This is a genomic window from Psychrobacter sp. 72-O-c, from assembly GCF_904846605.1.
Classification (GTDB): domain Bacteria; phylum Pseudomonadota; class Gammaproteobacteria; order Pseudomonadales; family Moraxellaceae; genus Psychrobacter.
On record NZ_CAJHBI010000007.1, the window covers coordinates 1 to 57671 of the forward strand.

The 57671-nt window shown below is 42.6% G+C and carries 44 protein-coding genes and 1 pseudogene (1 of these 45 running past the window's edge); 22 read left to right on the forward strand and 23 right to left on the reverse strand.

The genetic code is table 11. The annotated features are described in order from the left end of the window. Nucleotides 1-100 (forward strand): annotated as a pseudogene (locus JMX97_RS03450) (IS1 family transposase); the annotation flags it as partial. Between the two features lie 96 nt (nucleotides 101-196). On the opposite strand, the gene nrdB reads toward JMX97_RS03450, so the two are convergent. The 11 genes from nrdB to JMX97_RS03505 form a co-directional block, all read right to left on the reverse strand. After that, the gene (gene nrdB / locus JMX97_RS03455) at nucleotides 197-1330 is read right to left on the reverse strand and encodes a class Ia ribonucleoside-diphosphate reductase subunit beta (RefSeq protein WP_201555431.1); all 1134 of its coding nucleotides are present in this window, start codon (nucleotides 1328-1330) and stop codon (nucleotides 197-199) included. Nucleotides 1331-1358: 28 nt separating this feature from the next. Continuing rightward, nucleotides 1359-1646: a type II toxin-antitoxin system RelE family toxin gene (locus tag JMX97_RS03460; RefSeq protein WP_201555432.1), complete on the reverse strand. Its 288-nt coding sequence runs from the start codon at nucleotides 1644-1646 to the stop codon at nucleotides 1359-1361. Then, nucleotides 1636-1887: a type II toxin-antitoxin system Phd/YefM family antitoxin gene (locus JMX97_RS03465; protein WP_201555433.1), complete on the reverse strand. Its 252-nt coding sequence runs from the start codon at nucleotides 1885-1887 to the stop codon at nucleotides 1636-1638. The genes JMX97_RS03460 and JMX97_RS03465 overlap by 11 nt, the downstream gene beginning before the upstream one ends. A 94-nt stretch (nucleotides 1888-1981) precedes the next feature. Then, a complete protein-coding gene (locus JMX97_RS03470; protein WP_201555434.1) occupies nucleotides 1982-2338 on the reverse strand; it encodes a hypothetical protein in 357 nt (118 codons plus the stop codon). 42 nt (nucleotides 2339-2380) lie between these two features. Further along, nucleotides 2381-2536 carry a hypothetical protein gene (locus JMX97_RS03475; protein WP_201555435.1) on the reverse strand — a complete coding sequence of 52 codons (156 nt, stop codon included), beginning with the start codon at nucleotides 2534-2536 and terminating at the stop codon, nucleotides 2381-2383. A gap of 254 nt (nucleotides 2537-2790) precedes the next feature. Further along, the gene (locus tag JMX97_RS03480) at nucleotides 2791-4062 is read right to left on the reverse strand and encodes an AAA family ATPase (protein ID WP_201555436.1); all 1272 of its coding nucleotides are present in this window, start codon (nucleotides 4060-4062) and stop codon (nucleotides 2791-2793) included. 30 nt (nucleotides 4063-4092) lie between these two features. Further along, on the reverse strand, nucleotides 4093-6369 hold the full coding sequence (nrdA, locus tag JMX97_RS03485) for a class 1a ribonucleoside-diphosphate reductase subunit alpha (RefSeq protein WP_201555437.1): 2277 nt from the start codon (nucleotides 6367-6369) through the stop codon (nucleotides 4093-4095). A gap of 550 nt (nucleotides 6370-6919) precedes the next feature. Further along, on the reverse strand, nucleotides 6920-7279 hold the full coding sequence (locus JMX97_RS03490) for a YbeD family protein (RefSeq protein WP_201555438.1): 360 nt from the start codon (nucleotides 7277-7279) through the stop codon (nucleotides 6920-6922). Between the two features lie 231 nt (nucleotides 7280-7510). Further along, the gene (rpoD, locus tag JMX97_RS03495; RefSeq protein ID WP_201555439.1) at nucleotides 7511-9388 is read right to left on the reverse strand and encodes an RNA polymerase sigma factor RpoD; all 1878 of its coding nucleotides are present in this window, start codon (nucleotides 9386-9388) and stop codon (nucleotides 7511-7513) included. 504 nt (nucleotides 9389-9892) lie between these two features. Then, nucleotides 9893-12007, reverse strand: a complete 2115-nt coding sequence (locus tag JMX97_RS03500) for a DNA primase (RefSeq protein WP_201555444.1) — start codon at nucleotides 12005-12007, stop codon at nucleotides 9893-9895. Nucleotides 12008-12159: 152 nt separating this feature from the next. Beyond that, nucleotides 12160-13371, reverse strand: coding sequence for an outer membrane protein assembly factor BamD (locus tag JMX97_RS03505; RefSeq protein ID WP_201555446.1), 1212 nt, complete (start codon nucleotides 13369-13371; stop codon nucleotides 12160-12162). Nucleotides 13372-14163: 792 nt separating this feature from the next. Here JMX97_RS03505 and JMX97_RS03510 point away from each other — a divergent pair. From JMX97_RS03510 to JMX97_RS03550, 9 genes are all read left to right on the forward strand, one after another. After that, a complete protein-coding gene (locus JMX97_RS03510; protein WP_227671538.1) occupies nucleotides 14164-15372 on the forward strand; it encodes an RluA family pseudouridine synthase in 1209 nt (402 codons plus the stop codon). Nucleotides 15373-15431: 59 nt separating this feature from the next. Beyond that, on the forward strand, nucleotides 15432-16457 hold the full coding sequence (locus JMX97_RS03515) for a polyphenol oxidase family protein (RefSeq protein WP_201555448.1): 1026 nt from the start codon (nucleotides 15432-15434) through the stop codon (nucleotides 16455-16457). Nucleotides 16458-16515: 58 nt separating this feature from the next. After that, on the forward strand, nucleotides 16516-17142 hold the full coding sequence (locus JMX97_RS03520; protein ID WP_201555450.1) for a flavodoxin family protein: 627 nt from the start codon (nucleotides 16516-16518) through the stop codon (nucleotides 17140-17142). Between the two features lie 1161 nt (nucleotides 17143-18303). Next, nucleotides 18304-19773 (forward strand): cytochrome c, encoded by a 1470-nt coding sequence (locus tag JMX97_RS03525; protein WP_201555452.1) that lies wholly within the window; start codon nucleotides 18304-18306, stop codon nucleotides 19771-19773. Nucleotides 19774-20047: 274 nt separating this feature from the next. Beyond that, nucleotides 20048-21649: a flavin monoamine oxidase family protein gene (locus JMX97_RS03530; protein WP_201555453.1), complete on the forward strand. Its 1602-nt coding sequence runs from the start codon at nucleotides 20048-20050 to the stop codon at nucleotides 21647-21649. A gap of 43 nt (nucleotides 21650-21692) precedes the next feature. Further along, nucleotides 21693-22400 carry a c-type cytochrome gene (locus JMX97_RS03535; RefSeq protein WP_201555454.1) on the forward strand — a complete coding sequence of 236 codons (708 nt, stop codon included), beginning with the start codon at nucleotides 21693-21695 and terminating at the stop codon, nucleotides 22398-22400. Between the two features lie 353 nt (nucleotides 22401-22753). Beyond that, nucleotides 22754-24085 (forward strand): cytochrome c, encoded by a 1332-nt coding sequence (locus JMX97_RS03540; protein WP_201555455.1) that lies wholly within the window; start codon nucleotides 22754-22756, stop codon nucleotides 24083-24085. Between the two features lie 90 nt (nucleotides 24086-24175). Next, on the forward strand, nucleotides 24176-25777 hold the full coding sequence (locus JMX97_RS03545; RefSeq protein ID WP_201555456.1) for a flavin monoamine oxidase family protein: 1602 nt from the start codon (nucleotides 24176-24178) through the stop codon (nucleotides 25775-25777). 62 nt (nucleotides 25778-25839) lie between these two features. Then, complete coding sequence (locus JMX97_RS03550) at nucleotides 25840-26493, forward strand: c-type cytochrome (protein ID WP_201555572.1); 654 nt, start codon at nucleotides 25840-25842, stop codon at nucleotides 26491-26493. A gap of 165 nt (nucleotides 26494-26658) precedes the next feature. Here the strand turns inward: JMX97_RS03550 and JMX97_RS03555 are convergent, their stop codons facing one another. From JMX97_RS03555 to tolQ, 4 genes are all read right to left on the reverse strand, one after another. Beyond that, complete coding sequence (locus tag JMX97_RS03555) at nucleotides 26659-27951, reverse strand: PD40 domain-containing protein (protein WP_201555457.1); 1293 nt, start codon at nucleotides 27949-27951, stop codon at nucleotides 26659-26661. A 147-nt stretch (nucleotides 27952-28098) separates the two neighbouring features. Next, nucleotides 28099-29127 (reverse strand): cell envelope integrity protein TolA, encoded by a 1029-nt coding sequence (locus tag JMX97_RS03560; protein ID WP_227671539.1) that lies wholly within the window; start codon nucleotides 29125-29127, stop codon nucleotides 28099-28101. 105 nt (nucleotides 29128-29232) lie between these two features. Then, complete coding sequence (tolR, locus tag JMX97_RS03565; RefSeq protein ID WP_201555459.1) at nucleotides 29233-29691, reverse strand: protein TolR; 459 nt, start codon at nucleotides 29689-29691, stop codon at nucleotides 29233-29235. Next, nucleotides 29688-30431 (reverse strand): protein TolQ, encoded by a 744-nt coding sequence (gene tolQ, locus JMX97_RS03570; RefSeq protein ID WP_201555468.1) that lies wholly within the window; start codon nucleotides 30429-30431, stop codon nucleotides 29688-29690. Before tolQ ends, tolR begins: the two co-directional genes overlap by 4 nt. Nucleotides 30432-31134: 703 nt before the next feature. On the opposite strand from tolQ, the gene JMX97_RS03575 reads away from it, so the two are divergent. The 3 genes from JMX97_RS03575 to JMX97_RS03585 all read left to right on the forward strand — a co-directional run bounded on the left by JMX97_RS03575 (nucleotide 31135) and on the right by JMX97_RS03585 (nucleotide 37090). Continuing rightward, nucleotides 31135-32430: an NCS2 family permease gene (locus tag JMX97_RS03575; protein ID WP_201555470.1), complete on the forward strand. Its 1296-nt coding sequence runs from the start codon at nucleotides 31135-31137 to the stop codon at nucleotides 32428-32430. Between the two features lie 710 nt (nucleotides 32431-33140). Further along, nucleotides 33141-36386 carry a bifunctional proline dehydrogenase/L-glutamate gamma-semialdehyde dehydrogenase PutA gene (gene putA, locus JMX97_RS03580; RefSeq protein WP_201555472.1) on the forward strand — a complete coding sequence of 1082 codons (3246 nt, stop codon included), beginning with the start codon at nucleotides 33141-33143 and terminating at the stop codon, nucleotides 36384-36386. An 11-nt stretch (nucleotides 36387-36397) separates the two neighbouring features. Further along, the gene (locus JMX97_RS03585) at nucleotides 36398-37090 is read left to right on the forward strand and encodes an aldehyde dehydrogenase family protein (protein WP_201555474.1); all 693 of its coding nucleotides are present in this window, start codon (nucleotides 36398-36400) and stop codon (nucleotides 37088-37090) included. A gap of 173 nt (nucleotides 37091-37263) precedes the next feature. On the opposite strand, the gene JMX97_RS03590 is transcribed toward JMX97_RS03585, so the two are convergent. Further along, nucleotides 37264-38436: a cupin domain-containing protein gene (locus JMX97_RS03590; RefSeq protein WP_201555476.1), complete on the reverse strand. Its 1173-nt coding sequence runs from the start codon at nucleotides 38434-38436 to the stop codon at nucleotides 37264-37266. Nucleotides 38437-38590: 154 nt separating this feature from the next. Between JMX97_RS03590 and JMX97_RS03595 the strand changes: the two genes are divergently transcribed. Further along, a complete protein-coding gene (locus JMX97_RS03595) occupies nucleotides 38591-38788 on the forward strand; it encodes an NF038104 family lipoprotein (RefSeq protein ID WP_201555478.1) in 198 nt (65 codons plus the stop codon). 153 nt (nucleotides 38789-38941) lie between these two features. Here the strand turns inward: JMX97_RS03595 and JMX97_RS03600 are convergent, their stop codons facing one another. From JMX97_RS03600 to mnmA, 3 genes are all read right to left on the reverse strand, one after another. Continuing rightward, nucleotides 38942-39583, reverse strand: a complete 642-nt coding sequence (locus tag JMX97_RS03600; protein ID WP_201555479.1) for a DUF2238 domain-containing protein — start codon at nucleotides 39581-39583, stop codon at nucleotides 38942-38944. A 48-nt stretch (nucleotides 39584-39631) separates the two neighbouring features. Further along, the gene (purB, locus tag JMX97_RS03605) at nucleotides 39632-41029 is read right to left on the reverse strand and encodes an adenylosuccinate lyase (protein ID WP_201555481.1); all 1398 of its coding nucleotides are present in this window, start codon (nucleotides 41027-41029) and stop codon (nucleotides 39632-39634) included. Nucleotides 41030-41153: 124 nt separating this feature from the next. Continuing rightward, nucleotides 41154-42383 carry a tRNA 2-thiouridine(34) synthase MnmA gene (mnmA, locus tag JMX97_RS03610; protein WP_227671540.1) on the reverse strand — a complete coding sequence of 410 codons (1230 nt, stop codon included), beginning with the start codon at nucleotides 42381-42383 and terminating at the stop codon, nucleotides 41154-41156. A gap of 219 nt (nucleotides 42384-42602) precedes the next feature. Between mnmA and ispF the strand changes: the two genes are divergently transcribed. From ispF to JMX97_RS03635, 5 genes are all read left to right on the forward strand, one after another. After that, nucleotides 42603-43094 (forward strand): 2-C-methyl-D-erythritol 2,4-cyclodiphosphate synthase, encoded by a 492-nt coding sequence (ispF, locus tag JMX97_RS03615; RefSeq protein ID WP_201555482.1) that lies wholly within the window; start codon nucleotides 42603-42605, stop codon nucleotides 43092-43094. Nucleotides 43095-43305: 211 nt separating this feature from the next. Then, nucleotides 43306-43656: a Grx4 family monothiol glutaredoxin gene (grxD, locus tag JMX97_RS03620; RefSeq protein WP_201555484.1), complete on the forward strand. Its 351-nt coding sequence runs from the start codon at nucleotides 43306-43308 to the stop codon at nucleotides 43654-43656. Nucleotides 43657-43857: 201 nt separating this feature from the next. Next, complete coding sequence (locus JMX97_RS03625) at nucleotides 43858-44364, forward strand: hypothetical protein (protein WP_201555485.1); 507 nt, start codon at nucleotides 43858-43860, stop codon at nucleotides 44362-44364. 248 nt (nucleotides 44365-44612) lie between these two features. Continuing rightward, nucleotides 44613-46508 carry a tRNA uridine-5-carboxymethylaminomethyl(34) synthesis enzyme MnmG gene (gene mnmG / locus JMX97_RS03630; RefSeq protein WP_201555487.1) on the forward strand — a complete coding sequence of 632 codons (1896 nt, stop codon included), beginning with the start codon at nucleotides 44613-44615 and terminating at the stop codon, nucleotides 46506-46508. 185 nt (nucleotides 46509-46693) lie between these two features. Next, on the forward strand, nucleotides 46694-47653 hold the full coding sequence (locus JMX97_RS03635; protein WP_201555488.1) for an AEC family transporter: 960 nt from the start codon (nucleotides 46694-46696) through the stop codon (nucleotides 47651-47653). 124 nt (nucleotides 47654-47777) lie between these two features. On the opposite strand, the gene JMX97_RS03640 is transcribed toward JMX97_RS03635, so the two are convergent. From JMX97_RS03640 to JMX97_RS03655, 4 genes are read right to left on the reverse strand one after another with little or no spacing between them, the layout of a single operon-like run. Continuing rightward, the gene (locus tag JMX97_RS03640; protein WP_201555489.1) at nucleotides 47778-48368 is read right to left on the reverse strand and encodes a condensin complex protein MksE; all 591 of its coding nucleotides are present in this window, start codon (nucleotides 48366-48368) and stop codon (nucleotides 47778-47780) included. Further along, nucleotides 48365-49738, reverse strand: coding sequence for a hypothetical protein (locus tag JMX97_RS03645; RefSeq protein WP_201555490.1), 1374 nt, complete (start codon nucleotides 49736-49738; stop codon nucleotides 48365-48367). The genes JMX97_RS03640 and JMX97_RS03645 overlap by 4 nt, the downstream gene beginning before the upstream one ends. Beyond that, on the reverse strand, nucleotides 49735-52653 hold the full coding sequence (locus JMX97_RS03650) for a hypothetical protein (RefSeq protein ID WP_201555491.1): 2919 nt from the start codon (nucleotides 52651-52653) through the stop codon (nucleotides 49735-49737). Before JMX97_RS03650 ends, JMX97_RS03645 begins: the two co-directional genes overlap by 4 nt. Then, nucleotides 52643-53461 carry a hypothetical protein gene (locus JMX97_RS03655; protein ID WP_201555492.1) on the reverse strand — a complete coding sequence of 273 codons (819 nt, stop codon included), beginning with the start codon at nucleotides 53459-53461 and terminating at the stop codon, nucleotides 52643-52645. The genes JMX97_RS03650 and JMX97_RS03655 overlap by 11 nt, the downstream gene beginning before the upstream one ends. A 558-nt stretch (nucleotides 53462-54019) precedes the next feature. Here JMX97_RS03655 and JMX97_RS03660 point away from each other — a divergent pair. From JMX97_RS03660 to JMX97_RS03670, 3 genes are all read left to right on the forward strand, one after another. Then, the gene (locus JMX97_RS03660) at nucleotides 54020-55285 is read left to right on the forward strand and encodes an NAD(P)/FAD-dependent oxidoreductase (RefSeq protein ID WP_201555493.1); all 1266 of its coding nucleotides are present in this window, start codon (nucleotides 54020-54022) and stop codon (nucleotides 55283-55285) included. Between the two features lie 57 nt (nucleotides 55286-55342). Continuing rightward, the gene (locus JMX97_RS03665; RefSeq protein ID WP_201555495.1) at nucleotides 55343-55681 is read left to right on the forward strand and encodes a RidA family protein; all 339 of its coding nucleotides are present in this window, start codon (nucleotides 55343-55345) and stop codon (nucleotides 55679-55681) included. A 593-nt stretch (nucleotides 55682-56274) separates the two neighbouring features. Beyond that, nucleotides 56275-57671: the 5' portion of an NAD(P)/FAD-dependent oxidoreductase gene (locus tag JMX97_RS03670; protein ID WP_227671522.1), read on the forward strand. It continues 49 nt past the right edge of the window; 1397 of the gene's 1446 nt are visible here — the first part of the coding sequence; its start codon is at nucleotides 56275-56277; the stop codon falls past the right edge of the window.

A 57671-nucleotide genomic window follows, 5' to 3' on the forward strand; every position in this document is an offset into this window, starting at 1 on the left:
TCGAGCCGTTAGAAGAACCTGTTGTTTCTCTAAAAAGCTTGATAATCACTTTAAAGTCTTTGATTTGGTGTTCTTTTATATCAATTATGGCTATGTCTGATGCCAGCATACTTTCTGATACACCACCCTTTATTTAAAACTAAATGACCGTCTATAGACCATTACAGATTCTCATAATTCAAATTCCTATGATTCCCTACAGCTCAAAGTCATCAAAGTTACTGTCTGATAAATCCGAGTCGATTTGACCAACTAAATAAGAGCTGATTTCAGTCTCTTGCGGCGCGACCTGAACGTTATCAGACGACAGCCAAGTATTGATCCATGGAATTGGATTTGACTTAGAATTCGGGAACGCTGATGGCAAGCCAACTGCTTCCATACGCAAGTTAGTGATGTATTCTATATATTGGCAAAGAATGTCTTTATTCAGCCCAATCATCGAACCATCTTTAAATAAATAGCCTGCCCATTCTTTCTCTTGCTCAGCCGCCTTACGGAATATCTCAATGCTTTCTTCATAGCAGTCATTGGCAATCTCGACCATTTCTGGATCATCTTTACCGTTACGCATGAGGTTTAGGATATGCTGCGTACCGGTTAAATGTAGCGCTTCATCACGGGCGATAAGCTTGATAATCTTGGCATTACCTTCCATTAGCTTACGCTCAGCAAACGCAAACGAGCAAGCAAACGACACATAAAAACGAATGGCTTCTAATACGTTGACCGCCATGATGCACAGATAAAGCTGCTTTTTCAGTGAAGTTAAATCAACCGTAACTTGCTTGCCATTAACCGTATGCGTACCTGCGCCATATAAGTTATATAGCTGAGCATTGTAATAGAGGTCATCATAATATTTTGCAATATCAGAGGCGCGCTCTAAAATATGCTCATTAGCCATGATGTCATCGAACACGACGCCTGGATCGTTGACGATGTTACGAATGATATGGGTATAGCTGCGGGAGTGAATGGTTTCAGAAAACGTCCACGTCTCAATCCAGGTTTCAAGCTCTGGAATAGAAACCAAGGGTAGTAGCACGACGTTTGGACTGCGACCTTGAATAGAGTCGAGTAGGGTTTGGTACTTTAGGTTGCTAATAAAGATATGTTGCTCATGCGAGGATAGATTACCGTAGTCAATACGATCGCGCGAGACATCGACTTCTTCTGGACGCCAAAAAAACGACAGCTGCTTTTCAATCAATTGCTCAAAGATAGGATGCTTTTGTTGGTCATAGCGAGCAACGTTCACCGGCTGACCAAAAAACATCGGTTCTTTCATAGCGTCATTTGGCGTTTGGTTAAAAATCGAGTAAGTCATGGGGGATGCCTTTTTAAATCATTCTAAATTAGGGTTTACGAGTAAGTAAGCTGTCATATACTTTGTTGTTTTCTCTTTTACCTACAGCTAATACATATACAACTACGATATCATCATTCACGCTATAGATTAGTCGATAGCCTACAGAACGTAGTTTAATCTTATAAGTATCCATGTGCCCTGACAATTGTGATGCAGGGATACAAGGATTTAATAATCGTTGCTCTAATTTCTTTTTAAACTGTTGCTTGATATTTGGTGCAAGATTTTTCCATTCTTTTAACGCTAAAGGGTGAAACTCAAGATCATAAGTCATCCAATGTTACCTTTATAGGTATTTGGCCATCATTCATTCGCTCTTTAACTGTTTGAGCTAATGCCATATCGTCCATTGCTTCCATCATACGCTCGAAGACATCTGTCGAAACCAAGTAAGCCACGGGTTTATTGTGGTTTAAAATAGCAATAGACTCACCATCTGACTGCTTAATCAGTGCTGAAGGGTTGTTCTTTAACTCTGAAATACTGGCTGTTTGAGTCGAAAATATAGGTTGCATAGTCAATTCTCCACTAATAATATGTCCTAAATATAGAGACAATATTAGCACGAAAATTAGGTCTTATTTGTTAAGATATTAATTGCAAAATGCGTTATAAGTTTTCTAAAGATATTTGTACAGGCACTTGTCCCTCATTCATATAAGCTTTAAATATCTCGCTTAGCTCGACATCATCTAATGCTTCTAATTCATCAAGAGCACTCTTGCGCAGCGTACCTAAACCAACGTCTTGAAGTTCTTTCGATGATTGCTTTGGCGTCTGTTTCTTCACTGTTTTTTTGAGTTGTTTTGGGGCTTGTTTCTTTGGTTCTTCGTTAGAGCTTAATTGCTCACGAACGTCTTCAATATCGACGGTTACTTGTACCATATGCGCGTGACCATCGTTTAAGTCTGAAAATACGTTAGGGATAAACAAACCACCGTCTTTGATGATTGCGGTATATTGCACGTCTATGACCTCCGTCGTTTTTATTCTTTATATGACTTTCAATTATAGCTGTAAAGCCAAAGTGTTTTCGTTTGATAGTATGAAACTTAAGTAGCCAATCCCGCCTACCGCTTGTATCTGCCTAGCCGCTGGCGTGCAGTCTATCGTGTCTGGTCGCATTCCTGTTGTCTCGATACTACGCCCAGTCATGGACTGCATCGCCATCGTCGTTAGCAGGATACCGCTACAGTCGGGGCTAAACTACCTTGTTAGGGCGCGGCTGTTCTTTCTAAGCAAAATTATTATTTAAGGTAGGGTGCATTTTATGCACCTTTTAAATTCTTACATCTCATGGGTGCGCTTGGCGCACCCTACAATATTTGCCACCATTCTAAAGGTAAGTTGGTGTCGAAGGATTTTTTGTTATCGATTAAAACGTTGGGTGTCGGAAGTTCCATCCAACCTACGCTAGCTTATAGTGGATTACTTTTTGTTTCATCGAATAGGCTGTTAAACGTTATTTTAATGAAACTTGGCATTCTAGGATCAGAAAAGCTATAGCATCCTGGCGCTGTTTTATTAAGTATATTAGTATCACCGAATTTTTCCGAGAGTCTAGAAAGCCTTCTATTAATAGTACCAGAAGGTATATTCATACCGAATAACTCGTTTAGTTTATTAACAACTTCTTTGCTTCTAAAGTCTTTCTTATTACAGTGAGAAGTTGCTAGTAAAAGAAGCTTGTATTCGTTAGGCTTTTTTATATTTCTAAGCATATTGTCTAATGAGCTTAACAAAGTGCTCTCAGAGTCTTTTGAAGAACGAATTAATGCTTCGTTAAGTATAGGCTCTTCTATATGACTTTTGTTCTGCTCAATCGCAATCTCAGAGCATTTTAAACATATCAAATGAGTAAAATGGGGAAAGCCAGAGCTAATGTCTACGATTTTATCTACTACCTCATCATTAGGCTTTTTACCAATAGACTTCATACCATTTAAGACTATCTTTTTGATATCTTCATCTGACATTCTTTCTAGATGAATTTCTTTTAAGCATCTTTCAATTGACTTATGACCAGCCGTTAATTCGTTAGCTGTTTTCGCTATACCAATCAGTATTATTTTAAAACCAGAGTCAAAATCACTTAATAACTTTATTAGCTCGGCAAGTTTACGTTTATCTTCACTATTTGATAAGGTATCAACCTCATCTAGTAAAAGAATACCATCTAAGTCTTTTAATCTATCAGCTACCCAAGATGGAGAGTCGAGATTGGTCTGGCTCCTATGGTTTATATTAGTTTCGTGTTCGCTAACCAACTCGCCTTTGGCTACAGCTATATTGGCACTTGCAGTACTAGTATGTTTTACTCTTTTATTATCACCACTTTTAAAAATATTTACGCCAGCATCAATTAGTGGTTTGTGCAACAAAGTACTGAAAGTATCACTTCTGTCACAGCTTTTAGAGTATATCTTCCCTTTATTGAGGGCTTCATTAATTTTTCTCAGAATAAGATTACAAGTCGTTTTAGCCAATGAGGTTTTACCTACACCTCTATCTCCAAATAATAGAATATGTAGTCCAGGAGATGTTATTACTCCAATGATTCTTTTTACATCTTCATCTCGACCAAAAAAATGTTCTAACTGATTTATAGGAATATGAGGAGTAAAAACCTTTCGTACTCCACTTTTAATTATTTTAACTTCATCAGTTATACTTTGTTGAATATCAGACATCTGTGAACTCCTTGTAAACATATGATGCTCCTATATCTTACAAGCACCACCAGCACAATCATCTTCCATATCCGCTTGCGCATCATTCGCGCCATCACGAGTGTTGTGATAGTACAAGGTCTTCACGCCAAGCTTATACGCAGTCAACAAGTCTTGTAATAGCACTTTCATCGGTACGCGCTGACCTTCAAAGCGAGTCGGGTCATAGTTAGTATTGGCAGAGATACTTTGATCGACGAACTTTTGCATGATGGCGACTAATTTTAAGTAGCCGTCATTGTTCGGCATCTGCCACAGTAGCTCGTATTGACCTCTAAGCTTATCAATCTCAGGAACCACTTGCTTTAAGATCCCATCTTTTGACGCTTTAATAGACACCAGACCGCGTGGTGGCTCGATGCCGTTAGTAGCGTTGGCAATCTGACTAGAAGTCTCAGACGGCATCAAGGCGGTTAGGGTTGAGTTGCGTAGACCATGAGTGGTGATGTCTGTACGCAGGGTTTCCCAATCGAGATGTAGCGGCTCTTGGCAGATTTTATCCAAGTCCTTTTTATAAGTATCTATCGGCAAGATACCTTGCGAATAAGTGGTCTCATTAAAGGCAGGGCAGGCGCCTTGCTCTTTTGCCAGTTTATTTGATGCTTTCAATAAATAGAATTGAAGAGCTTCAAAGGTTTGATGGGTCAGACCTAATGCTGAGCCATCTGAATAGCGCACACCATTTTTCGCAAGGTAATACGCGTAGTTAATCACGCCTACACCCAACGTACGGCGGCGCATACTGCCATTTTCAGCCGCTTTAACCGGATAATCTTGATAGTCGAGTAGGGCATCAAGCGCACGTACGATTAGCTCAGCTGGCTCTTCGATATCGCTGACGTTATCAACTTTACCTAAGTTAACCGCAGATAGCGTACATAGCGCAATTTCGCCTTCCTCGTCATTGATATTATCAAGTGGCTTAGTCGGTAGCGCAATTTCCATACATAGGTTGGATTGGCGAATTGGCGCAACGCTTGGATCAAATGGGCTGTGAGTATTGCAATGGTCAACGTTTTGAATATAGATACGACCAGTACTGGCACGCTCTTGCATCATCAAGCTGAATAATTCAGTCGCTGGAATTTGGCGCTGACGAATTGATTTGTCTTGCTCGTACTTAGTATATAGCTCTTCAAACTTGTCTTGATCTTCAAAGAAAGCATCATATAAGCCAGGAACATCCGATGGTGAGAATAAAGTGATGTCTTGACCTTTAATCAAACGGCTATACAAAGTTTTATTGAGCTGAACGCCGTAGTCCATATGACGAACACGGTTGTCTTCAACACCGCGGTTATTTTTTAGTACCAATAGCGACTCAACTTCCAAATGCCATAAAGGATAGAATAAAGTCGCTGCGCCGCCACGGACGCCGCCTTGTGAGCAGCATTTGACAGCGGTTTGGAATAGCTTATAGAAAGGAATACAGCCAGTATGCTGAGCTTCACCGCCGCGAATAGGGCTACCAAGGGCACGGATACGACCAGCATTGATACCAATACCGGCACGCTGTGATACGTAGCGTACGATAGCGCTGGTGGTGGCGTTGATTGAATCTAGGTTGTCACCACACTCAATTAGTACGCATGAGCTAAACTGACGCGATGGGGTACGTACACCTGACATAATCGGCGTTGGCAAAGAGATTTTAAATTGTGAAGTGGCATCATAAAAGCGTTTTACGAAATCAAGGCGTTCCGATTTATCATATTTGCTAAATAAACACATACCGACCAGCATATATAAGAACTGCGGGCTTTCATAAACTTTTTTGGCCACACGATCTTGTACCAGATACTTACCGGCCATTTGCTCAACGGCAGCATAGGCAAGGTTCATATCACGCCAATGATCAATATAATCGTTTAATTCATCAAACTCTTCGCGGCTATAGTCCGCTAAGATATGCTCATCGTATTTACCAGCGTCAGTTAGCTTCTGTACATGGTCAAATAGGGGCGGTGGGGTAAATCTATTGTAGGCGATTTTACGCAAATGAAAAACAGCCAAACGTGCCGCTAAATACTGATAGTCAGGCGTATTTTCAGAGATTAAATCAGCCGCAGATTTAATAATAGTTTCGTGAATATCGCGAGTTTTGATACCTTCATAAAACTGGATGTGCGACTTAAGCTCGACTTGCGATACCGACACATTATCTAAATCGTCAGCTGCCCACGCGATGACCTTATGGATTTTATCTAAATCGATAGGCTCTAGACGTCCGTCACGTTTGGTCACTTGAATTTTATCGATATGTGTCATGCTGGCCTCTACTGTTGATTGCTAATATTGACATTGCGCAGATAAAATCTGGCAAGTATTTTTTATAAAGCTATAGCAGGTTGGTACGGGAGCTGTACTTTTTTTAAGCAAAAGGCTACCGCTGCTCATAGTGATGATAAAATCACTGAGCACTACATATAGCGTGTTTGTTCGTAAGTAGGCACAATATAGCCGGAATATTTTAAAAATACTATATTGATTTTATCAAAATTATATGTTGTGAGTAGACTAGAGAGGTCTGTTTGCGGCGTAAAGAACGATGGGGTAAGGGTTAGGCGTGTTTCGCTTAAATAATAAATTTTTTGTAAAAATCGATTATTATTTTCAGGCTACCATGCTAAATAATTTCTTATAGAAATTGCTACGGTAGTGGCAATAATTGCGGCGCTAATTGTACCTGAGACCACGAAAAATCGCCACCCATATGAGTGACGATTGTGGTTATTATAATAGCTGTTATTCTCAATATTATAGGTGATTTGACAACGTTAGATCAGCACCGTACGTATATTACAACGCTATAGGCAAATCACAGTGCCATACGGACGGTTTTCGCATTATCAAGTGACGCATAGAGGGTATTGACTTGTTCGACTGATGTTAAATACAGATTGACCCGTGCCGAGTGAAAACGTCCCGTTTTGGATGGTTTAACTTGGATAGAAGCCAAATCAAAATCAGGGAATTGACTGCCAAGAATCAGCTTTACTTCATTGAGTAAGCTTTCATGCTCGCCTTCATGACCGATAATGCTTAATGGATAGTCCATAGGGAAGTTCCACAGCTCAGGATTCTGAATATCGGTTTTTTTGCCTTTGATGTCATCGCTATTTAAAGAAATTTCACTGACATTGACTTCTTTTTTAGGGTCTTGTTGATTGTCACTCATTATAGAATCCTTAACGCTATTTGAAATTAGTTGTTTGAAAAATATGGGTTTAATTATATTTATTTGATGGTTCGATACTGCTTTGGTGGTTCAGTACTACTGTACTTAATGATAAGGCACAAAAAAGCTGAGACATGCTCAGCTTTTAGGGTTATATCTAGTACTAGACTGAAAGGTACTGTGCTTAAAAGCTAATACCTTTATAAGGACTTAGCTCCTTACTTTCAAGAACTAGTCATTTTCAAGGAATGAACGCAAGTGCTCAGAGCGTGAAGGATGACGTAATTTACGTAGAGCTTTTGCCTCAATCTGACGAATACGCTCACGAGTCACATCGAACTGCTTGCCGACTTCCTCAAGGGTATGATCGGTTGGCATATCAATACCAAAGCGCATTTTTAGCACGCGCGCTTCACGTTCAGTCAGATTGCCAAGGACATCACGAGTCGCTTCACGCAGACCCGCTGAGGTTGCATCATCAACGGGGCTAGAGATAGTTGAATCTTCTATGAAATCGCCTAAATGTGAGTCTTCATCATCACCGATAGGAGTCTCCATAGAGATCGGCTCTTTGGCAATTTTGAGTAATTTACGGACTTTCACTTCGTCCATCTCTAAGCGTTCGCCTAACTCTTCAGGCGTGGGCTCACGTCCCATCTCTTGTAATAGCTGACGAGAAACGCGGTTAATCTTGTTGATAGTCTCAATCATATGCACTGGAATACGGATAGTGCGCGCCTGATCTGCGATAGAGCGGGTAATCGCCTGACGAATCCACCAAGTCGCATAAGTTGAGAACTTGTAACCACGACGATATTCAAATTTATCAACCGCTTTCATTAGACCAATATTACCTTCTTGAATAAGATCCAAGAACTGTAGGCCACGATTGGTGTATTTTTTAGCGATAGAGATAACCAAACGCAAGTTAGCTTCGACCATTTCTTTCTTAGCGCGGCGAGCTTTCACTTCACCGATAGCCATACCACGTGCCACATCTTTCATATCATGAATTTCCATGTTGAGCTTATGCTCATAATCACGGATAGCACGTTGCAAAAGAATAACATCGTCGGTGACTTTTTCTAGCGTTGCAGCAAACGCCGGCTTACCTTTTAGACGCTCGGTGAGCCAATCAACGTTGGTTTCGTTACTTGGGAATGTCTTACGGAACTCTTCACGCGGCATACGACCACGGCGAATAACCAAGCGCATAATTTGGCGCTCTTGTTTGCGCACATCGTCATAAACGTCATGCATAATTGCCATGACTTGATCTGACAAGCGGTTATTGAGCTTAAGCATCATAAAGCGCTCGGCAAGCTGTTTGTAAGCTTCGTCAGCTTGCGTACTACCACGACCGAAATCTAGCAAGGCTTGTTTGGCAGTAATAAATAAACCTTCAATCTCTTCTAAGCGTACGCGCACTTCTTCTGGATCAATACCGCCGGTTTCTTCTTCCTCTTCTTCAGTGTCTTCTGCTTCGTCGTCCTCTTCAGCGTCAGCCTTAGCGGACACTTTAGGATTGACCTTTGGCTTAATAACAGGGATTTTTTCTTCTTTGGCAGCCGCTTTGTCTTCATCAGTTTCGGGATCTAAAAACCCAGTGATAACATCGGAGAGCTTTTTGTCGCCATCTAATACGCGCTGATATTCATCAAGCACATATTGCACTGTTCCTGGCCAATAAGACATCGCATGCTGAACATCACGAATACCTTCTTCGATACGCTTGGCAATGACAATCTCGCCTTCACGCGTCAGCAAATCAACCGTTCCCATCTCACGCATATACATACGCACAGGGTCAGTAGTACGACCTGGCTCGGTTTCAACAGCAGCCAATACCGCTGCTGCCTCGTCAGCCGCCGATTCATCATCACTTGAGTCATCGTTCATCAAAATGTCATCAGCATCAGGTGCGGACTCAAATATCTTAATGCCAACGTCCGTTAACATCTGGACGATATCTTCGATCTGATCGCTTTCGGTAATGGAGTCGGGCAGCTGGTCGTTCACCTCAGCATAGGTCAAATAGCCTTGCTCTTTACCCATTTGGATCAAGGTGGCCAGCTGAGACGTGGACTTAGAAACTGACTTATCGTTCATAAATACTCACTTTGTTTGCGTCGGACATTTTCGTGATATGACGGGCTACTGCTTGCTCAGTGCGCTGATCTAATCAACAGATTGATCACAAAAAAGCGTAGGGGTTGTCAATAATAACAAAAATGAATTGATATGAATAAAGGTTCAAAAAACGTCAATAAAAACACTCAAAAAACGGCTAAAAATTAAAAGCCTAAAAAATATCAAAAATAATAGGGTCTAATATTGCTGTCAATATAACCGCGGCACAGTTTAACACAGACCACAGTAATCAAGCACAATGTCACTGCTAAACGTTCAACAAGATGACTCTGACGATTGCTAACCATAATCATAAATAATGGGGTCAATATACCTTAATTTAAAGGGCGAGCACATTATAAACAAAAAGTTAACCCTAAAAAGTTAATATTAAATATCAGTTTTTACTATTAATGAAATAAAAACTGGCAAAACGATGTAATAACATTGCTATATAGAGCTATCTACATAAAGCCATTTATATTAAACACTGATCATTTGCGCCGATTGTTCTGCTTGCTGTGCCCGTAACCAGTTGCTTAATAACTGCGCCTGAATGCGTACGATAGTTGCCTTGATATGATCAGGATTTTTTACCAGCTCTTGTATTTTTTTCTTCATGTTACGTTCTAAGAGTTGACTCACTAAATTTTCAATCTGCTCATCAAGGCTTAAAATATTCCTAGTGATAAGGGTTTTATAAAATGATCCCCAATTGCGGCTAAGTCCTTCTTGAGTTGAAGGCTTTAAGTTAGACAATACAAAATGTGCGGCGGCGTTAGCATCTGGCGGTAAATAACTTAGGCAGCGCTTAATGGTGCTGACCACATCCAGTAAGGCAGTATCTTGCAAGTCTTCCCAAGCTAATGGCCGTAAAGCATCAGGAGAGGCTTTTTGCTTGATATGCGCGGGTAGGTTCAAGCCATCAATACCAGCTTGTTGCCAAATCGACTCAATCGGATCATCCGTTAGCGCGCGCGGCTGAAACAAAAAACACAGTTGTAATTGCTGGCTGATGGTCATATCCCCATCGAAGTCTAGCAGCGCATCTTTTGCTTCAATATTTTGACTGCGCTTGCCACCCAGTTTTTGATAAATGTCATTATTGAGCAGGTAACGAAAGCTGCTACCTTTAGGTAATGAGGTCGTCAGCGTGCGCACTTGCGACATCAGCTTGGCTTTACCTTCTGCCAAAGTTAAGTCGTAGCGCTCACTTAAATAAGCAAAAATATACTGCGATAGCGGCATGGCATTGGTAATCTGCTCACGCATAGCCTCTGCGCCATGACTTTTAATAAAAGTATCTGGATCATGATTATTGGGCAGGGACAAAAACCTCAGTTCTTTATCATCACCAAGTACAGGTAGACTGACTTCAAGGGTGCGCCAAGCGGCTTTTTGTCCGGCACTATCGCCGTCGAAGCTTAAGGTCAACGTAGGATTTAGAGTCAATAGACGTGATATTTGAGCTTCATTAATGGCCGTGCCCATTGAGGCGATCGCGCCATAGATACCAGTTTGGTATAGGGCAATCACATCCATATAACCTTCTACTACTAACCAGCTATTAGCACGCTGCTGGCGGGACTCATAATAGCCATATAATACATGCTGCTTATGAAAAACGGGCGAGTCTGAAGAGTTAATATATTTGGGTTTTACTTCATCATCGAGCGCTCGGCCACCAAAGCCAATAGTACGACCTTGGTTATCACGAATTGGAAAGATAACCCGATCACGCAGCAAGTCATAATCACGTCCAGACTCTGATTGGCGCACCAAGCCTAAGGCTTTAAGTCCTTCTATATCTTGCGGAAATTGATGCTCAAGATGTTGCCAACCGAATGGTGCATAACCCAGCCCAAAGGTCTCTAAACTTTGCTCGGTGACACCGCGCGTGGCAAAATAGTGCTTAGCGTGAGGATGGGTGGTTAGATTGTGCTGATAAAACTGCTGAATTTGGGTCAATAACTCATATAAATTACCGTCTCTATCGGTGGCGGCATTGTCTACATTTGAGCTTATGGATTCAGCGTCATCTGTCAGCCATGCTGGCGGACTGCTATTATGATCAGTGCCGTCATAATCAGTAGCATAAGGTATGTTAGTGGGCAGGTTGTTGTCACTGGCATTGTCATCATAGGCGTACTGATCCTCATACTGAGGATAGTCAGGCGGGTTACTGGCTGCTATCGACTGTCCCTCTGAGGGTATAACAGGCGTTGCTGGTTTTGCTGTGGGCTTAACTATAGGTTTAGTAACCGGTTTAGGTTTGCTACGCTGATAGCTGACATTTTGCTGTTCTTCTTGCGGTACTTCAATGCCTGTTTGCTTTGATAGCTCATTGACCGCTTCGATAAAGGTTAAGTTCTCATAGTCACGCAAAAAGCTGATGGCATTACCACCCACGCTACAGCCAAAGCAATGATAAATGTTTTTTTGTGGATTGACATAGAACGAGGGCGACTTTTCACCATGAAACGGACAGCAGCCTTTATATTCACTACCGGCGCGTTTGAGCGCGGTATGACGACCAATAATGCTGATCAGGTCAGCTTGGCTATTTAGTTGTTCAAGAATATGGTTTGGAATGCTCATGGAAAAAATATTTTACCATAGGATGCTGAGGGATACTTGAAGACAGAAAAATAAGGCCAACCATATCGTTGACCTTATTTTCTAATAGCGTTTATTTATAATGCAGGGACTTCTTTATGAACTGCTATAGTTAACAAGCCCTAATGTTAAAATTAATCATCTTCGTTCATATCGTCACTATCAGAATCAATAGGTGGCAAGGAGATGCTATCGCGGCTGTCATTAAGTAACGTAGTGCGGCGCGTAGGATTGATGTTTTGCGGATCAACCTCAGCTTCTCTAGCGGCGGCGATGGCACTACCTTGTCCAGAGACTTGCTCGGTTGAGCTTTCAGGTAATCCTAAACCGAGATTGATGCCCCTTTGGCGGGTAGGTGTACTGCTAGCAGTGGGAGCTGCGGCATTGTCGGCAGGCAATCTAAGCTGGGTGGCGGTACGAATCATCTGCGTTTTAGTCGCACCCGTATACTGACCTGCTATGTTCGATGCATCTTGCATGCTGGAACGTCCAAGCTGACCAAAGGTCAATTTATTCAACCAAGTGCGATCGCCTTTGGTATCAAGCTTGACGCGTCCGTCATTGGTCAGCATGTTAGGATAGTTGATTTGTAGCAAGGTTTTGTACTCTTGTGCTAAATCTGTCAGCCCCAATTTTTGATGGCTATAAGCAAGGATAGCAATGGCTTCAGGCATAGAATCGCTCAACGGATAATACTGAAATACCCATTTAGCACGGTTGACAGCAGCGACATAAGCTTCACGCTCAATATACCAATTGGCCGCAGTTAGCTCACTTTCGGCAAACTGATTATAAATAAACGTCATACGTTGGGCAGCATCTGGCGCATAAGCACTGTTTGGATATTTATTAATAAGCTCTTGGAAGTTGGCAAAGGCGATACGCAGATAAGCGGTATCACGTTCGGCCTGATTGGTCTTGAATAGTTTGATGCCTTCAGATGAGCCTTGCATATTGGCCACACCGCGTACGTAATAGGCGTAGCTGACTTGCGGGTTAGACGGATACAGGCTGATAAATCGATCAGCGCTGGCGGCGGCCGTTTCGTAATTGCCACTTTCATATTGGGCATACATCGTATCGAGCAGTGCTTGTTCGGCGTATTGTCCGGTAGGATAGAAGGTACGCAAGTTAGTGAGGTCTTCAATAGCTTGGGTATAACGTCCTTTATCAATCTGAGTAATGGCGTCACTGTAGTAACCTTGCTCTGACTTCTCGGCGGTTTCAACCGCATCGACGTCTTTACCGGTCAGGTTTTTAAAGGTTTGACAGCCGACTAGGCTTACGCTTAGCGAAAGCAGAGTTACTGAGGATAGTTTGATAAACGTGTTGCCAATAGGGCGCATACTTCTTCTCCGACACAAGACGCATAATAGCAGCGGCGCTATCACACTATATAACAGGTTAATGATAAAAAGGCGATGATCACGGTAACGATAGACTGTCTATCATTGGGTGTGCTTATTATTACACGTGTCTATTGATTAAAAGAGTCTATTAATTATAAAATTCTATATTTGACATAAACGTAATTAAACATACTTTTGATTGGATTTAACTTTGAACAAATTTCAATCAAATACAGTGCCATAGCATACAGCAAAATCTTAACCAATTTATATAATAACTTGCGACTGGTCTACTTTTTCGTTATCTATTTTGTAGTTATCTAGCCAGCAAGTCCTCAAATTCTATAATGAGTTGAGTTTTTACGCCCCTTGCTTAAAGTAGTAGCTGCATTTTTATTAACTGACTGCTATTAATTAACTGTTATTAACTGAATAGACCGCAAGAGAGCTATTTAGCAATAAGCGAGCTGTTTAAAATAGCTGTTTGTAGTCTAGCATGGGCGGCTTCAACGGGCGATGACAAATGCCGCCAGCGTTGATAAATATACAGTAAATTAACCTCAATGTTGTATTGCAGAGAGTTAATAGCTTATCATCAGGACGCTAGATGATGAGTAACAAATGACAGATAACGGTTAGCTACTATAGGGCTTGAGCACTTGGCATGGTACACTATAGCGACCTTAGACCTGCTTTTTTTTGGCTGTTTTTATTTTCAATAGTCAGCTAATGGCCTATCTGTTTTCTTATAAAGCTCACCTTGGTGACTTTGCCACGTATGAATCTGCTATGAATAATGATGCTATGACCAAAAATTTAACGCCTAGTCCGTTGCTAGATAATGATTTATCAGCGCAAGAGTTACCCGTGCAGGATGAGTTGCTAAACGACAATGAAGCACGTGACGATGAGTTGCTTGATAGTGACTTAATAGAAAGTGACTTAATAGAAAGTGACTTAATTGACAGTGAAGACGATGACGATGACGATAATGATGATGGTGACGATTCATCTGTAGCTGGACAAGCAGTGCCCGAAATAATTGATATGACTCATACGGTGACTGAGGAAGAATCCGGTCTACGTATCGATAAACTGGCCTCGCAAGTGTTTACGGATTTTTCACGTGCGCAGCTACAAGGTTGGGTCAGTGATGGCAGTTTACTCTGTAACGATAACACGCAAAAGCCTAAGTACCGCGTTAAAGTCGCAGACGTTTTACATCTGTCCACGACCTTACAGCAGCATAGCGAAGATCAGCCAGAAAATATAGATATTGATGTTGTTTACGAAGACGATGCGGTATTGGTCATTAATAAACCAGTAGGCATGGTCGTGCATCCGGGTGCGGGTAATCAGACGGGCACGCTAGTTAACGCGCTGCTGTACCATTATCCGCAGCAGCATCATTTGCCACGGGCAGGCTTGGTACATCGTATTGATAAGGATACCTCGGGGCTGTTACTGATCGGTAAAACCAAACCGGCGCAGATGGCCTTGATGGCGCAGCTCAAAGATAAGTCAGTTTATCGTCACTATCAATGTGTGGTAGCAGGTGATCAGGCCAGTCTAATGCGCAATCGGCGCATCGATGCGCCGATTGGTCGCCATCGTAACCAACGCACCAAAATGACCGTAATGACCGCAGGACGTGAAGCCGTCACGCATTTGTTAGATATTACTCCGTTAAATCACAATTATTGTTTATTGGATGTGGGACTTGAAACCGGACGGACGCATCAAATCCGTGTGCATTTGAGTCATATCAGTTATCCAATAGTGGGAGACCGTGTCTATGGCGGTCGCAGGCAGTTGCGAGCAGGGCTGACAGAAGAGCAGCGCAATGCCATTAGTAACTTTTCGCGGCAAGCGTTGCATGCTTACGCTTTAGGTTTTGTCCATCCGACGACGGGTGAGGATGTTAAAGTGACTACGCCTATTCCTGAAGATATGCAAAAGTTGATTGCGGTGTTAAATGATGGTTATTATTCTGAATAAAAAGCGTTAAGTATAAAAAGCTAAATCAGCTGCGATGAACTAAGAGTGATGAATAAGCCATGACTAATAAGCTTCCGATGACACTACTGGCACAGCTGGACGACGTAGCTGTTTTTCAAACAGCGGCTTTTGCAAGCGCTGATGTTGAAAGTTTAGATGTTGAAGGTATTGGCTTTGAAAGCATAAGTTTCAACAAGGCTGACCAGAAAATGCGTCAATCAGAGCAGGCGAGTTATGGTGAGTTGAATCTAGGTTTGCATGTCAGTGACGATACCGTGCAAGTATTAACCAATCGTATGCGTCTGTTAGCGGCTATTAATGAGCAACTAAGTGCTCAACCGCTAACGCCACAACGTGCGCCTACTACTAGCTTGCACTGGATGAATCAAGTCCATAGCAAACAAATCTATGACGTTGATAGTACGCCCTTTAGTATGCAACCCGTAGACGCTGATGCAATGATCAGTCAGCAAGGTAATCTGGGGCTAGCGGTGATGACGGCTGACTGTGTGCCTATTGTCTTATATCAACCGGCAAGTGGACAAATAGCAGCCATTCACGCTGGCTGGCAAGGGCTTGCCTGCGGCGTTATTAAAGCGACGGCTGAGCGCTTTAGTGCAACTGGGCAGATTATGGCATGGATTGGGGTCTGTGTTAGCCAAGCAAACTATGAAGTTGGCACCCATGTCCGCGACCAGCTGCTGGCTGGTTGTCAAGAAAACAAATCCTTAGCACAGTCAAATATTGATAATTTCGAGCAACTGTATGCTGTGGATTCTCAATCTGACGTTGAACCTAATGTTCAGCCTGATGATTGTATAGAGCTTGGGCACTTACATAAGACAGTTGATAAATTATCAAATATCGCTAAAGTAAGCACGAGTAAAGTAAAGCTGAACTTACCGAAGCTTGCTGTTGACCAATTGAAAAATGCAGGCATTACCGTGAATACTGCTATGCCTATAGAGTGCAGCTATGCCGATACGCGCTATTATTCGTATCGGCGTCAGACTCATTGGCAACAGCTGGCAACAGGACGGATGGCATTGATTATCGTGCGTCGTCCTTCTATAGCCGCCATTTAGATCATTACCTTTATTTTATTAATGTTTACCGAATTAATCACCTATTATTAGAGTTTGTATGAATACATCTGTAGCGCCTTCTGTACAACCTTCTCACGTCGCAACTACTGATAACGTGCCTAGCGTAACGATAGCCGTTATTTATCACAGCAATTATGGTCATACCAGGCGCGTTGCTGAAGCAGTAGTCAGAGGCGCACGCCAACAACTACCAGAATCTCAGGCCAAAGCGATAGACATCCATAAGGTAGATTGGGATTTTATTGATGAAGCAGACCTACTGGTCTTTGGTAGTGCGGTATATATGGGTAGCGTGACTGCTGAATTCAAAACTTTTATGGATGAGACCTCAAAGCGTTGGTACCAAAGGAAATGGGAAGGCAAGTGGGCGGCAGGCTTTGCCAACTCGGGCGGACTTAGTGGTGACAAACTGGCTGTCTTGCAGCAGATTTGTCTATATACTATGCAGCACGGCATGAACTGGATTGGGTTGCCGCTGATGCCTACTGGACATAATGATCATGACTTAAATCGCCTGTCCAGTTTTTTAGGACTGATGACCCAGTCAATCGACGCGCCACCTGAGGAATCGCCGGGTAAAGGAGATATCGATACCGCTATTTGGTTTGGTGATCATTTGGCTAAAACCATTATCAAGCACCAGCCAACAGTATCAGCACCGTAAAAGTAAGTTCGCATTAAGCAGTTAATAAAAGTGTCATAAAAAAAGAGCAGATACCACTATTGGTATCTGCTCTTTTTTTTGCTCCATACAAACCATACAAACCATACAAACCATCTATTTATCCGCAGTACTTATTATCCGCAGCACTTATTCATATGAATTATCAACAGCATATTTATAAGCAGCCTTCAACGAGTATAAATAAGCTTTGAGCAAGTATTATAGTCAGTTAACAATAAAAGAGAGTCGTTTATAGCAGCGTGCTACTGGTATAAATTTTTCTTGCATGCTGTTCGCAAGCGGGACAGAGGCTGCAAAACGTTTGTTGCAGTAGCATCCCAGTAGCACTGTATCGTTTTAAACTGAATAGGCTATAGACTATTATTTTTGCCAGAGGGAGCCGTTACTGGAATAGGGCTATCGACAAACTGAAACAACGATTGGCAGCCTGTGAGTAGCGTCATCAGTATAAGCGCACATGTAAAAGTCAAAGTTTTCATAGTTGTTCTCAGCATAGCGTCACCGACCATAAGAACTATCAATAAAACCGACAATAAAAACCGACGATAAAATAAGTTACATCATAGAGAAGATACGATGTTAAGCAATAGTACGATTATATTAATTACGAAGATATTATCCATTAGTAGTAGCGAATATCAGTAGCGAACTTTCCTCGATATTAATACCAAACCTTATGCTAAGTTTTAGTTTTTAGACTCTAGAGTTTGTATCTATTATGTACATAAAAAAACGCAATACCAGCTATAAAATAATATTTTAGAGTTTTACTAACAATGCCTACTTAACAAGGCTTTAGAGCGTTTTGTTATCTTTCTAGTTTAATTACTGTTTATAAAGGGTTTATTAAATTCTACTTGTTTAATAGGTTATTAACTACAGCAAAAACTTGAAAACCGCATGCTGTTTAGGAGTTCATAGAGATTTTGTAAAAAAATGGGACTGATAAGTTACTATTTGAGTAATAAGCACGAAATAGTTTTACCTTAGTAGGGTAGATAGACATTCTTTGGCAACTATTTGTATTAGATACTGAAAATCAGACTCAATATTTAATGTTAAATATCAAGTGCTACAAAAGCACTAGATAACAACTAAAGCACCCCAGATGCCAGCTGTAACCAGCTATAAGAGGATATTATGAAGCCACTTTCTGTGATGTTATCAATGCTTGCTATTGGTATCACTTCCAGCGCCGCGATGGCTCAAAGCGCCAATCTCCCTAACGCCAGATTAGTCAATGCCAGCCTACCCAATGCTAGCTTACCTAATGTCAGCCCGGCCAATAGCGATTTGGTCAATCGAGGGGCGTATATCGCGCGTGCCGCTGATTGTATGGCCTGCCATAGTGAAGATTATGCTGGCGGCTCAGCGATTGAAACCCCAATGGGAGATATTTATTCTACTAATATCACCCCATCTAAACGTTATGGCATTGGTAAATATACTCAGGCGGATCTCAAAAAGGTCTTACAACAAGGTCGCACGCCAGATCATATGCTTTACCCTGCCATGCCATATCCGTCTTATAACGGTATGACCGATGAAGATATCAGCGCTTTGTTTGCTTATTTGCAGACAGTACCGGCAGTAGATGTTGCTCCTGACTATAAAACCGATTTACCATTTCCGTTTAACTTTCGTAGTTTAATGCTGGGTTGGAACCTCATTAATGTACCGTCTACAGAAAACCGTGATGGTCTGACTCAAACGCAGCAGCGCGGTGAGTATCTGGTTAATAATCTAGCGCATTGCGGCACTTGTCATACCCCGCGTAATAGCACTATGGGCTTTGATAAAGACATGTATTTATCAGGTGCGCCACTGGGCAATTGGTATGCACCTAATATTACTCCTGACGACTCTAGCGGCATCGGCAGTTGGAGTGAGCAGGATATGGTCACTTATTTGCGTACTGGTGAGCTAGATCAGCGCGCTTATGCTGGCGGGCCGATGGGTGAGGTGGTTACTCATAGTACTCGCTATCTAAAGGATGAAGACTTAGGGGCGATAGCCTCTTATCTAAAAGCCGTTCCTGCCATTCAAACGGATGACAAGGTCACTGCGGTTGATGTAGCCCGTTTACCAAGTCCAGCAAGTGAGTCGATTACTCATGACTTACTTGAGCAAAAGGACTATTTAGCACAAGCAAAAGCCAGTGTGGGTGCGGGTAGTAACTCACCAGAAGCGCTATATCTTGCCACTTGTGGTAGCTGTCATGGTGTGGACGGCTACGCGCAGCCTGATGCTCGCTATGCGCCTATCGTTGGTTTGAGTAGCATTCGCCGTGATAAGCCTGATGCGCTGATCAATGTCATTTTGTACGGAGTAGATAGTGGCTTAAATACGGCACCTAAAATGCCTGGGTTCTCAGAAGACTTAAATAGTGAGCAAATTGCCGGTATTGCTAACTATGTGCGCGTTAATTTGGGCGGTCTGGCTAACAGTGATGTCAATGCCGATGATGTCGATCGCGTCATGACTGCGGAACCTGAAAGGCCGTTCTTGATTAAACACGCAGGCTTGCTAGCGATTATTGGCATTATTGTTGCGATTATCATCATTGCATTCATTATTCGGGCAATCATGAGTTCGAGGCGTCGCCGTTAACTTATGCAGCTTTGATTTGAGCGTTTTAACTTATGCAGCTTTGATTTGAGCGTTTTAATTTATAAGCGCTCAGATTACACGGGAATTAATCCTACGACCATTTAATAAGAGCGGGACAAACGCTTCTAACAAAATACAGGGTAATGACAAGACGATAAGAGCTGCGATTTAGTCTCATAAGCTTAGCAGCTTTAATAAAGCTAGCATATAGCTAAAATAAAGACAGTCAACGTTTATCGCCAATGCACGAACGTCATACCATAAGGACACTATTATGAAAGACATGCTTCAATCACCCACGCGGCGTCAACTGCTCTCTATGATCGGTAAGACCGCTGGGGCAACCGCGATGTATCAAGCAATGACCACATTAGGATTTGCTTCAGAGTCGAGCTTTAAAGAATCAATGGATTTAAAAGGCGCGCCTGCGGGTGCCAGCATTGTCATACTTGGGGCAGGGTTAGGTGGCCTTACCGCTGCCTATGAGTTACGTAAAGCGGGATACCAGGTTAAAGTGCTTGAATTTCAAAACCGTGGCGGCGGACGCAGTTGGACGCTGAACAGTGGTGATGAATATACTGAGCTTGGTGGCGAAAAAGTGACCTGTGACTTTGAGGAAGGTAACTACTTTAACGGTGGGCCATGGCGTCTACCAAGCCATCATTATGCAGTGTTCCATTATTGCCGAAAGTTCGGCGTTGAACTGCAGCCGTTTATCCAGACCAATGACCGTGCTTATTTGCACCGTACTAATCATTTCGGCGGCGTACCGCAGCGTCTAGGTGATGTCAAAAACGACATACAAGGTCATGTCTCAGAGCTATTATCAAAAGCCGTCAACGTCGGTAGTCTTGATCGCTCGGTAAATACCGAAGACAAAGAGAAGCTATTAGAAGGTTTAAAAGGTTGGGGTGTTCTTGATAACGACTACCGTTATGTGACTAGCCACGCGACCAGTAAGCATCGTGGCTATAGTGTTTATCCCGGTGGTGGCTTGATGCCGAATTCTGAGCCATCGAGTACCTTACCCATGGATGAGTTATTGAACTCTGGTATGTGGTCGGATATTTATAACAATTATTCGGTTCACGTACACGAACCAACGATGTTTCAGCCTGTTGGCGGTATGGGTAAAATTGGTGATGCGTTCACTCGCGAATGTCGCGATATGATTGAATTCAATGCGAAAGTCACTAAAATTAATCAAGATGACAGCGGCGTAACCGTCGATTATGTGGATAGCAATAATCCAGACGGCGAAATCAAAACGGTTCGTGCTGATTGGTGTATTTGTACTATTCCGCTCAGTATATTGACCCAAATCGACATTAACGTTTCAGCCCCTATGAAAAAGGCGATGGCGGCAGTACCTTATGACACCTCTTATAAAGTAGGCTTAGAGTTTAATCGCCGCTTTTGGGAAGAGGATGAGTGGATTTATGGTGGAGTGACTTATACGGATATGCCGATTACCCAGATTTCTTATCCTTCGCAAAATATGTTTAAAGATGGTACCGGCGTACTGCTTGGCGCATATGGCTTTGGAGCTACCTCTTATAAATTTAATACCTTAACGCCGCAAGAGCGTATCAATGTCGCGCTCGCTTATGGTAAATATATTCATCCTCAATACCCTAAAGAGTTTCGTTCAGGTACTTCGGTAGTCTGGCATCGTATCCCGTGGACACTAGGTTGCTACGGTATTTGGAGTGAGTCAAGCCGCGATCAGTATTACGATACCCTATGTAGTATCGACAATCGCATTGTGTTGGCAGGTGAGCATTGCTCGCATATTCCCGCATGGCAAGAAGGTGCGATTTTATCTGGCATGGATACCGCAAAGCGTTTACACCAAAAAGCAAAAATGCTCGGTTAACCATCATAATAATAATTCAGAGGCTATCATGGACAATATAATTATGAAAAACATGACACCCAAGACGCTAGCTATGATGTTACTGAGTATCGTTGGCAGCACCGCTTTAATAGGTTGTAGTCAGCATACGGACGACAGCACAGAAACTATTGGTAGTAAGCAAGCAGCAGAACAGGTTGTTGACTATCAAGCAAGCCGTAATAACGGTGCGTGGGGCGGGGTTATTATGAGCCGCGATGAGCTCAGATCGCCACCGGCTAATATCGTTGATGCCAGCTCATTGCCAGCTATGGCAGACGATCCCAGTTTGGTAAAGTGGCGGGAAAAATTCGAAGGTATAGACGTAGAGAGCAGGTATGAAGGGGCAAACGCAGAGGCTAGATCTGCAGGTACAGATACAAGGACCGTGTTTGAAAATACAAACGGCTTTGTTACTACTAATGGTGAAAAACTCTATCACGACTCTTGTGCTGGCTGTCATATGCATGAAGGCCAAGGTGCACAAGGCGCAGGCTATTATCCACCACTTGCTGATAACAGCAAAATGCAGTCGAAATACTATATCATAGATATTTTAATTAATGGCTTTCGCGGCATGCCATCCTTTCATAGCATGATGAATGACGAGCAGATGGCAGCGGTTACTCAGTATGTGCATAGTGAACTGAATAACTTTACTGATACGGTGACTGCCGCTAATGTGGCACAACTACGTCACGACAATCCGCCGGGCACTGATCCTAGTGAATAAATATACAATGGCTAAGCGATAAAAATTTAATTACTCGATCAGTTTGATAAATTATATTTATAAAAAAGCACTCGATATCACTATTGTGTGCTTTTTTATTAGGTTCTTTATGATCAGAAATTAGCTCTTCAATAGAGATTGATAATCAAAAACGGCTTAGAATTTGCTCATAATCTAATATAAATTACCCTAATTATTTTGCTCATTTAGAATACTTCTTATTTTGATTTTTGTAAAAAAACGTGCATTACGAATAATTAAGCAAGCTATCTTATTCAAATAGTTTTATTTTAGTAAGGGTGATCTAATGTTATCTGCCAGTAATCAGTTTTTGCCAGCTCTATGAGGTCTATATGAAGCCATTTTCTATACTGTTGTCAGTAATTGCATTTAGTATGGCCTCCAGTACTGTAATAGCTGATGGCGCAATCCCTCCTAATGTTAGCTTACCCAATGTCAGCCCAGCCAATAGTGATTTGGCCAATCGCGGTGCGTATATCGCTCGTACTGCTGACTGTATGGCTTGTCATCGTGAAGACTATAGTGGTGGCGTTCCCATTGAAACACCCATAGGTAATATTTATTCGACTAATATTACCCCTTCTCAACGCTATGGTATCGGCAACTATACCGAAGCCGATTTTAAAAAGGTCCTGAAAAAAGGTCGCGCGCCCAATCATCAACTTTATCCTGCCATGCCATATCCGTCTTATCACGGTATGGTTGATGCTGATATCAGTGCATTATTTGCCTACTTTCAGACCGTACCCCCAGTAGAAGCGGCTCCTGAAAAAACCACTAAACTACCATTTCCATTAAGTATTCGTAGCTTAATGTTGGCTTGGAATGTTATCAATGTGCCCGCTACTGAAAATCGCCTAGGTCTCACCCAAACGCAGCAGCGTGGTGAATATCTGGTTAATAATTTAGAACATTGCGGCACTTGTCACACCCCGCGTAACATCACTCAGGGACTTGATAAGGACATGTACTTATCCGGTGCGCCGCTTGGTAAATGGTATGCGCCAAACATCACCCCTGATAATGACAGCGGTATCGGTCGCTGGAGCGAGCAGGATATCGTCACTTATTTGCGTACTGGAATGCTTGATAAGCGCGCTTATGCTGGAGGGCCTATGGCTGAGGCCGTCGCACACAGTACCCGTTACCTAACTGATAAAGACTTGAGCGCAATGGCCGCTTATCTAAAAGTAGTCCCTATTATCAAAACAGATGATTACCTAATACCGGTGAATGTCGCACGCTTACCAAGTCCAGTAAGTCGCTCTATTACCTATGATTTACTTGAACAAAAAGACTATTTAGCTCAAGCGAAAGCCAACACTACTACTAACAACGGCACTGTCGATAGCAACTCGTCAAAAGCGCTATATCTCGCTAACTGTGCCAGCTGTCATGGAGTGGACGGCTACGCACAACCTGATGCTCGTTACGCGTCTATCGTTGGACTCAGTAGTATCCGCCGTGCTAAGCCTGATGCACTGATCAACGTCATTGCTTATGGGGCTAAAGGTGCTTTGAATACAGCGCCTAAAATGCCCGGCTTCTCAAAAGAGTTAAGTCCTGTGCAGATTGCCAGTATCACCAATTACGTTCGTGTCAATTTCGGTGGTCTTACTAGTAGTGATGTTAGCGCCACTGAGGTTAAACGCATACTGAAGTAAGCGCTATTAACCCAGATATTAACCTTAGCTATAAAAATATAAGTCACTATCTGCGGTCAGGGACGAATGCTCTATTACAAGGACAATAAAATGAACGATCTATTTCAATCGCCCACACGAAGACAGTTGCTTACGATGATTGGTAAGACCGCTGGGGCAACCGCTATGTATCAGGCGATGACCACGTTAGGGTTTGCTTCCGAGTCTAGCTTTAAACAAGAAATGGATTTAAAGGGAGCACCTGCTGGTGCCAGTATTGTCATACTTGGGGCAGGGTTAGGCGGTCTCACCGCTGCCTATGAGCTACGCAAAGCGGGCTATAAAGTGACCGTCCTTGAGTTTCAAAATCGTGGTGGCGGACGCAGTTGGACATTGAATAGTGGTGATAAATATACCGAGCTTGGTGGCGGAGAAGTGACCTGCGACTTTGAAAAAGGTAATTATTTTAACGGTGGACCATGGCGACTACCGGTTCATCACTATGCTGTATTTCATTATTGTAAAAAGTTTGGCGTGGCATTACAGCCGTTTATACAAACCAATGATCGCGCTTATTTGCACCGTACCAATCACTTTAATGGTGCACCGCAGCGTTTAGGCGAAGTCCAAAGTGACATACGCGGTTATGTCTCAGAACTATTATCCAAAGCAGTTAATACAGGTGGTCTTGATACGACGGTAACTAAAGAGGATAAAGAGAAGCTGTTAGAAGGTTTAAAAGGCTGGGGCGTCCTTGATAACAATTATCGCTATGTTAAGAGCCACGAAACCAGCAAGCATCGCGGCTATAGTGTCTATCCGGGTGGAGGACTAATGCCTGATGCTAAGCCCTCGACACCGATACCAATGAATAAACTATTGGATTCGGGCATGTGGTCGGATATTTATGCCAATTATACCGTCTACGTGCATCAACCTGCGATGTTTCAGCCGGTCGGCGGTATGGGAAAAATCGGTGATGCATTCACTCGTGAATGCCGCGATATGATTGAATTTAATGCCAAAGTCACTAAAATCAATCAAGACGAGACTGGTGTCACGGTCGATTATATTGATAGTAATAGTTCTGACAGTGAAACTAAAACGGTGCGCGCGGATTGGTGTATCTGCAATATTCCACTATCAGTATTGACCCAAATTGATATTAATGTCTCAGCGCCAATGAAGCAAGCAATGGCGGCTGTCCCTTATGATACCTCTTATAAAGTGGGCTTAGAGTTTAAACGTCGGTTTTGGGAAGAAGACGAATGGATTTATGGTGGTATCAGCTATACCGATATGCCCATCTCCCAAATCTCGTATCCTTCACAAGATCTGTTCACTACTGGCTCAGGGGTGCTACTTGGTGCGTATGGATTTGGGGAATCTTCTTATAAATTTAATACGCTAAATCCAAAAGAGCGTATTAACGCGGCACTACAGTATGGCAAACAGATTCATCCGCAGTACACCAAAGAGTTCCGTTCCGGTACTTCAGTCGCATGGCATCGTATTCCATGGTCACTGGGCTGCTATGGTATTTGGAGTGAATCAAGCCGTGATCAATATTACGATACCTTATGTAGTATTGACCATCGTATCGTGCTGGCAGGTGAGCACTGCTCACACATTCCTGCATGGCAAGAAGGCGCGATTTTGTCAGGCATGGATGCTGCCAAGCGCTTGCATCAAAAAGCAAAAAAGCTCGGCTAGTAAGGTTAAAGATTAAGTAGAGGCAGTAACTAGTAAGAATGATAATAAATTCAGAGGCGACCATAGAGATGATGAAACCAAACCTGCTTACTGTGGTAATGATGTTGAGTGTCGGAGGAACCGTTGCGCTATCGGGCTGTAGTCGCTATAACAAAGATCAAACCGCTCATACAGCAGCCACCCTTGCTAATCTACAAGCAGCGCAAGTAGTATTTGATAATCAAGCCAGCCGCAATAATGGCGCATGGGGCGCAGTCTATATGTCTAAAGAAGAACTTAGATCGCCGCAAGACAATATCGTTAATGTCAGCTCGATACCAGCCATGGCAGAAGATGCCAGTATGCAAAAGTGGCTCGCAAAATTTGAGGGTAGCTTACAGGGTAAAACCGGATTTTTTACCACTAATGGCAAAAAGCTCTACGATGATTCTTGTGCTGGCTGTCATATGCAAGATGGTAAAGGCGCACAAGGCGCCGGTTATTATCCACCATTAGCTGACAACAGTAAGATGCAATCAAAATATTATATTATCAGCATTGTGATCAATGGCTTGCGCGGTATGCCCTCATTTCACAGCATGATGAATGATCAACAAATAGCGGCGGTCACCCAATATGTGCATAGTGACCTTAATAATTTTACAGATACGGTCACGGCTGCCAATGTCGCCCAGCTTCGTCATGGCTTCCCACCAGGTTCTGATCCTAGTGAGTAAAGCTAGGATATAGAAGCGACAAAAAATTATTTGCTTGCTTAACAATTGCTTGTTCATCAATAACTTAAAACCATAAAAAAGCGCTCGATAATGATATCAAGCGCTTTTTGCTGTCAGTATTAACGGTTTTTCAATCGGAAAAGCTTACTTTGTAAGTTAAATAAGTTACTTGGGACTGGCAGACCACACTGGTGAGCGGAGAATACCTTGACCCGATTTGCCAAAGGATTCGCCACCATTCAGTGATTTAATCGTCAATACGCCTTTGCCATTTTGGGTAGACGCATAGACCACTCGTTTACCGTTGGGTGAAAAGCTTGGGGCTTCATCAATACCAGTGTTGCCAAGATTGGCCGTTACCGCGCCGCTGCTGTTCATAATGGCTGCTGAGCGCCCACTTAAGAAGGCAATTTGCGACCCATCATTACTAAACTGCGGGCTAGTCGCATAACCGCTGTTAGAGACTTTGGTAGTACGTCCTGAACCAAACTCATAACGATAAATTTGCGGCTTATTAAATCCCGCTTTATCAGAGACAAAGACAAAAGATTGGCCATCAGGTGCATAGTTTGGCTGGACTTCACTACTTGGCCAGTTGATAATCCGTCTTGGTGTGCCACCACTAGCACTCATCTCATAAATATTAGAGCTGCCTTCAAAGCTACTAGAGAATAATATCCGGCTGCCATCCGGTGAGAATGAAGGACTTAAATTGCTACCAGGAAAGGGAGTCAAGACACTGGCACTGCCACCACTGACACTTTGTACATAAATGACCGGATATGATTTTTCACGCTGTACGGCATAGGCGATACGATTGGCATCGGGTGACCATGCTGGCGAGAATATAGATCCTGTGACCTCAGTGATAGTTCTGGCATTTTCGCCATCAGCATCCATGACTTTTAGCCGTGAGACTTTATCCTTGCCGCGTCCAATCTCTTCAATATAGGCTATACGTCCTGAGAAGTCGCCTGGAGTTCCGGTAATAAGCTCATACACTTTATCAGCAATGACGTGACCGGCGTAGCGCATACTTTCTTTATTATTATCGGCAGTTAAGCTTTGTTTGCCTTCAATGACTAGTCCTGACTTCACATCAATCACTTCATAATCGGTGACTATTTTACCGCGATTGGTACGAGTACTGCCGACTACTAAATAAGGAATACCCATACTTTGCCAAACTGGTAGCGTACCAGCCAGTTCGCTGCTGCTACGAGGCTGCTGTGGTAGTTTTTTGCTGGTAACGTTGAGCTCAGTTCTGCTCAAGTCATTTAGGATAATGGGCGATAATACGGAATCACCAGCGAAAGGTACAAAGGCAACTTGATTTTGTTGTACAGGGATTTCGTAATCCAATTCTAATACCACAGGCGCAGCGAATAGACTGGGGGCGACCAGTAAACCTGAGGCGCTGGCAAGTAGAGTAATTAATAGTTTTTTATGGGTACGCATGACTAAATCGAACTCCTAAAATAGTGTAATAGCTGTTTTTTATAGACGATAAGTTGGCTATTACGGTAAGACAATATTGCAGGCGGTGCAAGTTGCTTAAAGTAAAGTTAGCGGTAATAGAGTAGATAGTAGGGTTTGAGCAATTGATTAGTTGCTGCCCTTAAACTGTATGGTAAAAGTAGGGTATTTAGGATCATCAGTATCAATTGGCAGATTGCGAGTGCTTAGCACCGCTTGTTTGGCCGCTTCATTGACCACACTATCAGAGCCTGAGGCAGAGACCTTCACCACATCACCATTGGCATTGACAGTAATCGTCAAAGTGGCGCGCTGGGTCGAGCCTTTAGCCGCTATGGGTGGATTATAGTTACGTTTGATTAAGTTGATAATCTCGCTATTACTGGCCCCACTACTACCATTCGACGCAGAGCGGCTGCTACCTTTTGAGGTACTAGAAGTTGCCATGTCGCCAGATAAGGTAGATTGACCGTCTGATAAGCTATAATTTTTGCCGGCACTACCTGAGCTACCGGTATTGATTTCTATATTACGCTGGTTGCTATTAGGACGCTCAATCTTGGGGAAAGTGTTCTGTTTAGTGCGAAACTCTTTTAGTTTTTCACGCTCTTCTTCGAGGTTGCTTTGTTTATTTTGTTCAACGCGCTCTAGTCTTTCTAACGTTATATCATCCTGTTCTGCTGTCCACTCAGCGAGATTACGGTCATACTCTTGTGATTGCTCAGTCAGTCGTTCTTGCTGCTCTTGACTCATGAGCATAGGCTCATCAGAAGGAGCGTCTGAGCGCATAAAGACAAGGACCTGCTGGGAAGTTGAGGATGAGCTGTTGTTGGGTGCTGCGACGCTATTATCATTGGGGTTTAGTGGCTCGTTACTTATGGCACCGCTAAGGCTATCATTGGTTTCTGAGCCATTAGAAGCAGCGGCACGATTGGCTAATATTTGTCCTTGCATCTCAGCAAGTTGCTCAGGTGATACCATAACGGTTTCAATGCTGCCAGCAGTTTCTACTTCGGTATTTTGATAAGTATAAATCAATATCCCAATGACTAGACCATGCGCCAGCAAGCTTAATAGCGTGGGCAGCGTCAGCCCATTACCTTCAGGTTGGGTGGGCACATAGACGGCAGGAGCATTATGCATTACGTTGATACTCATGGACGTGATTCATGGGGTTGTCTACTTTATTAAGCCAAGCTTGTCTAGTTGTCTGATGGAGCGGTACATCATTGATAGCTATGTCATCAATAGATAGATCATTCATTATAATGTAGGCGTGGGTAGGGGAGCACCGGTTAATAGCCCCACCTTTTGAATGCCTGCTTGTTGCAAGTTTGCCATTAACGCCATGATGGCACCATATTGATTATTCTGATCCGCATTAATCATCACTTGTAGTGGCTGCTCACCGGTATTACTGTTTTGCGTTTGCAGGTTTGACAAAGTATTGATCAGTTCCGGTTCACTAATTGGCATGTCGATATTGTTCTCATAGCTGATAAAAATCTCGCCGCTGCCTGTTAAGGAGACAATAACCGGCAGCTGATTTTGGCTCAAAGTGTTGGTTTGCTCTCTTGGCAAGTCCACATCGACCCCAGTCGTCAACATTGGGGTGGTCACCATAAATATCACCAGCAGCACCAACATTACGTCGATATAAGGAACTACATTAATTTCCGCATTGAGCGATTTTTTCTCACGGCGGTAGGGACTTGGCTTCATAGTCCTTGTACCTGAGTGGTTTGTTTGCCTGCTTGACTGCCTAGGCTGGATGAGGTAGAAGCTACAGGATTATCCGTGCTGGTTTCACGCTGTAGCATACCAGTCATCTCATCACAGAATAGCGCGCGTGAATCATAAAGGCGGCTTGATTTGGCGGTAAAATGGTTATAGGCCAGTACAGCGGGAATAGCCGCAAATAATCCCATCGCCGTAGCAATTAATGCTTCAGCAATACCAGGAGCGACTGAGGCAATGGTAGCTTGTTCGGTTTGGGATAATCCCAAAAAGGCATTCATAATACCCCATACCGTACCAAATAGTCCGACATAAGGCGCTACCGAACCTATGCTGGCTAGGGTAGTCAGTCCTGATTCCAACAATAGCTGCTGGCGACCCAATCCAACCCGTAACTTACGCTCAACGCCATCGATGATATCGTCTTTGGGTTGACGTTTTTTATGCATTCTTAAATATTCAGAAAACCCGACATAGAAAATCTGCTCAAGGCCTTGGCGTTCTGGTGAGCCTTGAATGCCTTGATATAGCTTAGATAAGTCTTCACCTGACCAGAACCAGGTTTCAAACTGTTCATCGAAGTTTCTGGCTGTACCTAAGCGCGCGCTCATACGAAAAATAATAACCCAGCTGAGCAGCGAGGCTAATAATAATAATGCCATTACAATCTGTACCAGTAAACTGGCTTGGGTGATAAGATCGATAATGTTTAGTGATTCAGGCATGTAATGGACTCACGGATAATTAATAACAACTAAGCTAAGCGGCACACTTAGGCCAGATAAAACCTTTCATGGCTGATATGAACAATAAGAGCTCAAAAAGCCCATATTATAATAATAAGCATTTATACGCGTTCATAAGGTAGGCCTTTAATAATACTATATTAAAGTACATAGGTTAAAGAAAGGATACAGAATAGCGCGGTAGGCTCACATTAACCCGCTAGTGTACTGTTAAATGATAAAAAGGTCATTTATTAATGTGTTAAATGCGCATTGAACAATCTCTTTATTAAATAAGTAATGACAACCTTCTAGATATATATTATTGTGCAATTGGTAATACAAATTGTAACTTTGTACTCACAAGGTAAGTGTAATGATTGAATTCGTAAGCTGAATTCTCTAAGATGTTAATCTTTGTTACTACAGCTTTCTAATTATAACGTTACCATTTTTTCTTCAGGTAATTTGTTCAGTATTCACAAGCTGTTTATCATTTAGCTAGAAGCATCATCTACATTCACGGTTCGGAAGCGTTATTTATAGTCGCCATTAGGAGGCGTCATTCATATTCGCAATTTGGAAGTGTCATTTACATCCTCAATTTAAAAAGACGTTTATTTATAGCCGCAATTTGGAAGCGACATTGACTTAATGCAATTTGGAAGCGATATTTACTTAACGCAATTTGGAAGCGATATCTATGAATGCAATTGAACGCTATTTTGGTATTAATGGTGAAAACACCACGATCAAAACAGAAATTCTCGCTGGTGCAACCACGTTTTTAACGATGGCCTACATTATCTTTGTGAACCCTAATGTATTGGCAGAAGCTGGCATGGACAAAGGCGCGGTATTTGTCGCCACTTGCTTAGCTGCTGCAGTGGGTTGTTTTATAATGGGTATCTACGCCCGCTTACCGGTGGCATTAGCGCCAGGCATGGGACTCAACGCTTTCTTTACTTATGGCGTGGTTCTGGGTATGGGTTATGCGTGGGAGACCGCGCTGGGTGCCGTATTCTTATCGGGTTGTATTTTTGTACTTTTAAGCTTGTTTAAAATTCGTGAATGGATCATCAACGCTATTCCACTCGCTCTTAAACAAGGGGTTATCGCCGGTATCGGCGCGTTTTTAGCCTTCATTGCGCTGCAAAGCTCCGGTATTATCGTCGGGCAAGACGCGACCTTGGTTGCCCTCGGTGATATGAAGTCGTTTTCACCAATGATGGCCTCTTTAGGGTTTTTTGTCATCGTCGGCTTATCCTACAAAAAAATCCCTGGTGCGGTAACGATTGGTATTTTACTGGTTGCCTTGATTAGTCTGTTAACGGGTAATACTCAGTTTACGGGGATTATATCTACGCCGCCATCAATTGCGCCGACCTTAATGCAGCTTGATATTGCTGGCGCGTTTGACGTGGGCATGATCAGTGTCATTTTTGCCTTTCTATTCGTAGATTTATTTGATACCGCAGGTACCTTGATGGCTACCACTAGTCAGGCCGGTCTGGTTGACAAAAACGGTAACGTTCCTAATCTAGGTAAGGCGCTGTTAGCGGATTCAACAGCGACTGTTGCAGGCTCGTTGTTTGGTACGTCATCGACGACCAGTTATGTTGAAAGTGTAGCAGGGATCGCCTCAGGCGGCCGCACCGGACTAATGGCAGTAACGGTTGGTGTGCTATTTTTACTCAGTATTTTCTTTGCGCCATTAGCCGGTATGATTCCAGCCTATGCAACGGCTGGTGCCATCTTTTATGTGGGCGTATTAATGCTGGCTACCTTAAAAGAGGTCAACTGGGAAAATGTAACGGATGCCGCACCTGTTGCGGTAGTGCTGTTGTTTACACCGCTAACATACTCTATCGCTGACGGTATTGCTCTTGGTTTTATTACCTTCACTGCGGTTAAATTATTGGCAGGTAAATTTTCTGAAATTACCCTTGCCGTTTGGGTATTAACGTTAATCTTACTCGTTAAAATTATATTTTTATAACTGAATCCAGATAATATAAACCATACTGTATTGTTTATATTACTCATGTCTAAACCCTCCTTATCATTCAATGGTAAGGAGGGTTTTTTTAGTGAAAAATTAGGGCGGTTTACCACTGTTAATTTAGAGCTGCTCATTCGTACAGTTATACTTAATCGTTAATAGTAAACAAAAAACTATAACTTGAGCGTCATTGCTACGACTATTCTGTTATCCGTTTGTTTTTAAAGAGTATATTTATTCGTGCAAATGACCGATATCGTTAGTTTGAAAATTTTTTTCGTGATAACATAGCGGAGTTAAGCGCATCACCTCAATCAACGCCGTAGAGGTTTTTCTTACAGTGAATTAGCGTCATTTAAGATCACAAATTAACGATATTAAGGCTATGCTTCACCATACCTTTATAGTTGGATAATCTACTGGTCATACTCCTTTCACTACCAACAAGAAGAAGGCACTAATGCCGCCTAACTGTTCGTTGTTGCCTTTGCATTGTTAACGTAGTTCGTTGAACGCTCGAACGACATACTTAACCGTCTCCAGCATATGCTGGATTTGCTCGTTTTGTGATGGCGCCGTTCGGTTCTTTGTTGATAGTTTTTATAAATTAACCGCTTGTGTAAATAACTGGCTTTTATAAATAGCTTTCATAAAAAGTTCCTACGCACCATTTATTATGGTTTTTAAACGATAGTTGTGGAGTTGGTATGAACCCAATAGACCAGTTTGCCCCGAAAGAGCCGATTTTATTTAACCCCACCGATCTATTGGTGCCAGAGTATATTGAGCAATCAGCAGATGAGCTGTATGCGCGTATCTCGCCATTATATAGTGTGGACGAAGACCGCTGGTTAACCGACTTGCTGCCACTTGCCAAGCCTAGTGATGAAGAGCGCGAGGCTGCTGCTCAGCAGACGCGCAAGCTAGTCGAGTATGTGCGTAATGATGGTAAAGCCGTTAAGATGGTAGATTCACTACTGCTTGAGTATAGCCTCGATACTCAAGAAGGTATTTTGCTGATGAGTCTGGCAGAAGCCTTAATTCGGGTGCCAGATAACTATACCGCCGATGCACTCATTCGCGACAAGATGAGCGTCGCAGATTGGAAAAAGCATCTTAAAGGTGACAACGGTTTTATCACTAATGCCTCGACCTGGGGCCTTATGATGACCGGACGTGTGGTCAGTATCGATAGTGATACGACAGCGTCAGGATTTATGGATCGTATGACCAAAAAAATGGGCGAGCCGATGATTCGCGCGGCCATGCAAAAAGCCATGCGCGTGATGGGTCATCAATTTGTATTGGGCGAAACCATTGAAGAAGCCAACAAGAACAGTCAAAGCTACCGTAATAAAGGCTATACCTATTCGTTTGATATGTTAGGTGAGGCCGCGGTTACTCATAAAGATGCTGAAAATTATTTTAACGACTATCTGCATGCGATTAAGTCTACGACCGATATCAAAGTCAAAGACGGCATGCCTAAGCCATCTGTATCTATCAAGCTATCAGCGTTGCATCCTCGCTATGAGGCGACCCAAGAAGCACAAGTTATGGGGTTACTTCGTCAACGTTGCTTACTGCTTATTGAAGCGGCACGCGAAGTCAACGTCGATCTCAGTATCGATGCTGAGGAAGCGGATCGCCTAGAGATTTCCTTAAAATTATTTGAATCGCTATATCGTGACCCGCTAACCACTGGCTGGGATGGTCTTGGTCTGGTTGTTCAAGGCTACGCAAAACGCGCTATTGCTATTTTTGCATGGGTGGCGCGCTTGTCTACTGAAGTCGGTGATCGTATCCCGCTACGTCTGGTAAAAGGCGCATACTGGGATACTGAAATTAAGCTGGCTCAGCAAAAAGGTCTGTCCGGCTATCCGGTATGGACGCGTAAAGAAGGCACGGATACCGCTTATCTGGCATGTGCGCGTTTCTTATTATCAGAGCATTTGCGTGGGCTGATTTGGCCGCAGTTTGCCACTCATAATGCCCACACGTTAGCGACCGTAATGACCATGAGCGCGCATAGAGACTTTGAGTTTCAACGTCTGCATGGCATGGGTGATGCGCTTTATGATCACATTTTGCAAGCCTATAACATCCCTGTGCGCATTTATGCACCGGTTGGCGCGCATAAAGACTTGCTACCATATTTGGTGCGTCGTTTGCTTGAAAACGGTGCGAACAGCTCATTTGTCCATCAGTTATTAGATAAATCTTATCCTATTGATAAGCTGGTCGTGCATCCGTACGACAAGCTGCTGACTAATGACACCTTACATAATCCAGATATTCCGTTGCCACTTAATATTTACGGCGATCGCCGCGCCAGTTATGGCCCCAATATATTCGTCGAGTCGCAGTGGCATCCGTTCAAAGCAGCTATCGATACTCACTTGCATAAATCATGGACAGCGGCGCCTATTATAAATGGCCAAACTATCAGCGAATATGCGGTTGATGGTGTACCTAGTAAGCTTGATAGCCACACGATACGTGCCCCTTGGAACCATGAAGTCATTGCAGGCGAAGTGTGCTATGCCAATGCGGAACTTGCTCGTCAAGCTATAGACGCAGCGGTTGCTGGGCAAGAGGCGTGGCAAGCAGTATCTGCATCTAAGCGCGCTGCGATATTGCGTAAAACAGCTGATTTATATGAAGAAAACTACGCTGAGCTTATGGCACTATGTCAAGTTGAAGCGGGCAAGACCATTCAAGACAGTATTGATGAAATTAAAGAAGCCGTTGATTTTTGTCGCTTTTATGCGGATGAAGCTGAGCGTCTAGACGACGTCGTTCATCAGTTTACTGATTTGACTGGCAACCAATCACGCCAAGTCTATAAGGCGCTCGGCACATTTGTCTGTATCAGTCCTTGGAACTTTCCGTTGGCCATTTATACCGGTCAAGTGGTTGCAGCATTGGCCGCTGGTAATACAGTGGTTGCAAAACCTGCCGAACAAACCAGCTTGATTGCCCACTTTGGCGCGCAATTGATGTATCAAGCGGGCGTACCTGCCGAGGCGCTACAGTTTGTTACGGGTGCTGGCGAAGTTGGTGGTGCACTGACCGCAGCGGATAATCTATCAGGTGTTATCTTTACTGGCTCAACCCAAACGGCTCAACGCATCAATCAAAGTCTCAATGACCATGCACAAGCCAGCGGCGAGCTACCGGTATTGATTGCTGAAACGGGCGGTCAGAATGCTATGATCGTCGACTCAACTGCTTTGCCTGAGCAAGTGGTTAAAGACGCGGTATTATCTGCCTTTGGCTCAGCTGGTCAGCGTTGCTCGGCGTGCCGTATCTTATGTGTACAAGAAGAAGTGGCCGATGGCATCATAGAGCTACTACAAGGCAATATGGCCGAGTTGGTCGTGGGCAATCCTATTCATGCTGCCACTGATGTGGGTCCAGTCATTGATAGTGATGCCAAGCAAGGACTTGAGGCGCACATTGAACGTATGATTGCGGAGCCAACGGCGACTATTCTAGCGCAGACTCCTATGAGTGCTAGCTCAGTGGTCAGCGAAGACGACTCCACTTTTGTACTGCCAACGGCGATTGAAGTACAAAGCATTGATGTGATTGGCGGTGAGCATTTTGGCCCGATATTGCATGTACTGCGTTATCAAGCGCGCGATTTAGACAAGCTTATTGACGCGATTAACGGGACGGGCTTTGGCTTAACCTTAGGTATTCATAGCCGTATTGAAAATATCGCTGAGCATATTGAACGTCGCGCTTTTGTGGGTAATACCTACGTCAACCGTAACCAAATCGGTGCGGTGGTCAATGTGCAACCCTTTGGTGGTTGTGGTCTCTCTGGCACAGGTCCGAAAGCTGGTGGCCCGCATTATGTTCCACGCTTGATGCGTCTCTGTAATGCAAATGAGACTAAAGCAAGCAGTGGCACTACTCATTCATCTCTTAAAACTGACATCGCATAAGGAGTAGCAATATGGCGACTGAATTCAAAAAAAATCATGCCCAAGTTTGTGAAGCTTGGCGATTACTTACCGCGGTCAATCGTGCCATCTATCTTGAAGCAGCTATTCCCAAACTGGCATTGCTTACTGGTGATGCTAATAAAGCGCGGCGCTTATTCAACCATTTATTAAGCGCAGCACCTAAGCTTGACGAAGTGCAACGTATGAACGGTGCAACTGGCGAGTCTAATGAATTGTATGTGACCGCTCGTGGCAAAACGATGGTTATCGGTGCCGAATCAGCCAGAACGATGGCAGTCCTTGGACAGCTTATCGCCGCTTTGTTGACGGGTAATGAGGTGATATTGCATTGCCCAAGCCAAGATGATATGTGCATAGAAGCCGTAAAAGTGCTTTATGAGACCGGTATCAGTGATGATGTCATCAGTATCGCTAACGACTCACAAACGATCACTTTGTTATATATTGATCGTCTCGCGCAAGTGGCCGTTACCGGTAATAATGCTGAAGTACAAACAGTCAGTCAAGAGCTCGCCAATACGGACGGTATCTTAACGCAAGTGATTGCGGTAACCGATATGGAAGGCTTATCAGATATGCTCACACCTGATTATCTGTATCGCTTTATCACTGAACGGGTAAGAACTATTAATACTACTGCGATCGGTGGTAATGCTAGCTTACTTGAGCTTGGTACAGAATAAATAACTTGATATGGATTGAATGACTATAAGATTAATAGGACGCTGTTTGGACTTGCTAGATAAGGAATGAGCAGCGTTTACTGATTAAATATTTAGTCTAAAAAAACCGATATCTGGATGTATTCCGGATATCGGTTTTTTATGGCGATAATTTAAGCTAAGCTTATTAAAAACTACTCAGGACAATCCATCCATATCCAACCATTCTCTAACCATTCCATCAAATCGTCTGGGTCAATGTTTGTAACATCTTTAGATTTTATATGTTCACCATTGGCTAGGCGTACCAGCAGTGCTGTGGCATGATTGTCAAGGCCATCAAGCCGCTGGCCATTGACGTATATGCTTATACCATCAGTATTCTGGTTATATAATAAACGGCCACTATAATCTGCTTGTAAGGTGGCACCTTGCGCCAAAGCTTGTATCAGCTCATCGGTATTCATCGTTTCTTCAGGAACTAGCGCATCATATTGACGCTTGCTGACCACTTCACATACTGCTTGGCGAATAATATCAGCACCACGATCCGACTGTAGTAGCTGTAATAATTGTGCGGTGATGGCATCTATACTTTTCGCTTGTAGTTCACCTGAAGCTTGTGGCGCTTGTGGCAGAATCATCGGAATAAATAAATCACTATCGTTGGTCGCTACATCGGCAATACTGTCGATAATTTGCATTACATTAGGGCGACGGCAGCCAAATGAGAAGGTCATGCAGTCATCTTGCGCCACGCCAAAATGAGATAATTTAGGCGGCACATATAGCACATCACCAGCTTCTAAAATCTCATCAAAGATAATATCGCCCATATCATCAAAGATACGAATCGGCTCACCGACAACAAATTCAGTCTGCTCATCACAAAACTTGCCCAACTGCCAGCGCCGCTGACCATAGCCTTGTGCTAAGAACACATCATAATCATCATAATGCTTACCGACTGAACCGCCTTTAGGTGCATAAGACACCATAATGTCATCGCGCTGCCACTGCGGGATAAAGTCCAAGGCTTGCCATAATTGCCCCAGCTCAGGTGACCACTGTTCTAAATTTTGTACCAGTACCGTCCACTGCTCGGGCAAGTTGTCAAAGTCAGATTCGGTCAACGGTCCTTTTTTAAGTTGCCATTGTGGTTGGTTAGCTTGCTTGGTTGATGATTGGGTTAGTAGGCGAGTTGATGCATCCTCTTCAAGGGCAAGCCCGAGCATATCATCTGGCTCAAACATATTAATCAGCTGCGGCAAACCTTGTTTAATAAGTAGAGGCTTCTTTTGCCAGTATTCTGCTAGAAACTGTTCTGGTGTTATGGAATCGGGTAAACAAAGTCTTAAATCACTCATTGATAAATCCATGTCATTTAATTCATTTAAAATGGTTAGGTTGCTTTAGAAAAACAATTTAATAGTTTATGATTGCCGGTAATCTAGTTATTGATACTTAGTCATTGTTATCTCGTTGCTGTTATCAAGCCATTCAATCAGTCATAGGACAATCATGAAAAAATTACAAATTATCGCTCTACTTGCTAGCGTCTTCCTACTACAGGCCTGTGTGCACAAACTGGTTACTGTACCTGTCAAAGTTGCCTATAAAACTACCAAAGGCGTGGTCAAAGGCACGGTCGCGGTTACTAAGGCCATCATACCTGGCGACAGCGATAAGAGTGACAATGATAAAGATGATAAAGAATAAATAAAGTGTATTAAACGCTTGACCATGTCGACCATAAAAAAGATCGCTTTTTGAGCAAAGCTGTTAAATTAAGTGCGTGCAAGACGTGTTTAATATAGTTGTTTCAATACAGTCGTGTTAGATAAATGAGCTTTGATATAACAGTATCAAAGCTCAAGACAACTGCTGGTTTGAGCGATAATGTAGCCGTGAGTAGTACCATATCGCAGCAATGATACCGCCAATTAATGCCAGCGCCATATCTTTGTGCGCATCCCAGATATCACCTTGCTGACCATTATAAGCTTCAGCGGCTTCAGGCGATAACGTCGTTGCAATACCCCATTCAAACAACTCATAAAGCATACTGGTAGACATATTAAGCATCAATGTTAATACTATTAGCTGCTTTGGCGACTGAATTTTTAGCAGATGTTTTAAACTTTCAAACATCGCGCCAAACAATAACAACCCATAGCTAAAATGGACTAAGCGGTCGTACATATTACGCTGCCAGCCAAACAGTGTGCTTAATTTTATATTAAACAACTGCTGTGTCCAGTTATCATAAGGCACATAAGAGTAGAGATAACGCGCACCAATAATATGAATAAGTAAAAATAAAGTCGCGAGCACATAGGCTCGCGAACTAATATACCAGTACCGATAAGCGCCTAACATCATTACCAAAAATATCAGCGTACCTGCTTGATGGAGCAGATAGTCTGACCAGTCTAAGGGGTCAATACTTGCCAATATCATGACAAGAACGACCCCCAAGGTGCTAATGAGAACAGGTTTGCTCAAGCGCTTCATTTTTATTCCTGCTAGCAATGAGGGCGACATAAACCTAAAGTAGGCTTATTAATCGTTAAGCTTAGCAATCCACTCTTTAATCGTACGCGCTTGCTCAGCGGCGTTACCTATATAGGTTGCAGGCGTCATTTCACGTAAGCGCGCCTTATCGGAATCACTAACCGCAGACAGCTCGTCGCTTTCAACGAAGGTTAACATTGCTTCGCGAGTCATGGCATTACCACGAGTCAAAGCTTTAAGCTTCTCATAAGGGTTTTCGACACGGTAGCGGCGCATGACGGTTTGGATCGGTTCAGCCAACACTTCTTGCGCTTGATCCAAATCGCTGTTGAGCCGCGCTGAATTTAATTCAAGCTTACTGACGCCTTTTAGACAAGCATCATAAGCAATCATGCTTTGAGCCAGACCAACGCCAATATTACGTAATACGGTCGAGTCTGATAGGTCGCGCTGCATGCGTGAAATCGGTAGCTTCTCGCCTAGATGTGCCAAGGTAGCATTAGCCACCCCGAGGTTACCTTCTGAGTTTTCAAAGTCAATCGGATTGACTTTATGCGGCATAGTGGAAGAACCCACTTCACCGTCTTTTAGGCGCTGCTTAAAATAGCCTAAGCTAATATATTGCCAAATATCACGGTTGAAGTCGATTAAGATGGTATTAAAACGTTTCACTACATCGAACAGTTCAGCGATATAATCGTGGGGCTCAATTTGCGTGGTATAAGGATTGAAAGTCAGCTCAAGATGCTCATCAATGAAACGCTCAGCATGCGCTTGCCAATCAACATCAGGATAAGCCGCATAGTGGGCATTATAGTTACCAACGGCACCATTAATTTTACCCAATAGCTCAACTTGACCAACCTGTCTAATTTGACGAGCAAGGCGATAGGCGACGTTGGCCATCTCTTTACCTAGAGTTGTTGGGCTAGCTGTCTGACCATGAGTGCGCGACAGCATAGGCTGGTCAGCGTGAGTCAATGCCAAATCAACGATACTATCGGTCATTTGCTGCATTTTATCGAGTACGATTGCGCGGCTGTCTTTTAGCATTAAGGCATACGATAAGTTGTTAATGTCTTCACTAGTACAAGCAAAGTGGATAAATTCTAGGGAGTCATTAAGGGCTGCCTGACCACGAAGTTTATCTTTAATAAAGTACTCAACTGCTTTCACATCATGATTGGTGGTTGCTTCGATATCTTTGATCGCTTGTGCATCGGCTTCGCTAAAGTCATCGACAATAGCATTCAAGAAGGCATTAGTATCTGCATCAAATGCCGCCAACTCAGCAATCGCATCATTGTCAGCCAATGACTGTAACCAGCGAATCTCTACGGTGACACGAGCTTTGATTAGACCGAATTCAGATAAATAAGGACGCAAGCTGTCGGCTTTGGAGGCGTAGCGGCCATCAATCGGGGAGAGCGCGGTAAGTGGGGTCATAGTAATGCCTCAAGTAGTTTTAGTAATGAAAGAAATTAAGAAATAAAAAACATTTAAAAAATTAAAATTTTTATTAAAAATCTGGCTCGAAAAGTGGATATAAAACAGTACGTTTTTTCTTTTATTAAAACCCACACGGCGCATCAATAGACTCAATCACACCACCGCCTAAGCAAATCTCGTCAATATAAAATACCGCTGATTGACCAGGAGTTACTGCGCGTTGGGGCTTATCAAATACTACCCGTACTTGGCTGCCATCATTCTCATTATTACTATTAACAGCAAATACGCGGCACGCTTGATCCGGCTGACGATAACGAGACTTTGCCATACAGCGTAGACCGTCTGAGCTAAAGATAGCAGCAGGCGGTAGACCATCGACCCAATCAAGCTTATAAGCGTGCAACTCATTGCTTAGCATCATGGGATGCTCGTGACCTTGACCGACTATTAAACGATTTTTATCTAAATCTTTTGCCAGTACAAACCAAGGCTCTTCGGGACGGTCTTTGACGCCGCCAATACCGATGCCGCCGCGCTGGCCTAAGGTATAATACATTAGCCCGTCATGGGTGCCGATGACCTTATTATCATCAGTAATAATTTCGCCTTTTTGGGCCGGCAAGTATTGTTGTAAAAAGTCTTTGAAGCGTCGTTCACCAATAAAGCAAATGCCGGTAGAGTCTTTTTTATTAGCGGTAATTAAATCATGCTCTTCAGCAATCTGACGGACGACTGGTTTTTCTAGTTCGCCGACTGGGAAGAGAGTTTTAGCAAGTTTGTCGCCGCCAACGGCATGTAGAAAGTAACTTTGGTCTTTATTATTATCAAGGCCACGCAATAGTTGTGCGACACATACACCATCAGCGTTGGTATAGTTAACACTGCGGCGGGTATAATGACCGGTAGCGATATAGTCTGCGCCAAGCGTTAAGGCATAATCTAAAAATGCTTTAAACTTAATTTCTTTATTGCATAAAATATCAGGATTGGGCGTACGTCCCGCTTTATATTCAGCCAGAAAATGCTCAAACACGCGGTCCCAATATTCCATCGCAAAATTGGCCGTATGTAGCTTGATGCCAATTTTATCGCATACCGATTGCGCGTCTGCTAAGTCATCCATCGCGGTACAGTATTCGGTACCATCATCTTCTTCCCAGTTCTTCATAAACAGCCCTTCCACCAGAAAGCCTGCCTGCTGAAGAAGAACGGCAGATACGGAAGAGTCAACCCCACCTGACATACCGACAATCACGCGCGTAGTTGTAGGGTTGTCAATATCGGTAAGGGTCAAGGCGCGATGGGCGCTAAAAGAATCAGATAAAAGTGTGTTTGATACATCTGGCATGGCTGGCGTAGCTAACATAAAAAGTGCTCAACAACTTATGGTAAAATAAGCGTCATATTATAACAGCTAATTGAAACCGTTGGCGAGCTGCAGGCCTTTACTGATTTAAAATTTTAGATAATAGTTATTGATAGACTTCCATTGATAGAATTTGGATAACGGTTTTCAAAACTTTCACATCACCTTTACCTCTCATCTTTAATAGCTTTTGGAATAATCATGATAAAAATTGGTCAAGGTATCGACGTTCACGCTTTTCATAATAACGGTCAGCAGCAACAGTATGTAGTGTTAGCTGGTGTACCTATTGAACACAGTCATAGCTTGCTTGCGCATTCTGATGGCGATGTGGTGTTACATGCTTTAGCGGATGCCTTACTTGGCGCACTGGCGCTAGGGGATATTGGACAGCATTTCCCTGATACTGATGCGGCAAATGCCGGTCTTGATTCGCGAGTCTTGCTGCGTTATGTTTATGGTAAAGTACAAGCGGCAGGCTATACGCTGGGCAATGCCGACATTACCGTCATGTGTGAACGGCCAAAGCTTGCGCCCCACAGCCAAGCAATGCGTACTAATATCGCCAGCGATTTACAAACCGAAGTCAGTAATGTCAGTGTCAAAGCAACCACCACTGAAAAGCTTGGTTTTACCGGTCGCCAAGAAGGTATCATGGCCAACGCCGTGGTATTATTGGTACCTAATGGCTAATAATTTTTAACGGTCAGTAATACCGAATGGCTAATACGTGACATTTAACCCTTAATAATATGTAACTGTTAATAATTAGTCTCGTATTAACCCTACTGGTTGCGCTTGTAATGTGGCGATTATCGCCCCATGTAGCAGAAGTATGCAGACCTTACTGTTTAATATTTAGTATAGTCCTCTTTAATAAATCGTTTAATCAATAGGAGCTTTTATGAGTGAGCAAACCCCAAATACTGCCGCGAACGACGTTGAACAGCTGATTCGTGACCAAATTAAAGATAATAAAGTTATCTTATATATGAAAGGCACGCCGCAGTTTCCACAGTGTGGTTTTTCAGCCAAATCGATTGAAGTACTCACCCAAATTGGCCGTCCGTTTGCGTTTGTGAATATTTTAGAAAACCCAGAAATCCGTACCACCTTGCCAAAAGTTGCTAATTGGCCCACCTTTCCACAGCTATGGATCGATGGCGAATTAATGGGCGGATCAGATATTATCCTGCAAATGTATCAGTCAGGTGAGCTTAAGCCTTTGGTTGAAGCCAATAGCCCTGCTGCTTAATAAAATTTTTACGTAGGTGTCTTTGATGTCTACGTAAATCAGCTTTGCAACACAAAGCCCGAGTAGTCTAGCGATGACTGCTTGGGCTTTGTGGTTTTTGAGCGCTGGTCTTGACCCTTTATTTGTTTTCAAATTTTTTACCCCCATATAGTGCTCATGAAAAATACCCTATAAAGACAGTTTGAATAATAAGAGAAAACTATGAGTAATCAGTCAAATGAGCAACAAGCAATCGAGAAGCGCCGTGAGTGGTTAAAGCTTGAGTCAGCGCGTATCATTGATATTGCTAATAGCGAGTCGAATTCAGCGCTAAAATGCATTCATCAACTTAGTGTGGCGGGTGGCGCGACCGAAGGTACTTATATTGCTATTGAGCAACGTATTGTTGCGGATCAAGATGCCGCTGGGGCCTATCACTTGGCATTACTGGCACAAAATACGCCAGATTTACCGATTGATGCACGCCAACTTATCGAGCTGGTAGTGAATAAAGGCGATAACCAACAGCGTTTGGCATTGCTCAAAAACTTACCATTACCGCCAGTTGATACCATTAAAGAACTGATCTTGGCCAGTAATGATGGTGATGCGATTGGACAAATGAATGCTTATTTGCAAATCAATCCCGAAGGTTATGGTAGCCAGCATATGCTTGCAAGTGGTCAGGCTGATCGAATCGTACCGTTAAGCCCTGGTAATAACCGTTAATAGGGGCTTGCTTAATAACAGTACTGATCATCAACGACTAATTTCAAGATTTTTAACGCAAAGATTTTTATGCCGTGCAAAAATTGTTATAATTATCGGCTATCTATTCAGATTTTAGCGGCTTATCTCAGCCGTTAACCATTTTTTAAAATACGATTAACGTTTATTCGCCACCCAGTAGGTCATTGTTATCATTTTAATAAATGCCCCGTGGTCAACAGTCGCGTTATGAGTCAAGTGAGGCACACATGCAATACCCAAAAACTTACGACGTGGTGGTGATCGGCGGCGGTCATGCTGGCACAGAAGCGGCACTTTCGGCTGCACGTATGGGTGCGCAGACTTTGCTATTGACCCATAATATTGAGACGCTCGGGCAGATGAGCTGTAATCCGGCGATTGGCGGTATTGGTAAGTCGCACTTGGTGCGTGAAATTGATGCGCTTGGCGGCGCAATGGCGCTCGCCACTGATAAAGCCGGTATTCAGTTCCGAGTATTGAACAGTCGTAAAGGCGCTGCCGTTCGAGCGACACGTGCGCAAGCGGATCGTATTCTATATAAGGCCGCTATTCGCCAAACCCTTGAAAACCAGCCCAATCTCGATATATTCCAACAAGGTGCTGACGACATCTTAGTTGAAAATGGTCGTGCCACTGCGGTGGTGACTTCTACTGGCATTGTCTTTAAAGCAGAAACGGTTGTTTTAACCACAGGAACATTCCTAGGCGGAGTCATTCATATTGGCCTTGAGAACTCTAAAGGCGGACGGGCAGGGGATCAGCCTTCGATTAAACTTGCCGATCGTTTGCGTGAGCTTAAGCTACCGGTAGGCCGCCTAAAGACTGGCACGCCAGCACGTATTGATGCGCGTAGCGTGGACTTCAGCGTAATGACCACACAGCCGGGTGATACTCCATTGCCGGTGATGAGTTATATGGGCAACGTTGCTATGCATCCTGAGCAAGTCAACTGTCATATCACCCATACCAATGCGCGTACCCATGACATTATCCGTGAAAATTTAGACCGCTCACCGATGTTCTCTGGCAAAATCGAAGGCGTGGGTCCGCGTTATTGTCCGTCTATTGAAGATAAAATCCATCGCTTCGCTGATAAAGACAGCCATCAAATATTCATTGAGCCTGAAGGTTTGACCACTCATGAGCTGTACCCAAATGGTATCTCAACCAGCTTGCCGTTTGATGTGCAGCTAGAGTTTATTCATAGTATGAAAGGGCTTGAAAAAGCGCATATCACGCGTCCTGGTTATGCGATTGAATATGACTATTTTGATCCACAAAGCTTAAAGCCAACGCTTGAAACTAAGTCTATTGATCGTTTATATTTTGCTGGTCAAATCAATGGTACCACCGGTTATGAAGAAGCGGGCGTTCAAGGTTTATTAGCAGGCATTAATGCGGCCTTGGTTACTCGAGATAATAGCGAGTTTGAAACTTGGACACCGCGCCGCGATCAAGCCTATCTTGGCGTACTTGTCGACGACTTAATCACTCACGGTACCACTGAACCATACCGGATGTTTACCAGCCGCGCTGAGTATCGTTTGCTGTTGCGTGAAGACAATGCCGATCAGCGTTTGACTGAAACCGGACGTAAACTTGGATTGGTTGATGATGTGCGCTGGCAAGCTTATCAAGAAAAAATGGAAGCGATCAGTAAAGAGACCTCTCGTCTAAAAGACATATGGGCCACCCCAGCGAATGCTTTAGGGGCGCAAGTAACCGCACAAACCGGCGAGGTACTGTCGAAAGAATCTACTGCTTATGACTTGCTAAAACGCCCGCAGATACACTTTAATGATATTGCTGCTATTACTGATTCACAAGTCGACCCACAAGTGGGTGAGCAGATTGAAATATCGGTCAAATATGCCGGTTACATCGACCGCCAGCAAGAAGATATCGATCAGATGAAGCGCTTAGAGAACACACCGTTACCAATAGATTTTGATTATAGTGTGATATCTGGACTATCAAATGAAATTGTCCAAAAGCTAACCCAAGTTCGTCCGGCGACTCTGGCACAAGCTGGTCGCGTTAGCGGTGTGACACCTGCAGCGATTCAGCTATTGGCGATGACCGTCAAAAAACATAAAAAAGCGAAAGCAGCTTTAGAGTCATAAATTTATGTATGATCAGGCAATAAAGATGTGAACTATAAGGATGTCAGGCTGTTGACAATTTCGAAACAGCCTGACACTTAGTCATTCTAGTGAATCTTTCCTAATCCAGCGCAATCTAAATCTAACGCGACCTGCAGCAATGCTGTCTTTATTAATTTAGCCACTTTGCTGACTTGAGCCTATTTATGATCGAAGCTATTCTATTTGCGATTACTATTGTTTTACCCAACCTGGCTTTAATGGGGTTGGGTTTTTTTATGCAAAGACGCGGTGAAACGAGTCAAGCTTTTATCGATCAGGCCTCAAGCTTTGTTTTTAATTACTGCTTACCTTGTTTACTGTTTTTTAGCGTGGTCGATAGTAACGTAAACTATGCCAAGCAAATAATATTAATAATTGCCGGTATTGTAGTGACATTTATTTTATTTATTGGTTCAGAGATTTATGCCAAACGGTTTATCAGTCGACCAGCTGATCAAGGTGTGTTTGTACAAGGAATCTTTCGCAGTAACATGGCGATTATTGGCCTTGCAACCGTTGCCAATGCTTACGGGGAGCGGGGTCTGAGTATTGGTGCCGTGTATATGGGTGTCGTGACGATATTGTTTAATATCTTAGCGGTGATTACGCTTAGCCGCGTATCCAAAAATGCTGACGATACTTGGTCTAGTCGTAGCATTATGATTATCAAAAAGCTATTTACCAATCCGCTTATCCTCGCACTGTTGGCAGCGTTTGCTTACAAAGCATTGCCACTACCACCAATCCCAAGTGTTATTAATACTACCGGCGGTTTACTCGCGGCTGTTGCATTGCCGCTGGCACTAATCTGTGCGGGTGCCAGTATTGATTTGAAATCCATGCTGAGTCCTTCGGGGTTATCGATGCAAGCCAGTATTGGCCGTATTGTTATCGCGCCATTATTAGCCATTGCGGTAGGATTGAGTTTTGGGCTGACAGGCGTGCATATGGGCGTGCTGTTTTTGATGGTGGCATCGCCAACGGCAGCAGCCAGTTATGTGATGGCAAAAGCCATGGGTGGGAATGACATATTGGCGGCCAATATTTTAGCGTTTACTACAGTAGTTGGCCTATTCGGTATGGCAATCGGGGCGGCGCTCTTACGTGGATTGGGAATGATGTAGTTGCTAAAAGTGAACTCTTTCATGATTACAATAATAAATGTACTGGTGTATTTATTGTTCTATCGACTTTAATTAAGATACGAAGAGCTAAATACCCTGTACTCTGTAGTAAGTACTCATCCAGTCATATCTCTGGACAGTCGTTTTCCTCGTCCATAAACCTATGCTTGTTTTCCATCAATTCCTCAAAAAATGCTTTGCCTGCTTCTGATAACACGTAAGACTTACTGCTTGGCTTTTCCAGCATGATGCCTCTATCAACCAGCAGGTTCTTAACGTGACCCATTAAGCTATCTTCGCTCTTACCAGTCATTTTGGATTTTTCTAAAATTTGATCAACGTAGGGAATATTTGCCATCTCCTTAAAATCATCAGGGGTCAGGCCACCAGTATGTGAGGTGATTTTAGTTATAGAATGCCCATTAACCGTTAGGTATTTACCTATAATTAAAAGAAGAAAATATACTTTCATACTAATATCAGTCTTACCATCCAACCCGCCTGCATCATTTAAGTAAACGTAGGTTGGCGTTTCTATTAACTCAAACCCGTTCATTGCGTTATTCTTACGATAGTCTGCTAGGTTATCCATGATCTCAGTGAATAGAGGGTCTGCTATTGGCTCACCACTGTTGCTTAATTTATACTTATTGATGATACGCCCATTCATTAGCTGGTCAAATATCTCAACGCTCAACCCCATGTTTATACTCATATTGTTTCTTCCTCACGGTAGCTTAAGACTACGTATTCGTAAAAATATTTATCGTCACTGATCTTGTTCCTAATGTTTTGCTGTTGCAGGCCACTAGTGTTTAATAGGGGTAACAGGTATTCGATGCCATACAGAACGTCTATAAGGCTAAAGTCAGTAAGCGCCGTGAATAAGGTCTCGTAAACAAACAAATATATATCATCAACTCTGCTTGGTACATTTACCTCACACATCAGGTCAAATATTCCATTGTCCTTTTCGTGCTCAATAATCATATCTATTGGCAGCGGCTTTAGTTTTGATGGTACAGGCTTGATTTGCCTAGTTTCTATCTGCTCAAACCAAACCTTAAAGGCCAACATAGAATCATCTTGCGCTAGCGGGCGATTGAGGCGTTTATAGTAGCGTTGCTTGAAAGTGAACATACCGTCGAGTGAATTTAAGTGCTGCAACACTTTACTATCAGCGGTAAGGAATTTGTTTTGTGTTCGTCCATGTTGGAGCGGCTCAATGGATTTAACAAGGTCGCTAAACGCACGCTCTATCACCATGAAGTACTTACGGTCTTCAGCAAGGCTACTTAGATAGTGCTGCAACCTTGCAGTGACTCTATTTAAGTCTTTATAGTAGGAAGTCACTGCCGTCTTGCGATACTGAATATAAATATCATCACTAATAAGCCCTTTTTCCTCGTAAAAGGCTTGTAGATTGTTCAGTGACTCAATAAACGTATCACCACCTTGTAGTCGCATCGCGGGATCGATAAATTGTAAGCAAGGGATTATGTTTCTTGTGTACAGCTTGTCCGCTTTTTCGTATAACTCAATGATAGATATTTCACACAAGCCTTGCTCTTTTTGGCGATATAAGTCGGATATTTCATCCACCTTGATATTTAGTACCTCAATGTTGCTTTTGATCTCACTTAGAATGTCATTAATAATTTTATTAAAGTGAGTATAGGCTTCCTTGTAATCGTCGCTACCGCTTGGGCTTGCCATTATATTTTTAACCGTGGCGGATATATTCTGTCTAAAGTTGGCAAACTCTATACTGCTAAATTCACGACTGCGTGATATATCTAAAAAGACTAAAAAGTCATACATGGCTTTTGATAAGCCAATCATGCCTGAGTTTTTATTATCATAGACAAAAACATCACTTTTAACGAGAGCATCTAAGCTCATGATATTCTTTAAGGCGTTATCCTTATGTACTCTAACGATTTTCTCATAGAACGCTAAATAAAGGCGTTTAGGAAACTCTGAGGCGGTGTTGTTTTCATGGATATAATCAATAAATTTAAAAAAATCGCGCTCAAAGCCATTAGCAAATATCTCTTTTATGATGGTCTGTCTATTAATTCTCATACGACACGCTCTTCAGCTGCATTTATTTTGCCAAAAGTGTCTATGTGTTGCGGTAAGATGTGCAGCACACAGTCAGGGTGCATTAAGTCTTTATTAAATTTGCAATAATCAATATTGATGTGGTTGCCAACGTGTTTACATACCGTACTTAACCGATGCGGGGTCGCACAGAATACAGAAAAGCCTGATTGAGCGATTTGGTTAACAATGGTTTTAATGTTTTTCTTATCCATGTCAGCAATTTCATCGACGATAACCGGCATCATAAGGGTGCTGTCTTGGGCGAAAATCTTGCTAAGCAGTATAGAGATAATAAAAGAGGTCACTGTGCTTGTGGTGCCACCAGACTGTGGTTTTGTCTCTATATGACCGGTGTCTTCAACGTACTCGTAGCTGATAGATTTAATGAGATTAACCATCTTTAGCGTACGTTTTTTACTATGGCTATTCTCTTTGATGTAGCTTATGAGCGAAGTATAAAACTCAGGCTCAAGCAAGGTATCTTGGCTTAAGTCATACTTACTGCAATTGTCTAATAGATTTCTATAGTCGGCTTGAGTGGTTAGGCGCAGGCGTACCGCATCAAAGTTAGATACTTTATGGTGGCTCAGCTCTTTGTTCATCGAGGTTATTTCTGACTGTAGCAGCCTATTTGCATTCTTAATTTCCTCAAGCATGCTGGCAAGATAGGAGTGATGCTCATAAACTTTGTGCTTATAATCCTCTTTTTTGACATTAATTCTATCAAAAGTGTTCTTGTACAGGGCTATAATTTCGCTGTACTCATGCAGGCCAGTTATTTCTTTGTGCGGATCAAGCTCTGCAAGCGGTATGTCTTCCATAAACCGTTGTAACTTAGTTTTATACTCAGCTTTCTCGGCAGCTAGTGCTATCGCTGTATTTTGTAGCTTCTCAAAATCTTCGAGCTCTAAGACTAGCATGCCATCAAGCGCCGCTAGATACTGATCATTATCATCAGGGATATAGGTTGCTTGAAAGTGACTGTTGCTGCGTTCAATGATTTTGTCAGTAGTATCAAAGCGACGTATGAAGCTCTCAATGTCCTCTTTTTGCTTGCTGTAGTCAATATAAGCTGCATAATAACCATTTAACTTTTCTTGCTTGCCAGCGTGCTGATCGGTTACTAGCCCATACTCTTTAATTACTTTATTTAACGTTGCTTTACTCTCAGTAATTTGCCGTTTAATGACTGCCAAACCACCTATGTCATCGATATTTAAGCTGATTTGATTATGCTCTGTTTTTAGTTTCTTTTTACTATGATCTGCCACTGAATTATTGGCGTCAGCGATAATATTATTGAGGCTGCCAATATCCTTCCTCAATTTCTGAATATGAGCTTGATTGTTAATTATTTGCTCTACATTCTTTTTGGCCTCTGTCTCTTTATCATAAAAGACAAAATTGGTATTAGCCAGCGTTGACTCTTTAAATGTTAATACACCTTTCTCGCTATTGAACAACTCAGCAAAGGCATTAATAGTTTGAATATCACTATCCGACAAATCACAAATTAATTCTGAAAACTCGTTATTTAAGCTGATTAAAACACTGGCACTATGTTCAGGCAATTGACTGGTCGCCAGCAGACTTAGATTATCCTTTGCGGACTCTAAGCGTGCAAGGCGTGCGGTTAGGGTACTGATCTCATGGGTTTTGGTTGTGATAGCTGTGGTCGCCTGATCTATATTATCAATGCTTTTTAACATAACAGACAGCTCTTCAAGACGAACTCTAAGCTCATACATAACCACATCAGCAGGCTTATTAAACTCACTTAATATGGTCTCAACGGCAATCTGCTTTTGCTCGTAGGTGTTGATGCTTGTCAGAAGAGATTTATGCTGGGTATTGAGCTCGATAAGCTGAGTCTCAAGGTTTTTAACCTCGCCTGCTAGTGGGTTTTTCTTGGCATTAATGCTATTAAGTTGCTGGGTGATATCGCCAAGTTTATTAGCTTGCTGTTCCTGACTACGGTTTAGATAGGTCTTTAGTACTTTAAATGACAGGCTGTAATCATTAACCGATGTTAGAATCGCATCAAACTGACCTTTTAGAGTCTCGTAAACTACCTTGTTATTTTCATACTTTTTGAGCATCATGCCTTCATTGGTCAACTTCTCATAATCATCTTGAAGGGCGCTGAAATCAGCATCCATCCGCTCTTCATCTCGGCCTCGTCTCATCTCAATTATAGTAGCTATCGCTTGGGGCAAGGTGCTTTCCTCACCTTTACCTGAGTTAAAAGCCAGCTCAAAAATATTAATAAAAGCCTCTATTGAGGACTCTCTTTGGTCTTTGAGCGGCACTAAGCAGTATTTTGCATCTGCACTGGCGAAGTTACCAAATAGAATTTTAGACAGTATGGCCTTATCGCTGACGTGTAACCCTTTATAGGTCTTTACCGCACTGAGTATCGTTTGCACGCTAAGATTGGGCGCGAAGTAGTTGTTTTCGCTATCCCAGAATAAATGGCGGATATCATCAAACGGTACAGGCAGTAGCACACGGTTATACTCATAGTTGCCTGCTCGGTATAGAATCATGCAAAACTCACCTGACGGATTTTTACCTTCCATAATCAAAAAAGAATTGGCAGTGGGAAAATAATACTCATATGATTCGTCACGCTTGAATTTTCTGCCTGACTTGCTGACAAAGTTAAACTTACTCTCACACTTATTAAAGTTAGTTTCAGGGTAGAGTAGTAGCTTGGTTGCCGACAGGCTTGCCGTCTTACCTAAGTTATTGTCACCGAACATCGCCAGATGATGATCAAGGGCCAGCTCTGTATAAGCATGGCTCGCTGAGTTAACAAATACAATTTGCTTGAGCACATAGCTGTAATCAAACTGCTCATCGTCTAATAGCTGATTAAAAGTATCAGTCGGCATATAAATAGCTCTCTTGTTCGATGAATTTCATATGGTTACGGATTATTTCGCAGATAGGTTTAAGTGGTGGGCAGTCTTGGCCAATCGTGATTACTTTGCCTAATTCTTCACTGCCAAACTTTTCTACCACGCCAGCCAGTCGCTTCTGAATATCGCTTGGGTATAAAAAAACTTTAGAATTATTCATTGATAGGTTATATAGATTCTTAGCTATAGTCAGTCCACCTAAGTCAAAATCAAACAGCATATATAACGTATCGTATTTACTCAATAGTTTCTTATGTAGACTATTGGATATCTCATTACCTGCACCGAATATAATATCTAATTCATTATCTTTGGGTAGGTTGCAGTGTTGATATAGGAAGGTCAGTGTTCTCTCAATATAGATAAATAGCTGACGATTTTCTATAAGAAGGGCTTGCTTGGCAGGGTGGTGGGTGTGCTGGCAGGTGTGCTGATAATTACCATCAGTATCAAACAAAATCACTGCGGGATATTCTACTGATTTGCGAATAAGGAGTATTGAGCCATCAACCTTATAGTCATGACTTCTGTTTTGTCGCGCCCCTGATACCCTGTCTTCATCCACACCAGCGGTAAGGCGACGTAATTCACTCATGAGGTCCTCATCAACACTTTTTATAAGATAGTAACCAAGTTTTGCTGTACGACTAGCGTTAATATTAGTTGGGCTATATCTGTGAGTGAGGCTTAACTGTTCAATCATTTTTTGTAGACGGCGAAGATTGACAGGTTTGCTATTATCAATACTATTAATAAACCTTTTTAAGGTTTTCACGCTCATGCTATATCCCTTTGTTTTTTAGTTATATTGTTGGTCAATCAGAACGTCTTATTGGTTAGCATTAATATATTTTGTTATAGTCAATACCAAATAAAATAGACACACACGTAATTTCGCATGGTAGGTAAAAATTTTTCTAGCTTGCTATGTGACTGTGTCACTCCAGAGGCTGCGAAAATTTCTCCCAGCCATACTGTGTTCGTTTCAAAGCGGCTCAACTATATACCTAAACTAAGGTGTGTCATCAATTAAAACATTTTTAACCCTCATAATCTAATTAATGATAAGCCCTAGAATGTTCTTAATAATAATACGTGATTATTACCCTTCAATACCCACTTAACGCCCCTTAATACCTGCACTATTCCAACCGGAAGACTGTTTCAAAGACAGCCATAACAAAAAGTAATTAATAACAAAAAATTCTGTTAGATAGTGGTTTAATATTTATCATAATGACGTTACTATGACTTTGATATTCAAGGCTGAGATTTTAATATTCAAGACTTGGGTTTTAATATTCAGGATTCTATATTCCTATCGTCAAAAGGATAAGCTATGCGCTACGAAGTTATTGTTATTGGTGCGGGTATGGTTGGCACATCGATTGCTTGGCACCTACAAAAGAATAACTCTAAAGTTTTATTGTTAGACAGAAAGCTACCAGGACTCGAGACCTCATACGGTAATGCTGGGCTGATACAGCGCGAAGCGATTCACACCCATCCCTTTCCTCGACAGCTGACGGAGCTGGTAAGAGTCATGCCCAATCGTGGCACTGATATTCGCTATCGCTTGCCAGCTATCCTGCGTTATCATCAGGCGCTCCTCCAGTATTGGAAGTATTCTACGCCAGCCTCTGTCAAAAAAATAGAAGCAGAATGGCAGACACTGATTGCGCATTGTACCAGCGAGCATCAGACCATGATTACCGCATCAAACGCTGATGAGTTGATTAGACGTGATGGTTGGCTGCAGTTACATCGTTCTGAAGATACCCTTAAGATCGCCGCTGCCTTAGCCATAAGTGACCGTGAGCAAGGGGTTGAGCATAAATTGTTGTCCGTTGAAGAGTTAAAAGTGCTTGAACCTAATGCTAATTTTGATGGTTTTGTCGGTGCGATTCATTGGTTAAATTCTTGGCAAGTTTCCAACCCAAGTATGCTAGTAAAAGCCTATGCCAAAAATTTCGAAGACATGGGTGGTACGATACAAGAAAAAAACGTAAAAGAGATCACTCCCGATGACAGTGGTGATGGTCAGGGTTGGAAGGTAGTCACTGATAATGACACCTATTATTGCGATGATTTGGTAGTCGCTGCCGGTCCTTGGTCTAATGAGTTAATCAAACCATTGGGATATAATCTACCCTTATTCCCGATGCGCGGCTATCATCAGCACTTTAAAACCACTGGTAAAAATACAATCAATCACAGTATGTTTGATATGGATAAAGGCTTCGTCATGGGGCCTATGCAGCAAGGTATTCGCATTACTACCGGTGCTGAGATGACTACGATGGATGCGCCAAAGAACTTCGGACAGCTGAAAACAGTACTGAAGCTTGCTAGAAAAATATTGCCATTAGAGGAAGCGGTAGAATCTGAGGCGTGGGCTGGCTCGCGTCCGTGTATGCCAGATATGAAGCCGGTCATTGGTCCTGCGCACAAACATGATAAGTTATGGTTTGCCTTTGGTCATAGCCATCAAGGTTTTACTTTAGGACCTATGACCGGGCGCATTATGGAAGAGCTGATTCATAATAAACCTGTCATCGTAGATGTAGAACCGTTTAATGCGCAGCGTTTTTCTAAGACTAAATAAACGGTCACTCATTTAAAACTTTTAATAAATAAGTTAGAGATATAAGGATCAACCGTCATGCAAAAACTGCATAGCAATCAACGTATGAGTAAAATCGTCATCCATAACCAGACCATTTATTTATCAGGTCAAGTGGGCAATGCTGAAGACGATATCACCGCTCAGACATTAACCTGTCTAGAGAAAATTCAAGGCTTACTAGAAGAGGTGGGCAGTGATAAGTCAAAAATCCTGTCGACAACCGTATGGATAAAAAGCATGTCAGATTTTGCCGCGATGAATGAGGTATGGGATAAGTGGTTTGAAGGTACGCCGCCGCCAGCTCGCGCCTGTGGCGAATCAGCTTTGGCGCGTCCAGAGCTATTAGTAGAAATGCTTGTCATCGCTGCTGAATAACCGATCAGAAGTATTAAAAGCTATTTTTTATCAAAATTTAAATAAAAAAACACGACATTAATGGTTGTGTTTTTTTATGGGTAAAAAAGTGTTTAACAATGTCGGTCGGTCAGCATTATTTATTATGAATGGCTATAAATTCAGTGCTTAAAGCGCTACTCATCAAGCTTTCTCTTACGTGTATAGTCTTAAATGCATAATAATAAATGAATGTATATATTTTAATAAGTGAATGTTATAGATATTATATACAAAATAATATATTATAATTAAATATATAACGTATTTTAAATTAGTTACTTTTATATCAGGGACTTTGATCTCAATGACTGTTATTACATTAATTATATTTAATAGTTCATTTTTGTCTTTTGGTATTTAAAGTATAACTCTCAAATATTTTAGTCATTAGCAGACCTTAATTATAAATAGGGAGTCTCTATTACCGGTGGTTATGAGGCGTGGGTTGAGGCAAGCCAACTTTGATGCCAAATGTTGGGGTTGATTTTGGTTAGTCTATTATTTTAACGGTCAGTGTTAAAAGGTACAGATGAACAGAATCTGATATAACGATTGGCCTATAAGGACATATCATGAAACGATCTTTGAGTAACTCGCCTCATACATCTAATCAAGGTGTTAATGCCTCTGATACTAATATTTCTAATACCAATTTTTCTATTACCGATGTTTCTAATAATAATAGCGCTGATAATGCCCTAAAGCTCAATGACTTCAAACTGTTAAACCGCCGTCAATTTATTGGTGCGGGTGTGGCGACTGGGGCAGTCATGGGGAGTATGGCACTGATCGGCTGTGCGTCTTTACCCAAACATCAAGAAAAAGCCAATATCGTTATTGTGGGTGCTGGCATTGCAGGGTTAGCGGTGGCCAATCGATTAAGCCGTCAACTGCCCAATGCTAAGCTGACCATTCTAGACAGTCGCCAGGCGCATTACTATCAACCTGGTTACACGCTTTTAGCAACGGGGGTCTGGAATAATACTGACAAGGTCACCGATAGCAATGTTGACTTAATACCTTCGAGCATCGCCTGGGTGCAAGAAAATGCCCGTGAGTTTTTACCTGATAGTAATCAAGTGATAACCGACAGTGGTAAAAAAATTAATTATGATTATTTGGTAATAGCGACTGGATTGAGATTGGGTTTTGAGCAGATTGAGGGTTTGAGTATTGAAGATTTAGGAACTGACGGTATTGGTAGTGTCTATCCTAGCCCAGAAATCGCCTTAAAAACCTGGCACCAAATAGATGCATTTCGCCAAAAAGGCGGTCGTGCTGTGATGACGCTAGCCCATACCGATATGAAATGTGCAGGTGCGCCATTAAAAATGACCTTTATGTTGCACGATAGACTCATACAAGCAGGTACTCGAAAAGATAGCGACATTCAGTTTTTTAGTCCGCATAAGACGGTGTTTAGTGTCCCTGCTGTCAATGAGAATATATTGTCACGATGGGCTGCTTACGATCCACCGATTGGGACGAATTTTGAGCAACGCTTAACAGCAATCGATAAAGGGGCCAAAGTGGCCTATTTTACGAATGAGCAAGGCACTCAGAGTCGCCAAGATTATGATTTTATCCACGTTGTACCGCCCATGTTCGCGGTAGATAGTGTGCTAAATAGTCCATTGGCAAATAAAAAAGGCTGGCTAGATGTTGATAAATATACACTACAGCATAAGCATTATGACAATATTTTTGGTGCTGGTGATATCAATGGGACGCCAAAAGGAAAAGCCGCTGCCACCATCAAAAATTCTGCCCCGATAGTGACGGCTAATATTATTGACGTCATACAGGGGAATGGGCCAAGCCAAAAATTTAATGGCTATACTTCTTGTCCGCTGTTAATAGAAGAAGGTAGGGCGATGCTGGTTGAGTTCGATTATGAAAATAAATTGATACCAAGCGTTCCTTTGGTTGACCCTTTAAAAGAAAGCTATTTTGCATGGTTCTTAGAAGA

Coding starts and splice junctions, on each gene's coding strand:
- nrdB (WP_201555431.1), bottom strand. CDS start 1,330: ATGACTTACTCGATTTTTAACCAAACGCCAAATGACGCTATGAAAGAA.
- JMX97_RS03460 (WP_201555432.1), bottom strand. CDS start 1,646: ATGACTTATGATCTTGAGTTTCACCCTTTAGCGTTAAAAGAATGGAAA.
- JMX97_RS03465 (WP_201555433.1), bottom strand. CDS start 1,887: ATGCAACCTATATTTTCGACTCAAACAGCCAGTATTTCAGAGTTAAAG.
- JMX97_RS03475 (WP_201555435.1), bottom strand. CDS start 2,536: ATGCAGTCCATGACTGGGCGTAGTATCGAGACAACAGGAATGCGACCA.
- JMX97_RS03480 (WP_201555436.1), bottom strand. CDS start 4,062: ATGTCTGATATTCAACAAAGTATAACTGATGAAGTTAAAATAATTAAA.
- nrdA (WP_201555437.1), bottom strand. CDS start 6,369: ATGACACATATCGATAAAATTCAAGTGACCAAACGTGACGGACGTCTA.
- JMX97_RS03490 (WP_201555438.1), bottom strand. CDS start 7,279: ATGAGTGACAATCAACAAGACCCTAAAAAAGAAGTCAATGTCAGTGAA.
- rpoD (WP_201555439.1), bottom strand. CDS start 9,388: ATGAACGATAAGTCAGTTTCTAAGTCCACGTCTCAGCTGGCCACCTTG.
- JMX97_RS03500 (WP_201555444.1), bottom strand. CDS start 12,007: ATGAGCATTCCAAACCATATTCTTGAACAACTAAATAGCCAAGCTGAC.
- JMX97_RS03505 (WP_201555446.1), bottom strand. CDS start 13,371: ATGCGCCCTATTGGCAACACGTTTATCAAACTATCCTCAGTAACTCTG.
- JMX97_RS03510 (WP_227671538.1), top strand. CDS start 14,164: ATGAATAATGATGCTATGACCAAAAATTTAACGCCTAGTCCGTTGCTA.
- JMX97_RS03515 (WP_201555448.1), top strand. CDS start 15,432: ATGACTAATAAGCTTCCGATGACACTACTGGCACAGCTGGACGACGTA.
- JMX97_RS03520 (WP_201555450.1), top strand. CDS start 16,516: ATGAATACATCTGTAGCGCCTTCTGTACAACCTTCTCACGTCGCAACT.
- JMX97_RS03525 (WP_201555452.1), top strand. CDS start 18,304: ATGAAGCCACTTTCTGTGATGTTATCAATGCTTGCTATTGGTATCACT.
- JMX97_RS03530 (WP_201555453.1), top strand. CDS start 20,048: ATGAAAGACATGCTTCAATCACCCACGCGGCGTCAACTGCTCTCTATG.
- JMX97_RS03535 (WP_201555454.1), top strand. CDS start 21,693: ATGAAAAACATGACACCCAAGACGCTAGCTATGATGTTACTGAGTATC.
- JMX97_RS03540 (WP_201555455.1), top strand. CDS start 22,754: ATGAAGCCATTTTCTATACTGTTGTCAGTAATTGCATTTAGTATGGCC.
- JMX97_RS03545 (WP_201555456.1), top strand. CDS start 24,176: ATGAACGATCTATTTCAATCGCCCACACGAAGACAGTTGCTTACGATG.
- JMX97_RS03555 (WP_201555457.1), bottom strand. CDS start 27,951: ATGCGTACCCATAAAAAACTATTAATTACTCTACTTGCCAGCGCCTCA.
- JMX97_RS03560 (WP_227671539.1), bottom strand. CDS start 29,127: ATGAGTATCAACGTAATGCATAATGCTCCTGCCGTCTATGTGCCCACC.
- tolR (WP_201555459.1), bottom strand. CDS start 29,691: ATGAAGCCAAGTCCCTACCGCCGTGAGAAAAAATCGCTCAATGCGGAA.
- tolQ (WP_201555468.1), bottom strand. CDS start 30,431: ATGCCTGAATCACTAAACATTATCGATCTTATCACCCAAGCCAGTTTA.
- JMX97_RS03575 (WP_201555470.1), top strand. CDS start 31,135: ATGAATGCAATTGAACGCTATTTTGGTATTAATGGTGAAAACACCACG.
- putA (WP_201555472.1), top strand. CDS start 33,141: ATGAACCCAATAGACCAGTTTGCCCCGAAAGAGCCGATTTTATTTAAC.
- JMX97_RS03585 (WP_201555474.1), top strand. CDS start 36,398: ATGGCGACTGAATTCAAAAAAAATCATGCCCAAGTTTGTGAAGCTTGG.
- JMX97_RS03590 (WP_201555476.1), bottom strand. CDS start 38,436: ATGAGTGATTTAAGACTTTGTTTACCCGATTCCATAACACCAGAACAG.
- JMX97_RS03595 (WP_201555478.1), top strand. CDS start 38,591: ATGAAAAAATTACAAATTATCGCTCTACTTGCTAGCGTCTTCCTACTA.
- JMX97_RS03600 (WP_201555479.1), bottom strand. CDS start 39,583: ATGAAGCGCTTGAGCAAACCTGTTCTCATTAGCACCTTGGGGGTCGTT.
- purB (WP_201555481.1), bottom strand. CDS start 41,029: ATGACCCCACTTACCGCGCTCTCCCCGATTGATGGCCGCTACGCCTCC.
- mnmA (WP_227671540.1), bottom strand. CDS start 42,383: ATGCCAGATGTATCAAACACACTTTTATCTGATTCTTTTAGCGCCCAT.
- ispF (WP_201555482.1), top strand. CDS start 42,603: ATGATAAAAATTGGTCAAGGTATCGACGTTCACGCTTTTCATAATAAC.
- grxD (WP_201555484.1), top strand. CDS start 43,306: ATGAGTGAGCAAACCCCAAATACTGCCGCGAACGACGTTGAACAGCTG.
- JMX97_RS03625 (WP_201555485.1), top strand. CDS start 43,858: ATGAGTAATCAGTCAAATGAGCAACAAGCAATCGAGAAGCGCCGTGAG.
- mnmG (WP_201555487.1), top strand. CDS start 44,613: ATGCAATACCCAAAAACTTACGACGTGGTGGTGATCGGCGGCGGTCAT.
- JMX97_RS03635 (WP_201555488.1), top strand. CDS start 46,694: ATGATCGAAGCTATTCTATTTGCGATTACTATTGTTTTACCCAACCTG.
- JMX97_RS03640 (WP_201555489.1), bottom strand. CDS start 48,368: ATGAGTATAAACATGGGGTTGAGCGTTGAGATATTTGACCAGCTAATG.
- JMX97_RS03645 (WP_201555490.1), bottom strand. CDS start 49,738: ATGAGAATTAATAGACAGACCATCATAAAAGAGATATTTGCTAATGGC.
- JMX97_RS03650 (WP_201555491.1), bottom strand. CDS start 52,653: ATGCCGACTGATACTTTTAATCAGCTATTAGACGATGAGCAGTTTGAT.
- JMX97_RS03655 (WP_201555492.1), bottom strand. CDS start 53,461: ATGAGCGTGAAAACCTTAAAAAGGTTTATTAATAGTATTGATAATAGC.
- JMX97_RS03660 (WP_201555493.1), top strand. CDS start 54,020: ATGCGCTACGAAGTTATTGTTATTGGTGCGGGTATGGTTGGCACATCG.
- JMX97_RS03665 (WP_201555495.1), top strand. CDS start 55,343: ATGCAAAAACTGCATAGCAATCAACGTATGAGTAAAATCGTCATCCAT.